This is a genomic window from Paenibacillus sp. FJAT-26967 (assembly GCF_001541095.1).
GTDB lineage: Bacteria > Bacillota > Bacilli > Paenibacillales > NBRC-103111 > Paenibacillus_F.
The window spans coordinates 230687-288357 of sequence record NZ_LMXH01000005.1; the positions used below are offsets into that span (position 1 = coordinate 230687).

A 57671-nucleotide genomic window follows, 5' to 3' on the forward strand; every position below is an offset into this window, starting at 1 on the left:
AAACTGCTCCTGAGAATTAAGAGCGGAGCCCAGAGGCGCAACGCGTCCATTAAGCTGGAACCGGAATTAGTCGTTCGCGAATCTACGACCGTCTGCCGGCCGTAAGTATAGGAAAGATAGATTATATTGCACGAAACAGGAGAGGGAGAGCCGTGAATTATTACTTGGGAATGGACGCCGGAGGAACTAAAACTTACGCCGTCATTGCCGACGAGTCGGGGAATGTCGTCGGAACAGGCAGGAGCGGAATGGGAAATCACCAGATTAACCATGCTGTTGCTGTACACAGCATCAACGAAGCGGTAGAGGGTGCACTTCAGCAGGCCGGATTAACCAAGCCGGATATCGCTTTTGCTTTTTTCGGCTTGGCAGGCGCAGACCGGGAGACGGATTTCCGCATTCTGCGGGAAATTCTGCGCAAGGTGGAATTTAAGAACTGGGACCTGGCGTGCGATACGATTGTCGCCATGCGTGCCGGCACGACGAGACAATCGGGCGTCGTGGTCATTTCGGGAACAGGCGTGAACTGTTCCGGGATGAATGAGCGGGGAGAAGCGTATCAATGCGGCGGCTTCTCTTATGCTTTTGGCGATTTCGGAGGCGGCAGCGGGCTTTCCACCGAAGCCTTCCGCACGGTGATCCGTGCCTGGGACGGACGTGAGGAAGAGACGCTGCTGACCGGACTTGTGCTTAAGCAGCTTGGCTACGAGTCCGTTGAGGACATGTTCAATGATTTCCTGGACCATGAGAAGAGAATTCCGAACAACTTGACGAAGCTCCTGTTCGAAGCGGCTTCGCAAGGCGACGCGGCTGCCCTCCGAATTCTACGCCAGCAAGGGGAGGAGCTCGGCTTGTCGATCGGAGCCGTCATTAAACGCCTGGACATGTCGGAAGACGAGTTCGATGTCGTACTGGCAGGAAGCGTATTAATGCGCGGCGACGGTGACTATGTGGAGAAGTACATTGAAGAAGCCGCCAAGAAAGCGGCGCCCCGCAGCAAGATCCGAAGACTGGAAGCCGAGCCTGTTGTCGGTTCTGTGCTGTTGGCGATGCAGCGCGGCGGAATGACGGTGAGCGAAGAAGTAAGCGAGCGTCTAAAGCAGCTTAAGATGTAGCTGGAACCGCTGAGAGCCCTTTGAGCGCCCGGCGGGCACGGCAGGAAGGCAGGACGGCATCCTGCAAGGGTTCGGGAGATAAGGCTGCTCTGATTAAGGGCAGCAGAAGCAAACAGTTCGTCCGTTTCAAGAGAGACAAACTAATCGGGGAGTGAGAGAAATGGAAAAAGGCTTGAAAATTGTTGTTATTGGCGGAGGTTCTTCTTATACACCGGAAATCGTGGAAGGGTTTATCAATAACTATGACAGGCTTCCGGTCCGCGAAATCTGGCTCGTAGATATTCCGCAAGGGGAATGGAAGCTGGAGATTGTCGGCAATCTTGCGAAGAGAATGGTCGAGAAGTCGGGTCTGCCGATTGGGGTCAATTTGACTCTGGACCGCCGGGAAGCTCTTCCCGGAGCGGATTTTGTCTCCACGCAAATGCGTGTGGGCATGCTGGAAGCACGCTCATGGGACGAGTCGATTCCACTGAAATACGGCATTATCGGCCAGGAAACTACCGGTCCGGGAGGCATGATGAAAGCATTCCGTACGATCCCGGTCCTGCTGGATATTTGCCGGGATATGGAAGAGCTCTGTCCGGATGCATGGCTGCTTAACTTTACGAATCCGGCCGGTATGGTAACGGAAGCACTATCCAAACACAGCAAGATCAAATCAATCGGCTTGTGTAATGCACCTATCGGTATGCACAAATGGCTGATGAAAGAATATGATGCTCCTGCATCCGGCATTTATATGGAATTCGTAGGATTGAATCACCTGCACTGGATTACTCAGATCACGGTAAACGGTGAATCCAAGCTGGAAGAGCTGCTGGGAAGCGGCAGCGGATATTCCGCGAAGAACGTACCGCAGCTGGAATGGAACAAAAGCTTCATCAGCGGGCTGGGAGGAGTGCCGTCTTACTACTTGAAGTACTTCTATCTGAGAGATGAAATGCTCAAAGAACTGCAGGAAGCTTCTAAGAAAGATGGAACCCGTGCAGAGGTAGTGAAGCGCGTAGAGGAAGAACTGTTCGAATTGTACAAGGACCCTGAATTAACCGAGAAACCGAAGCAGCTGGAAAAGCGCGGGGGCGCTTACTATTCGGAGGCGGCAGTTAATCTTATGTGTTCCCTGTACAACGATACACGCGACATCCAGACGCTGAATGTACCGAATAACGGCGCGCTGGATTTCCTTCCCGGTGACGCTTGTATCGAGGTTAACTGTATCGTGACTAAGCAGGGGCCAATTCCGGTTACCGTCAAAAAAGTTCCTGAGTCGATAAAGGGCCTGATCTGCGCAGTCAAAACGTACGAAGTGCTAGCGATTGAAGCTGCGATTACAGGCGACCGCGGAATTGCACTGCAGGCGCTTGCCCACCATCCGCTTATTTCTTCGGTTAACGATGCCGAGAAGATGCTGGAAGAAATGTTGGAGCAGAACAAGGCTTATCTTCCAAGATTTTTTGCAGTCGAGTAGGGTCTGACTGCCGTCTTAGTGTTTGGTATGCAATCATTCTTTTTGAAAATACGCCAGGCCGGTGAAAGAGCCTGCCTTTGTTGATAAAAATCCCTTGAAGTAGACGGTGTGGTGTAACCCGCGCGTCTTTACTTCAGGGGATTTTTCTCGTATAAGGCGAAAAAAAAACAGCCTCAACCCGGGACAATGCCGGACTGGGGCTGTTCTAAAGGTTTCTTTATAGAAATGGACTGACCGCGTGACCGCTTGACTGCTTGAGGGGAATTACATTGCATACTGGACTTGCCAGCCCTCGGTTAACTTGATTGATGAGTCGTTAACGTGTTCGTGATGTATCCGGATCAGAAGCAGCCGGGTCCCAGCATTCAATATTGTCGAGTCCGGGAACACGGTCTTTCGTAAACACGGGATCTTCGCCCGCCTTTCTCTGTTTGATGTAGTCTTGTAGGACAGAGAATGCGATTTTTGACAGCAGGGTTATCGCGATCAGATTGACCACAACCATGAGACCCATAAACAAATCGGCCAAATCCCATACCAATTGAACTTGGGCGATAGAGCCGAAAACCACCATGGCCATAACCGCAATCCGGTAAAGCTGGACCCAGATTTTATTGGAATTCAGAAATTCAATGTTGGTTTCACCGTAATAATAATTGCCCAGCAGCGTACTGAACGCAAACAGGAACACCATGATGGCCAGAAAACCCGAAGCCCATGAACCCATATGAACGCTTAATGCGGCTTGTGTCAGTTCGATGCCGTTAAGACTCGGATCGGTATAGGACCCGGAGAGCAGAACGATAAACGCGGTACTGGTGCAAATAACCAGTGTGTCGAACAGGACACCCAGAGCTTGGATCAGCCCTTGCTTGGCCGGGTGGGAGGTGGTTGCCGTTGCTGCGGCATTCGGGGCACTTCCCATACCGGCTTCATTGGAGAAGAGGCCGCGTTTCACGCCTTGCATAAGCGCCGCCCCGAGCGAACCGCCCGCGATCTGCTCGAAGCCGAACGCGCTCTTCACGATCAGAGCCAGTACGGCAGGCATTTCCGTGATGTTCATCATTACGATGAACAAGGCTACGCCGATATAAACGGCGGCAAGCACGACAACGATATATTCGGACATTTTGGCAATTCGTTTTACACCGCCGAATATAATTGCGGCCAGTATAACCGTCATAATGATTCCGACCGTCAGGCGGTCAGTCCCGAATGAGTTCTCGAAAGCGATGGTAATGGTGTTGGACTGGACGGCATTAAATACAAGCCCGAACGAAATCGTAATCAGCACGGCGAACAGAGCGCCCATCCAGCGCTTCTTGAGGCCAGTCTGCATATAGTAGGCCGGTCCCCCGCGGAAGCCGTTCTTATCCCGGATTTTATAGACCTGGGCCAGGGTGCTTTCCACAAAGCTTGAAGCCGAGCCGATTATGGCGATGACCCACATCCAGAATACGGCTCCGGGGCCCCCCAGAGCTACGGCGATGGCTACGCCTGTAATATTCCCTGTCCCGACGCGGGCGGCCATACTGATACAGAACGCCTGGAAGGGTGAAATATCGTCACGGGAGCCGCCTTTGGACTCAAACAAGACCCGAAACATATCCCGGAGCATACGGAACTGCATAAACTTCGATCGATAAGTAAAATAAAGACCGACGGTGATGAGGAGAACGATCAGAAGCTTGGACCACAGAAAATTGTTCAGGGAATCGATTATTGTTTGCAATAAATCAATCATGCAGCACCTCTCTTGTTGTATATTTTTGTGCCCGGTTTTGCATATTCTAAACAAAAACTTTTTAAGTATAACAAGTTTTTGCACGATGAGGTAGGACCTTGATACCTGTTTCATAAATTGGAAATCGGGTAAAGAGGCCGCTGGCTGCTGCTTGTCGTCTGCACCATGACAGCCGGATTAAGCTGACTTTTGATCATCCATATGTAACGGGAGCGGAATTACTTGAGGCTTTTAGTCATAGGAAGTCCGTCTCGTTAACTGGTAAAATTAGTTCTTTTTAGGCGATTGAAAGGAATAATGACAATGTAACCGCTTAATTTAAAGCGGTTACATTAAATTTGTTTAGAAAACTACAGTTTTTTTAAAAAAAGAGAGGATTTTCGGCGTTTTTTGTCGTAAGATTATCCTTACAAATTGATTTGTGGGAGTGGACCTCATGCGTGTTCGTTCTTTTCGATTGTCTGATTACAGCCTCATCTCGGGTTTGCTTCAAGAAGCACTCAGTGAACTTTGTTACAAAGAAACCATGCAGGCTTTTGCTAAGCAGCTGTCATGGGATGGCGAATTAGTTTTGGTTGCGGAGGATCAGGGAGAACTGGTTGGCATGGTGATTGGTACTATTGATGATAACAAAGGGTACTATTACCGGCTTGCCGTAGCACCCGGACACCGCCGTAAAGGAATCGGCAAGGCGTTAATTGAAGGAATGAAACAGCGTTTTATTCAGCGGAAGGTCAATCGTATTCTCGTGACAGTCGATCACCACAATGAAATGGTGATTCCTGTTTATGAGTCAGTAGGCTACAGCCCGTCTGATTTTACACGCAGCGCAAATCGGCTTAGCATTGTAAAGAAAGCGAGCATGTAGGGATCAATTATTGTATAATGAAGGCATATCTTTTTGTCGAAGCGGACAAGCTCCGTTCCCGGGAGGAAGATATGCCTTTGTTGTTTGGCAGGGTGAATGCAGGCTCCGGACGGAGCTTTTTTCATCGCCAAAATAAGGTTAAGGCAATGAGTCTTTAGGATGCCGGACTGTTTCTTAGCCGCTTCCTTTACCGGATCATCAGTTAGTGGAATTAATGATAAATGACCATGAAGGTTTAATGGATATAATGACTGCCTGTCTATTCATGATTGCAGGATCATAAGCGTGTACGTTCCAATGTCGGAATGAGCCGGATTAATATAGAGGGGCAGAGTTGAATGGATTCTTTTACACACCGCATAATTAAAAGCTTCAAGCATGACGGCCATCTGCACAGAATGTGGCTGGAGAACTGGAAAGTTCCGGAGGAAGAGCTCCTGCCCGAGCACAAGCGTGAGGCTATGATCGTACTGATTAACAATCAGACGAAGATTCAGGAATCAGACGGAAAAGAATGGACAAGCCGGATTCCGGGTGTCTCTTTTTTTATTCCGGGAGAATGGTACAACATCGTGGCTTTGCTCGAAGAGGGGGGAGTGCGATATTACTGCAATGTCGCTTCCCCGGTCTACCAGGCCGGTCATGTACTGACGTATATAGATTACGATCTGGATGTGATTCGGATGCCTGCGGGCGATGTCCATATCGTGGATCAGGAAGAATATGAACAGCACAAGTTGCTGTACCGCTACCCGTCGCTGGTAGAAACGAAGGTCAAAGCGGGACTGGACTCCTTGCTGAAGCGGATCGAGAGATCGGATGCTCCTTTTCATGACGAGAGTGTGAGAAGGTATTATCAGTTATGGAAGGACCGTGGAACGGAGGTCTGATGTGTCGCATTCCGGGCAGACTACTAGGAAGACCGCTGCATCTGCAGATTCTCAACAAACCCGTTTGAGGAACCGGAAAGAGCTGCGGCATGCAGCCGGGACCGTTCTCCTCATTGTGCTGGCGGTTCTGGTTATTCAGCGCTGGGGATTCAACATTTCAATGGTACGGGGAACGTCTATGCAGCCCACACTGCAGCCGGAACAGTGGTTGTTCGTTAATAAAACAGTGCCTTGGATGGGTGAATTCGGGCAAGGAGATATGGTGATCTTGAAAGAGCCCGCTTCCGTGAACAGGGGGGAGCATCCTTATCTGGTCAAAAGGATTGTTGCCACTGCCGGGCAGCGTGTTGAAATCGCGGACGGACGCCTATATATCGACGGCAAGGAAGCGGTAGAGCCTTATTCGGATGCGCGAATCGAGGACGGTGATTTCGGCCCTCTTGTGGTAGCGGAAGGAACCTTGTTCGTTATGGGGGACAACCGCCGCCGTGAAGGCAGCCTGGACAGCCGTTTTTTCGGCTCCGTACCTGAGGGAGGGCTTATCGGACGCGCGGAGTGGATTGTCTGGCCGCCGTCCAGTATGAGCGGGTTATAACCCGGAAGTAACGATAGGGGCAAAGGAGGAATTGTGATGCGCTTGTCCGTGACATCAGCATCCGCCAAGGAATGGCTTCTTTTGAAGCAGGAGCTGATTGAAGCGGCGCCGTCGATGGGAATCGACAAGATTGGTTTCGCCTCGGCGGAGCCTTTTCATGAATTGAAGGACATTCTGTTAAGGCATAGGGAAAAAGGTTACGAATCGGGATTCGAGGAGCCGGACATTGAGAAGCGTGTGCATCCCGAGCTTAGTCTGGCGGAGCCGAAGTCTATTCTCGCGATTGCAGTTGCTTATCCTTCCAAGCTGAGCAATCCCCCGCGCTCGGAGAAAGGCGCGTACCGGGGGATGTTATCGCGCTCGGCATGGGGGCAGGACTACCATCATGTGCTGAGGGAACGGCTTAAGAAACTAGCCGGTTTCCTGGAGGAGCGGGTGGAGGGTCTGCGCTTCGAAGATATGGTCGATACCGGCGCCCTCGTGGACCGCGCCGTTGCAGAGCGGGCGGGCATCGGCTGGGTCGGCAAGAACTGCGCCGTCATCACGCCGGAGTGGGGCTCATGGGTCTATCTCGGCGAGCTGCTTACAAATGTGCCGTTTCCCGCCGATACATCTATTATGGATCAGTGCGGAGATTGCACGATTTGTATAGATGCCTGTCCGACCGGAGCTCTTGTCGGACCCGGACAGCTCAACGCGGGACGCTGTATTTCGTTCTTGACGCAAACGAAAGGGCACATGCCCGACGAATTTAAAGATAAAATAGGCAACCGGCTGTATGGCTGCGATACCTGCCAAGTCGTCTGCCCGATTAACAAGGGCAAGAACTGGACGCATCATGCGGAGCTGCAGCCGGATCATGAAGTCGTTAAGCCGCTGCTTGTTCCGCTGCTTACGATGGGCAACCGCGACTTCAAGGAGAGGTTCGGTCAGAGCTCGGCGGCGTGGCGGGGCCGCAAACCGATCCAGCGCAATGCCGTGCTTGCGCTTGGGAACTTCAAGGACCGGTCCGCCGTGCCTGTTCTCCGCTCTCTGCTGAGAGAAGATCCCCGGCCTGAGCTGAGGGGAACGGCGGCATGGGCGCTCGGTAAGATCGGCGGGGATGCCGCAGCCGAAGCAGTGGACGAAGCGATGCGGCATGAGCGGGACGATATCGTGTCGGAAGAGCTGCTTAAGGCAGCGAGGAAGCTGGGTCTGCTCCGCGAACCGGAAAGTGACGGCAATCTGCCTGGCGGTTCCCGGTATAGTCCTGAACCGGGAACCGGTATGCCGCAGGTGGAATGGGAAGAGAAAGAGGATGGGAATCATGAATGACGGCCATGACTCTGAGTTTATTGATTATGATGTGCTGGAAGAGTCTCCGGCAGGCCCGCTGCTGCTTGCCGCTACGGACCAGGGGCTATGCACCGTGGCGTTTGGAGGCCTTCCTGACGCGCTGGAGAAGCTTCGGCGGTGGAAGATGAACTGGATGCCCGAAGCGGGCTTGCGCCGCAATCCAGGCCGTCTGCGCACGTTTGCCGGGCAGCTGGATGAATACTTTGCCGGCCGGCGCAAAGAATTCGACCTGCCGATTGATCTGCGCGGGACCGAGTTCCAGCGACGTGTATGGACGGCGCTTCTGAAAGTCCCTTATGGGGAGACGGCTTCCTATAAGGATATCGCAGAATCCATAGGGGCGCCCAAAGCAGTGCGGGCAGTGGGCGGTGCCAATAACCGCAATCCCGTTCCCATTCTGGTTCCTTGCCACAGGATCATCGGTGCCTCGGGACAACTTGTCGGCTACGCCGGCGGGCTGAATATAAAGACGACTCTCCTGCAGCTGGAAATCAGTGCAGAGACCAGTTAACCTTACAACGAAGAAGCGGGAGTGGAAGGCATGAAGTATGTTCCCATTGATTCCATAGAAACAGGACAATATCTGGGTAAAACCATTTTCTCAGGAAACGGGGCTGTTCTTCTTGCAGAAGGTGTGCAGCTGACAGTATATATGATTACCACCTTGCGCCGAATCGGAGTGACGATGCTCTACATCCAAGATCCGCTTACGGAAGATATCGAGCTGCCGGAAGTGGTCAGTGATGAGACGAAGCGCATTGTAATGAAAAAGATGCAGGACACGCTCAGTACGACCCGCTCGGGCAAAGATTTCGATTCGCGCTCCCTGAGCATCAGTATCGACACGCTCCTTAACGAAATTATGAAGAACAGCGATGTTCTTATCCAACTGACGGATATTCGTACCAAAGACAACGACATGTATCTGCATGCGCTGAATGTATGTACGATTTCTACGCTGATCGGGATTAACATGGGCCTCAACCAGCTCCAGCTGAAAGAGCTTGCGACAGGAGCGCTTCTTCACGACATCGGTAAAATGGATGCGATTACAGACGACAAGTCGCCGGATGAACGGCTGCATCATACATGGCGCGGGTTCGAGCTGCTCAAGCACAAGCGCGAATATAGTCTGCTGATCGCACACGTGGCTTTCCAGCATCACGAGACGCCGGACGGCTTAGGTCAGCCTAGAAGACTGCTGGTCGATCAGATTCATCTCTACGCCAGAATCGTATCCGTTGCGAATACATACGACAATTTGCTCCGCAGCGATGAATTAAAAACCGGAATGCTGCCTCATGTAGCCATTGAACATATGATGGCGCTGGCTGGAACCAAACTTGACCGCGAAGTGCTCATCCAATTCCTGCGGACAGTATCCATCTATTCGACGGGCACTTCCGTCCGCTTGTCCTCGCGTGAGACGGGCGTTGTGGTCGGCCAGCACAGAGGACTGCCGGGCCGTCCGATCGTCCGGATCGTGAAGCAGGAGGGCGGCAGTGACCTGGAGGTCAAAGAAGTGGATCTGGCACAGCATACGACTCTTTTTATCGAACACGTGCTCGGGTAAAGAGCTTGGATTTTCTTGCTTAATAATGCTATTATAAATGGGATTACAATCTTTGGATGCAGGGGGAAAGCAAGATGTGGGACATTATCATTCCGATCTTAACTTTGATTGTCGGGTTAGTCGGAGGATTTTTCATCGGGGTATACTATCTCCGCAGACAGCTCGAGTCAATGCAGAATAATCCCGAAATGATTCAGAAGATGGCCAAGCAAATGGGTTATAACATGAACAAGCAGCAGATGACTAAGGTGCAATCGATGATGAAGAACCAGAACATGTCGCCGAAGAAGCCTAAAGCCAAAACAAAGTCCAAATAAGATGTCCTGAGAGCGGCTGCCGGATTCCCGGCATCGGCTTTTCGGCGTATGTCACATTAGAACAGACCAGTATTATCCAGAGGTGGTTGGCTTATGCCCAGCAACAAAGACAAAATTCTCGCTGCTGCCATGGAACTTTTTCACGAGCAAGGCTTTCAGGCTACCGGTCTGGAGGAGATTCTCTCGCATTGCGGCGTATGCAAAAGTAATTTTTATTACCACTTCAAAAGTAAAGAAGAGCTTGGGCGTCAGGTAATCCAGCAGAAAATTGCGCTCATGAATGAGCAGATATTCATTCCGTCACTGGATAATAAGGCGTTGTCTCCGAAAGAAAGAATCAGCCGGTTGTTCCGGCTCATGCAGGCGGCTGCCGAGGAGCATGATTGCCGCAGAGGCTGCTATATCGGGAATCTGGCGATTGAGCTGAGCGGCCGCTACGAAGCTTTGCGCGGAATAATCAGCGATTTTCTGGAGGAAGTGCAGCAGAGGATAGAGGCTTGTCTGCTGGAAGGGACGGCTGATCAAGATATTAATCTTCATGGTATGAAGGCGCAAGAAACCGCTGCAGCTCTGACGGCTCTTCTGCAGGGAGGCATGCTGCTCAGCAAAGCTCACCGCAGCAGCCTCGCTCTGCAGTACAGCGGTAGACTCGTCGATCATATCGTGGGGAACGGATGGGAAGGAGACCAACATGCCGGCTAAGGAATACAAAAACAAAAGTGTCGCGGATAACCGCGAACAGATTGAAGGACATATTCGTGAAATCCTGCGTTTAATCGGAGAAGATCCACAGCGTGAAGGTCTTCTGGACACGCCTGCCCGGGTTACCCGGATGTACGAGGAGATTTTCGCAGGCTATGATGCCGATGTGAATGATGTGCTGGGCGTTAGTTTTGATGAACAGCACGAAGAACTGGTCATTATTAAGGATATCGTGTACTACAGCCAGTGCGAGCATCATATGGCGCCGTTTTTCGGCAAGATTCATGTAGGATATATCCCGAGCGGCAAAATCGCGGGACTAAGCAAATTTGCCCGTCTGGCCGATGCCATTACACGCAGACTGCAGGTCCAGGAGAGAATCACTTCCCAGATGGCTAACACACTGGATGAAGTGCTGGAGCCTCACGGCGTGATGGTTGTTGTTGAAGGGGAACATCTGTGCATGTGCGCAAGGGGAGTTAAGAAGCCGGGCAGCAAAACGGTGACGTCCGCAGTCCGCGGATCGTTCCGCACGGACCCCGCTCTGCGTGCTGAATTTCTGTCGCTGATCAAAGACTAACTTATAGGATCGACTACCATAAGACGGCCGCGTGCCGTCTTTTTGGTATGCAGCGGCACAATCCAAGCCGGCTGCCGGAAAGATGGAGAGCATTTACCGGATCGCTTTAGTATCCGTAACCACATTCGTAACCACATTCGTAACCGCACCAGTAACCGCACCAGTAACCGCAACAGTAACCACATTCGTATACGTGCAAAAGACCCTTGCCTGCCGTAAGCAGACAAGGGGCCGGCGCACTTCAGTAAGGAATCCAGGTGAGCTTACGGGCGGGCTCAAAACGGTCGTTGACATGATCCCAATTAACCACTTTCCACCAGTCTTCGATGTATTTGGCCCGGTTGCTTTTATGCTTGAGATAGTAGGCATGTTCCCATACATCAAGGACGAGAAGCGGGATGACGTCCCATTGGGACAAGTTCTGGTGCTTCTCGGCTTGCAGAATTTCGAGCCGGTGGCTGCGGGGGCTCCAGACGAGAATAGCCCAGCCGCCTCCTTCCACCTTCTTGGCAGCTTCCGTGAACTGCTTCTTGAAGCGCTCGAAGCTTCCGAAAGTTTTGTTAATCTCCGCGGCTATGGGACCGGAGGCTTTGCCTCCGCCGCCAGGCTTCATAATATTCCAGAAAATCGTGTGCAGGTAATGCCCGGCGCCATTGAAGGCAAGTTCCCGTTCCCAATGCTTAACCAGATCGAAATCGCCCGTTTCGCGCGCTTTAGCGAGCATTTTCTCTGCTTTGTTAAGATCGTCCACATAGGTCTTGTGATGCTTGTCGTGATGTTCGCGCATCGTCGCTTCATCAATATAGGGCTCCAGCGCATTGTATGCGTAGGGGAGCGGAGGAAGCTGGTGGCCACCTATGGGTACCGGCTTATAAGACGCGAGGGCCGCAGCGGAAGCCTGGGACACCTGTGCCGGCTGGGCCGCAGGTATGTCAGGCGTCTGCTGCTCCGCAGCATCGGGCGGCCGGTCCTGTTCCGAGCGCAGCTCCGGGCCGACCGGGCGGTCCGTGTCCGGTGCGCTGCGGGTATACAGGATCGGCCCGGCCGGCCCCCAGCCCGCCTGGCCGGACGCGCCTCCGGAGCCGTAGCTGCCCGGAGCGAAGCCCGCAGGCGCCCCGCCGGGCCAGGAGCCGCCACTCACCGGGGCAGCCTGACCTGGCGCCGCGCCCGGTCCATTGCCCGGCACACTGCTGTAGCCGGCAGCGAAGGCTCCCGGTGTTCCTGCGCCGGCCGGCTGTCCCCCCTCAGGCGGACCGAAGATGGCAGGGGCACCCGGCACGGTCCCGGGCCCCTGGAAGCTGCCCGGGGGCCAGTAGCCCTGCGAGGCTGCTCCGCTATGGCCATACGGTCCAGCGGCTCCTGCGCCGCCTCCGTAGCTTGGGGCCCCGTAAGGAACTGGAGGGAGAGAGGACTCCAATCCCTTGAGCGTGCCGAGGAAATATTCCGACTCGCGTATGATGTGCTCGATTACGACTGGGATTACCGGATTTGCGCTGACGGGTTTGCTTTCTTTTTCTATAAGCTGGAGCAATTCTATGAACTTGACGGACTGTTTCGTAGAGACATCGACCAATTGCTGGAGCTGCCGCTGCAGGAAAGGGTCAAGGGGATTCTTCGTTCGTATTGCCCATTCGATCCACTGGACGGCAGCATGCTGTGTTTTGGCAAATACGCCTTCCCATTCCTTTAAGGCCTGCACATAAGCGGGCTCCAGATCGGGGACAAGCTCGCGTATGACGACGGTATGTTCCTTCTCTTGCTCTTTCCAGAACCGTATTTCTTCTAAAATTCTTAATGGCATCAAGCTGCCATAGACAGAAAGCATAAAGCCAGCCTCCCCCGGAATCACATTACTACCGATTGTATTCCGGGGAGAGCCTGGCTTATTCGTTTTAACGGTTTATTTCATTTCGACAAAACCGGCTTCAGGCAGCTGCGGACGAGCAATTGTTTGAAGGAAACCGAAGGTGCGCGTAATATACTCATCCGGCTTGGCTGAATATATCAGTTCATGCTTGCCTGTGGGGATAACCCAATAGTTAGATGCCTGGTTGCTTTGGTTCTTATAGATTTGTTCAGCGATTCCATAAGGGGCGCGTTCGTCTTCATCGCCGTGAATAAAGTAAATCGGCATCGGATACTCATGCGTCGTTACGCTTTGATAAGGAATCTGATTCATGCTGACGCCGTTGAGCATCGGGAAAAATAGACGTACGAGAGGCAGAGAAGGGAATTTAGGGATATTCACGTACTGCTTCATATTATGATAAAGCGTATCGGGACTCAGCAGGAAGGAACTGTCGAGTATCATGCCGTCAATATCCTGCGTATTTAATGCGGCTTGAAGAGCAGTGCCGGCTCCCATAGAGAATCCCCATACATATATGTTTTGACTGCCTTTATTCTTAATATAGTTAACTGCGCCGAGCAGTTCCTTGGATTCTTGGATACCTGCAGTCACTATGCGCTGATTATCAGGCTGTACATAGCCGTAATCGAACATAAGCACATTGTATCCGCTCTCATTAAGTTTTTTGGCAAGGGAGTAGATGGGAACCCACAGCTCTTCACGGTTGCCGCCGTATCCATGCGAGAAAATGACCGTCTTATCGGAAGCCCCCGAGGGAATATACCATCCGTTCAAATTACTGTTTCCTGTTGAACTGGGAAACGTAACATCTTCGTAGCTCAGTCCGACGGCTTTGGCCGGATTGGAACTAAGAGGTGCGATTGTCGGTCTTGCCAGTGTCCATGCGATAAAACCGTGAAAACCAAGTACAAGGCTGGTGAAGAGCAGGAAGACACAGAGCAGGGAAAGAAGGATCGCCTTCTTACGGCGGGTTAACGTACGGACAGGTACATGCTCCAGAGATGCAGGGTTAAGCGGATTTGTGTTTACAGGAGTTGTATTCATTAGGTCCCCTCCTTTGCAGAATGGGTCTTTGTAGGAGATTTAGTCGTTAGGAACCTGATTTGCCTGAGGTCTTAATTAACTAAATTTTCTGAAAAGAACCTTGTGGTAACCTAATATTATGTCAACTTTCATAGTTCGTCAATATGTGCAACAGAATGTTAATTCTCTTGTAATCTCCCTGTAATACAAGGGTTACAGCGGTTTTTTACTTTGTATTTAGAAGCGGTATCCTGTATAATAAAAGAAACAGGGTTTCACTATGTGAAACAGAATTAGACGGTGGTGACTACCTATGGAAGAAGCGAAATCGACCGTACGGGCTGTGGAACGGGCATTGGATATTCTCCTTTGTTATACCGATGCCACAGAACTGACATTGACGGAGATCTCGACACGTGTATCTTTGCATAAAAGTACGGTATACCGCCTTCTGGCTTCTTTGGAAGCCAAAGGCTTTCTTATACGTGAACCGGAAGGGGATAAATACCGGCTCGGGTTTAGCATCTGGGAGCTGTCGGCTCATATGTCCCAGGGCGATGATCCCGGTATGGTGCTTCTGCCGGAGATGGAGCGTCTGCGGGATCAGGTGAATGAGACGATCTCGCTGTACGTGCTGAGCGGCCAGGAACGCGTCCGCGTCCAGGCGGTGCAGAGCAATCACGCAATCCGGAGGGTGGCGCCTATCGGTGTGAGAATGCCCCTGTACGTCGGGGCATCCAGCAAGATCCTCCTCGCCTTTGGCGAGGCGCAGGTGCAGCAGCAGGTCATGATGGATGCCGAGCTTGCAGGCATCCACCGGGACACGTTCCTGCACCAGCTTCATGAGACGCAGAAGGCGGGCTACGCCACCAGCGTCGAGGAGAGGGAGCCCGGGGCGGCTGCTTTATCCGCACCGGTATTCAACCGTGCGGGCAAGCTGGTTGCCGCACTGGCGGTATCCGGGCCCTCGAACCGGCTGACGCTCGAGGTGATGCACGAGCAGGCGCCTGTGATCGTCGAGGCCGCCCGGCGCATGAGCACCATGCTGCGCTGACCGCAGAGTGCCGGTAGGGCATCCGCCGGTTCTCGTGTTGTTTTTTATAGAAGAAAGCGGCCACATGCCTTTAATAAATTCCCGTGTTTACGAGCGATGAGGGTGCCCTGACAGGCATCCTCTTTTGTTGCTTTTAGCCGGCATAACCTTCTTATCAACGTGCGCATGCAGACAAAATCCGCGTTTCTTAGTATAATGAGACATTGAGTTGTAAAATTTTGCGTTTCATCAAGTTGATTTATGGGTACAAGTGGACCGGCTTGGTACACATCCGGGATATCGCATCCACATTGTTTCCTGGTTTCTCCTAGTCAGCTATTGCCGCCCGAAGGAATTCTTTATGCTAGAAAGATTAGCAAGATTGACATCAAGAGCATGCTTACGCAAGGGTGACGGATAGAGGTCACAGGGGGTACAACGATATGCACGTCTTTTATAAAAAATTTGCTATGCTGGCCTTATTGGCCGTTATAGCCGCAGGCTGCCAGAATCAGAGCAAATTGGAGCAGGCACAGTCCGCCGGACCCGCTGCCGGGTTTTCTGCAGAGAGTAAGGCGGATATCCGCCATGAGGCAGCCTATACGCCGGAAGTTTCTGCGTCTTCTTCTGATCCTATGTCCAAAACACTTCCTGCACCGTCCGCCCGGGTGGACGGAGGAGTTACAATGGACAAAAACTCCAGCGGGCCGGAGTATTTAAGTCCGGTTGAACTGGTCAGCTTTGTTCATGAGGTTGCGGAGAAAGGCCATTCGCCTATTCTCAAGCGACTGCTCGCAGAGTGGACAGGAGGAAGTAAGAACCTTGCGTCTTTGGAACAGAAACTCGCGGATTTAAGCAAAAATGCAGGCGGGTACTACAAGCTTGCTTATATAGAGATTGAGCTGAAAGATTTAACGGAAGTAGCCAAAGAGGACTTTCGAGAACGCGGTGTTGTGCCCAAGGACGATAAGAACCCGGCTGTGGCCGCAGGCCAGCATCTGGTGTACGTGTCCGGCGGGGAGCAGCAGTATTTGTGGACCGTACTTATGAAGCCGAATAAGGCGGGGTATTATCTGGACAGCATGAGAGAGTTTCCGAGTGAAACTCTGAACGGCTACTTAAAGACACCTGAGAAATATTTGCAATAATTAATACAGATCCGGAACTTCCGTTCATCACGGAAATTCCGGATTTTTTTTATAAAGAGAGGAGAAAGTTTAGGAAAAGAAAGGAATTTCAGGCCTGGCAAGGGCTATACTATAGCGGAAGACGCTTTAAAAGGGAGAGGATGCCGTTGAACCGGCAAAAGTCAATGATAGCTATGTGGATCAGCCTGATTAGTAATGTCCTCCTGACGGCGATCAAATTGGCAGTAGGATGGCTGTTCGGCAGTCAGGTGCTGATCGCTGACGGCATCCACAATGCGGGCGATGTCATCGCCACGGCAACTGCGTACAGCTCGATGAAGATATCGAGCCGCCCTGCCGATCACGAGCACCCTTACGGACACGGGAAGGCGGAGGTACTCGGCTCCGGGGCGGTCGCACTGCTGCTTGCCGCTGCTGCCGTGTATATGGGATATCATGCGGTTGCAGCACTGTTCGAACCGCCTGGAGAGGCTCATCTGATGGCTTTGATAGCCGCTGTTATTTCCCTGCTATGGAAACAATGGCTCTACGTCTATACGATCAAACTCGGCCGCCAAATGAACAGCAAAGGCCTCATTGCTACGGCCTATGACCATCTGGCGGATGTCTATGCTTCTATCGCTGCCTCTGCGGGAATAGGGCTTGCCTTGGCCGGTGACCGCTTTAATATCCCTATCTTGGCCTATGGAGACCCTTTCGCGGGTATTATCGTTTCGCTGCTTGTGCTTAAGCTGGCTTATTCCATGGGCAGGGAGGCAATTGATATCCTAATGGAAAAAAATGTGGACGATCGTAAGCTCCAACAGTATCAGGCGATTATTAAACAGTTTCCCGGAGTCAAAAGAATTGACCGCCTGCGGGCGCGTGAGCATGGACATTACATTCTGGTGGATGCGCGGATCGGTGTTTTGGGTACTCTTACGATTCAAGAGGGACATGACATCGGACGAGGGATTAAGGAGAAAATCAAAGGAGAGCACTCTGAGGTTGACGAGGTGCTCGTGCATTTGAATCCGTGGTACCCGGATGAAGACAAGAATTCAGATGATGACCCAGATGGGAAGAGACAACCCGTTAACGGTTCCAGTTCTAACGTCATTATTCAAGTCGATGATTCGGGTTAGCGGTAGGGGGATTTGCTGCTTTAAATAGTACCTCTTCTTGTGGGGTTAGAGTAGGTCAAAACAAAAAAAGAGAGCCCGCGGGCTCTCTTTTTATTTGATTATCTTAAGCGTTAGACTTCTCGTACATCATTTGACGAAGGACGGTTTGCAGGATACCGCCATTGCGGTAGTAGTCTACATCCACCATGCTGTCGAGACGGACGATCGCTTTGAATTCGAACGTGGTGCCGTCTTCACGTGTAGCCGTAACGGTTACTTGCTCGCCAGGCTGAACTTCGTTGGACAGGCCGTTGATATCGAATGTCTCACGTCCGGTCAGACCCAGCGTGCTCCATCCTTGACCTTCCAGGAATTGAAGCGGCAGAACGCCCATGCCGACGAGGTTGCTGCGGTGAATACGCTCGAAGCTTTCCGCGATTACGGCTTTGACGCCGAGCAGGAACGTACCTTTGGCTGCCCAGTCACGGGAGCTTCCGGTTCCATATTCTTTACCCGCGATTACGACGAGGGAAGTGCCCTTGTCCTGATACTTCATGGAAGCATCGTACACGGACATGACTTCGTCAGTCGGCAGGTAAGTCGTTACGCCGCCCTCGGTGCCCGGAGCCACTTGGTTACGGATACGGATGTTCGCGAACGTACCGCGCATCATGACCTCATGGTTACCGCGGCGGGAACCGTAAGAGTTGAAGTCTTTTCTCTGAACGCCATGCTCGGTCAGGTATTCGCCTGCAGGGCTGTCTGCCTTAATGTTACCGGCAGGAGAGATGTGGTCGGTTGTAACGGAATCGCCCAGCAGCAGCAGCGTTTTGGCGCCTTGGACATCCTGGATGTCTCCGATGGTCTGGCCGAGGTTCTGGAAGAACGGCGGATTCTGGATGTACGTGGAGTTTGCGTCCCACTCGTACAGTTCGCCTTCCGGTACTGCGATTTGGTTCCAACGCTCGTTAGCGCGGAATACATCTTTATATTTCTCGCGGAATGCTTCAGCCGTAACAGCTGTAGCAACAGCCTCTTCGATTTCTTTGTTGCTAGGCCAAATGTCCTTCAGGTACACCGGCTCGTTCTTCTGATCGTAACCGATCGGATCTTTGGTCAGGTCGATGTTCACTGTTCCTGCCAGAGCGTAAGCGACAACCAGCGGCGGGGAAGCCAGGTAGTTGGCTTTAACCTGTGCGTGTACACGGCCTTCGAAGTTACGGTTACCGGACAGAACAGCGGCTACTGTCATGTCATTGTCGGCAACAGCTTGGCTGACTTCGTCCGGAAGCGGACCGGAGTTACCGATACATGTCGCACAGCCGTAGCCGGCAACATAGAAACCGAGCTGCTCGAGAGGTCTCAGCAGGTTGGCTTTCTCCAGGTAATCCGTTACGACCAGGGAACCCGGGGTCAGGGATGTCTTCACGTATGCAGGAGTTTTCAGGCCGCGCTCGACAGCTTTCTTAGCGAGGAGACCTGCGCCCAGCATAACGTTCGGGTTGGATGTATTCGTACAGCTTGTGATAGCTGCGATTACAACAGCGCCCGTACCCATTTTGGCTGTTTTGCCGTTCGCATAGTTAACTTCCACTTCTTCCGCGATTTTCTCATCGGAAAGTCCGTATCCGCCTTTGTCTACAGGCGTACGAAGAATGTCGTTGAACGATTCTTTCATCGAAGTCAGCTCGATGCGGTCTTGAGGGCGTTTAGGACCTGCAAGGCTCGGTACGACAGTGGACAAGTCGATTTCGATGATATCGGAGTAGATCGGATCTTCCATATCATTCGTGCGGAACATGCCTTGCGCTTTATAGTAAGCCTCAACGAGGGCTACTTGCTCTTCGCTGCGGCCTGTGTTTCTCAGGTAGTCCAGTGTGCTGTCATCAACCGGGAAGAAACCGACGGTTGCGCCGTATTCAGGAGCCATGTTGGCAACAGTCGCACGGTCAGAGAGGACGAGTTCGTTAAGGCCAGGGCCGAAGAACTCTACGAATTTGCCGACAACGCCTTTCTTACGAAGCGTTTGTGTAACGGTAAGAGCAAGGTCGGTTGCTGTTGCGCCTTCTGCAAGGGCACCAGTCAATTTGAATCCGATAACTTCCGGGGTTACGAAGTACAGAGGCTGTCCGAGCATGCCCGCTTCAGCTTCGATACCGCCAACGCCCCAGCCAACGACTCCAAGACCGTTGATCATGGTTGTATGGGAGTCAGTACCTACCAGGGAATCCGGATATACAGTCGTTTCACCGTCAACTGTCTTGGTAGCTGCTACAGAAGCAAGGTACTCAAGGTTAACTTGGTGAACGATACCCGTTGCCGGCGGAACGGCGCGGAAGTTGTCAAATGCGGTTTGAGCCCAGCGCAAGAAACGGTAACGCTCTTCGTTACGTTCGAATTCCAGCTCCATGTTGGTTTCAAGCGCCATTCCGTTGCCATAGGCATCAACCATTACGGAGTGGTCGATTACCAGGTCAACCGGAACGAGCGGGTTGATTTGTTTAGGGTCGCCGCCTGCGCGTGCAACGGTGTCTCTCATTGCAGCAAGGTCAACTACAACCGGTACACCGGTGAAATCCTGAAGTACGATCCGTGCAGGGATGAAAGGAATTTCTTTATTGTTGTCGAGGTTCTCGCCCCAGCTTGCGATTTGCTTAACGTGCTCATCTGTAATGGCGTGGCCGTCGAATTGGCGGACAGCTGCTTCCAGAAGAACTTTAATGGAGAAAGGTAATTTGGATATTCCTGCGAATTTTTTCTCGAGGTCCTGCAGGCTGAAGTAGTGATAAGATTTTCCACCGACTGTCAGCTGCTTACGTACGTTAAAAGCGTCTTTGTGTGACATTGCATGGCCTCCCTAGTCCTCTTTTAAAGTTGCGAAGTTGAAATTATACGGGATGAAATAGTAAGGGGGTAAATCTTGTGGTTTCATCTGATGAAACCCAATTTCATATTTCGCTATATCCTTAGTATACCGTTTCCGCCCTTTCCCGTAAAGAATAAATTGACTCATTTTTAATTCATTTTTTTCATATATTTAAGACGAATTCATGCGTGTAAGACCAGTCTGAGAAATGACTGGGGCGCTCTTAGGAGGGAAGGGCATGTCCTGGAAAACAGCGCTGTATGATTATCTGCACGCGCGCAATTCGGCGGAAACGGAAGCGTCTGCCGGAGCGCTGGCCGAAATTATTCATAATGACCGCTTTAATGAAGAAAGTGATAGACGACTGGCACGTGTACATGAGAACCGCAGGCACCGGGGGGTAAAAGCACTGCGAGGCGAAACGAGGCTCAAGCTTCACCAGGCGCGCGAACAAAGTGAGCAGGTAGTTGCGGATCTGGACTACGTCCGCCGGTTTACTTACGAGCTCGGGGGCAGGGAATATAACGAATGCACAGTCTCAGCCGAACGGATTACTTTGGTCGAGGCGGGCAAGCGCTGGCGGATAACCGGAATAGAGTTACGCGAAAGCGAGCGGGAACGGATCAGGGAGATGTATTCCTGGGTACCGGAAGACGGCATCTACACGCCAGCGGGAGAAATCTCCTCGTCGCAGCCCTATCTGAATTATAGTATACTGAACCAAGTCGGAACTTACCCCGGTTACCGGAAGAAGATTTATGACCGGAATCGGGCCGTCAAGTACGCAGATCTCTGGTGGGACCGCTATAATCCGGCGTTTGCGGAGTTGGAGGTAGATTGCACCAGTTATGTCTCCCAGTGCCTCTTTGCAGGGGGAGCGCCAATGAACTATACTGGAAAAAGAACCTCCGGCTGGTGGTATGCCGGCCAGCAGGGAAGCAGGGAGCTCTGGAGCTACAGCTGGGCAGTCGCCCAAGCTCTGCAGCTGTATATCCCGGCGTCCCGCAAAGGTCTGCGCGGTACGATTGTTTCTTCAGCCGCGGAGCTTCGCCCGGGTGATTGTATCAGCTATGACTGGGATGGCGACGGCCGCTTCCAGCACAATACATTTGTGACTGCGCTGGATGCCGCAGGAATGCCTCTTGTCAATGCGCACACGGTCAGCAGTAAGCACCGTTACTGGGATTACAAGGATTCGCACGCATGGACGGATAGGACGCGTTACGCCTTTGTCCGGATTGCAGATGAAATGGATGAATAATTAACAACCGATTTATAGGAAATCAGGCGGAGGGGAAACATGAGCCGGAAATTGCGGATAGGACTGATCTATGGCGGAAAATCCGGGGAGCATGAGGTATCTCTGCAAACCGCAAATGCTGTCATTGGGGCAATGGATTTAACTAAATACGAAATTACGCCTTTCTATATTACGAAGCAGGGAGAATGGCGGCAGGGCAAGGAATTAAGCGGCCCTGTCGCGAGCAAGGAACTGCTTGCTTTCGACGCTTCGACCGAAGCGCCGGGCTCGGCTCTTGCTCCTTTCTTCTCCGGTCTGGGACAAATATCGGGAGCGGAGGCCGAAGTGGCTGCTTCGGGAGAAAGCATGCCGGCGGAAGCAGTCGATGTTGTCCTGCCTCTGCTCCATGGTACCTTCGGGGAAGACGGTACCATTCAGGGCCTGCTCGAAATGGCGAATATTCCTTATGTGGGCGCAGGCGTGCTTGCTTCGGCTGTCGGTATGGACAAAGTCGCCATGAAAAAGATGTTTGCGCAGGAAGGGCTTCCTCAATGCGTCTTCCGTCATTTTACACGTTCGCAGTGGGATAAAGACCAGCCTTTCTTCCTAATGGAGACGGAGATATCTATCGGGTATCCTTGTTTCGTGAAGCCTGCGAATCTGGGCTCGAGCGTGGGCATATCCAAGGCCCGTAACCGGCAGGAACTGATCGAAGCCGTTGAGTACGCGTTTCAGTTCGACCGTAAGGTTGTCGTCGAGGAGTTCGTGGATGCCCGTGAGATTGAGGTCGCTGTGCTAGGCAACGAAGAGCCGCAGGCATCCGTACCGGGCGAGATTGTGTCGTCCAGCGAATTTTACGACTACAAGGCCAAATACATGGATGGTAAATCCATGATGATTATTCCGGCTGAGCTGCCGGAAGAGACGCGTAAGCAAATTCAGGAACTGGCGATTCAAGCGTTTCAGTCTATAGACGGATCAGGCCTGTCCCGCGTGGATTTCTTCCTGACGCGTACGGATGGTCAAATTTATATCAACGAAATTAACACGATGCCGGGTTTCACGCCTTACAGTATGTATCCGCTTCTCTGGAAAGAGTCGGGTAAACCGTATTCCGAGCTGCTCGATGATTTAATTCGTCTTGCTTTGGAGCGTCACGCGGCCAAACAACGGATTAAATATACTGTAGAATAACTCGTTTATTCAAATATCCGCACATGCATGTCAAGATCAATGCCAGGAGGGTTTTATGGGATTCCAGACCGAATTTAATTCCGTATGCAAATTCAAGTCCGAGCAGGAACTCTACGAACTGCTTGAGTATGGCCGCTGCAAAATGCGTAAAACCGGTTTCCGTGTCTATCCGACCGGCCAGAAGGTCATTGCTTACTCGCCCGGCAACGCTGCCGTGGCCATCGTGAAGATCAGCGCTTCTATCGCGGAGATTACCTTCCAGGGCGATGAAGTGACGCTGGTTGAGATGGATCTGGTGCGTAAGCTGACCGATGAGGAAGCACGCGTGCAGACCATGCTGGCTCATGAAATGTTTTTTGGCGAGCAAGAAGCAAGCCAGAATAGCGGGGGCACGGAATAGCGTACCTCCGAACAACGAATAAGTTATAAACAGCCTCCAGAGTACCCGTGTAAGGGTGACTTTGGAGGCTGTTTTCATTTTGTTTGATTCGGCTTTTGGAAGGAAGGTGAGAATTGGATCAGTTGTCAGAGACTTGCACTGCTGTAAGTACAAAAAATGGATGACTGCCTCTATGTATAAATATAGTATAGTCGTCAAATAGAGAGGGTGATTCCACATTATGGGTATAGGGGCGGATCTGCCGCCGGTATACACAGAGATGTAGAAAACGTACTTATTGGAGGAAGAGAATGAGAACCTGCTTATCATGGATCTTGGCAATCGAAATTGTATTTGGATGGGTACAAGCTGTCCCGACCGTCGCATCTGCGGCTTCATCAGGTGAATGGACCGTGAATCACGCTTATGCTCTGGGCGATACGGTTACATATCAGTCTTCGACTTACGAGTGCACCTTCGCTCATACCTCGCTTCAGGGATGGGAGCCTCCGGCAGTTCCGGCACTCTGGAAGAAATCTGCGGGAACGCCAGGTCCTTTACCCGTGCCGGGTTTAAAACCGCTGCCCGCTCCTCTTCCGGCAGCCGTTGTCTATCCTGTTGAATTGTCGAAGGGAGGTACTGTAGACGGCGGAGACGGATGGAGTCCGGATCATGAGAATAAAGAGATGGCATTTGACGACAATTTGTTTACCAAGTGGCTGGTCTATGCCAACAGCGGCTGGCTGCAGTATCAATTCCCCGCTAATCAGCAGCAAACGGTATCTTCCTATAGCATCACATCAGCGAATGACGAGCCGGTACGTGATCCGAAAAGCTGGACACTGAAAGGTTCGAACAACGGGACAGACTGGACGGTATTGGATCAACGTCAGAATCAAGTGTTCTCCGATCGTTTTCAGACATTGACTTATCCGATCGCAGCACCCCAAGCTTATACCTACTATAAATTAGAATTAACCGCATCCTCCGGGGATATGCTTCAGCTTGCGGAAATCGGGCTGTATAACGGAGCTTCGGTCACCTATACACCGCCAGCCGCTCCGGCTGTAACCGTCAGCGCTGAGAAATCTGCGGATGCAGGCAAAGCTAACCTGCTGGATGGCGCTTCGCTCACTAAGTGGGCGACAGGAGCTCAATCCGGTTGGGCGAAGCTGAGCTACAGCCAATCGGTATCTATAGACGGATATGCTCTGACCGGCACGAACGGCGGTGTTCTGGAGCCGGCTTCCTGGACGCTGAAGGGATCCGACGACGGCACAACTTGGACCGTTCTTGATTCAAGGACGAATCAGACGTTCGCGATAGCTCATCAGCGTAAGTCTTATCAGATAAGCGCCGCCTCTTATCGCTATTATCAATTTGATTTTACCAGCAGAGCGGCTAACGGGCTTGAAGTAGGTGAAATCGAATTGACGCGTATGGATACTCCTTCGTATTCGGATGTTCCGGAGCTGGAAATCCGCAATACCGATACGGTAAAAGGACAGCTGTTTACAAATTCCTTGCCGGATGCGGAGAACGAAATCCGGGCCATCATTCGTAAAGTCAACACTCTGCTGTACGATCACCCGAGCCAGAGGAAATTCGGTGCCCGCAAGCTGGTTATCCGCATCGAAGATTTTGATGGAATCGCTTATGCGACAGGAGACCAAACCGAAGGACAGATCGTGTTCAGCATGCGTTACCTGGACGGGGATGGCAACGGGGATGCAAGAGATGAAATTATCGGCATTCTATACCATGAAATCGCCCATCCGTATCAGCAAGACGACCACCGTTATGGGGAAATCAACTACATTGTTGAAGGAATGGCGGATGCCGTCCGCTTCAAAGTGGGCTATCATAACCGATACGGAGTTTCCAAGGGCGGAAGCTGGATGGATAGTTATCAGACTACAGGAAGTTTTTTCCTTTGGATCGACGAATACAAGCATGCGGGCTTCCTGAAAAAGCTGAATCAAAGCCTCAGTCCGTTTGACGGAGTGGATTGGACCCCGGATGCTATCCGTACGATTACAGGCACTCCGGTAGATACGCTGTGGGCTGAATTCCAAAGCACACTTAAATAAACGAGGTAACAACTCTAAATGATCGCAACTGCCTCTGCACCCTAATGCGAGAATTCGCTCCCTCTCAATAACCGGAATTCACTCTCTTGGATCTGACAGTGCTCCGGAATCCTTCCCAGGTCCTTCATTAAGCAAAAATGCTTCAAGCGAGGCGTATTTGCCGGAAGGGCGTGGGATTTTTTTGTCTGTACGGCTAGTAAGGTCGGGCTTTCTGGGCATCTTAAAGGTAACTTAAAAGCAAGGGAAGTGACCTTGGGCCATGATCGTCCGTTTCGGCTATGTTGCGATGTCAACCGAAGTCAAGAATGCGTCGCCCTCCAAAACGATGACGGCCACCGTGTTCGGTCAGATCCGGGACCGCGAAGCTGCCGTCCGTAAATTGGAAAGAATCGGTGCAGAGAATCTGCACAACACGCTGCGTCTGCTTCGCCATAATCGGGCTTACGATATTAAAATGTACCGGTTATCTTCTAAACTCATCCCTCTGCTCGGACATGAAATGCTGGATGGCTGGGACCCCATTCCGGCTTTGCGGGATGAATTTAAGGAAGTGGGGGATTACGTCAAGCTCCATGGCATGCGGACAAGCTTTCATCCCGATCATTTTACGGTATTAAGTACCCCACGCAAGGATGTTCTGCTGAAGTCTTATGCCGATTTACAGAGGCACTGCGCTATGCTGGAGGCTATGGGACTAGGCGAGGATGCGAAATGCAATATCCATGTAGGAGGAACTTATGGAGATAAGCCTAAAGCGCGCAAGAGGTTCGAAGCCCATTTCGCCAATTTGGATGAGACGGTCCAAAGACGGCTGACGCTGGAGAACGACGATAAAACTTTTACGGCCAGAGAAACGCTTGAAATTTGTGAGCAGGTCGGGGTACCGATGGTACTGGATGTTCATCATCATCAGGTGAATCATGAAGAGGGGGACAACATCCGGGATCTATGGCCGCATATCCATCAAACCTGGAAGGGACAGAGGGCGGTTTCACTGCCCGGAGAGCCCGTACTTCCTCCCAAAATTCATGTGTCCAGCCCGAGGAATGAGAAGGATATTCGGAGTCATGCCGATTATGTGGAGGTAGATCCGCTGCTGGACTTCTTCAGAACCATCGCAGACTTTACGCCGGAGCTCGATGTGATGATCGAAGCCAAGATGAAGGACGGCGCTCTTTTTCGTTTAATGAAAGATCTGGAGGGCAAAGAAGGGGTGGAAGTTCTGAGTGAAGCTTCTGTCAAAATAAAGGCATAGCGGGCTTTCCGGTTCCTAAGGAACGTGAAATTGGAGGGTGTATACAGCACCTTTAAGTCTTCTTGACGGGGAAGTGTTTGGGCACTGTTCGGCATGTTCCCCTTGTCTTCCTCGCTCAAATGGGGTACCTTGAGAAAGAATGAGGGTTTGTCTAACTCAAACCGAGAGGAGACTTGCGAAGTGACAACATCAGGATTATTAAGCGGCAAAAACATATTGGTAATGGGTGTGGCAAATGACCGGAGTATCGCCTGGGCGATTGCTCAATCCCTTGCTTCCCAAGGAGCTAAACTGGTATTTACTTACGAAAGTGAACGTGTACAGGAGCGGGTTAGTAAGCTGGCTTCGACTATTGCGGATTCTGTCGTTCTGCCATGCAACGTAACAGTCGACGAAGATATTGACGCTCTCGCTGAGAAGCTGAAAGCCGAATTCGGTGTACTGCACGGCGTCGTGCACAGTATTGCATTCGCACGCACGGAAGAGCTCGAAGGCATGTTCGTAGACACTTCCCGTGACGGTTTTGCACTGGCTCAAGATATTAGTGCTTACTCGCTGGTTGCCGTTGCTAAACGGATGTATCCGCTGATGACTGAAGGCGGCAGCATCATGACCATGACTTACATGGGTGCGCAGCGTGTTATGCGCAACTACAATGTTATGGGAATTGCCAAGGCTTCTCTGGAAGCGAGCGTCCGCTACCTGGCAGCAGATCTGGGTCAGTATGGCATCCGTGTGAACGGAATCTCGGCTGGACCTATCCGTACACTTGCGGCCAAAGGGATCAAAGATTTCAACTCGATTCTTAAGCAGGTTGAGGAAAAAGCGCCTCTGCGTAAAACGACGGAGACTGCCGAAGTAGGCGATACGGCTATGTTCCTGATGAGCCACCTGTCCCGGGGTATTACCGGTGAAGTCATTTATGTAGATGGCGGATACAACATCGTAGGCGCTTAATATCCTTAACGGACGGCGTCATAGAAGTACACATATTAAGCGACAACTACATATGCATAAATCAGCCCCCTAGAGAAACGTACACCCGATCGCATCGCGTGCAGACTTCTCCAGGGGGCTTTTTTTGCAGCGGGCAGGCTGTTTTATGAATCAGCCGGTTCCAGCGTTTAAGTCCGGCACTGTGCCGGCCTTTTCTACAACCATCTAATGCGGCGGATGAAAACAGCGTCTTATTTTCCCCGTGCTGCTTGAAGTCAATGGCAGGAAGCAGAAACTCGCGTGCGGGATCAGGCGGGTGGTGAGAACCTGGAGATAAGTGAAAGCAAAATAGGGGATAGGCAGAGATACCATTTGGATCAAAGCTGTTATTTGAATGAAGATGGATCGGCGACTGAGCCTATCTGTGCTTAAACATAGTCTTTTTCGTTTATTTTGGTACAAAGTGAGGAGCAGCAATGGTGCGTTTTATGACACGGATCGGTAACGAGCTCATTGAAATGAAGACAAGTTCAGCTCTGCTCGGAGAGTGGCTCACCGATTCGTTTGACAGAGGATTTGAGGATGAAGGGGAATCTGTGCGTCTGCGTCTTGAAATCATAGAGGGCTATGGAGTCCCTTTCGCTGATTTTGATGTAGCAGCGGAGCGTACGGGCAGCAGTGTGACCTACACGCGTGCAGATTACCGGATCGAGGCGGACGAGGAGATTACGGCCGCGAGGGTCGAGGTACATGACGAGTTTGCGCTCAAGCATGCGCTTATGAATATATACAGCGCTTTTCTCATCCGCAATGAGCTGGGGCTGCTCGTACACTCTTCGTGCGTGGTACAAGCCGAGGAAGGTTATTTGTTCGCCGGCCCGTCGGGAGCAGGCAAATCAACTGCGGCGCTCTTGTCGCGGCCGCGGATGCTGCTCAGCGATGAAGCTACTGTCATCGCTCTGCCAGAGGGCGAGCCGGCCGCGCTAGCCCATAACTCACCGTTCCGCAGCGACTCGCGCTGGGATATCGGCGAGTCCGTTCCGGCTGCACCGCTGGCCGGTATGTATGTGCTGAGACAGTCCGGGGAAGTCCGGACGGTTCCGGTGAAAGCGGCGGATGCGCTGCCGCTCGTACTGAACCAGGTCTTCGTCTGGACAGTTGGAGCAGACGAGACCCGGACGGTCATGCGGCTGTGCAGGCGCTTCCTGGAGCGTGTTCCCGTCCACGAGCTGTATTTCCAGAAGAACGACAGCTTCTGGAAAGTGATTGCCCCGCATGGAGCCGGTGAAGGGGCTGGCGGACAATGACCGGCGGCTCCGGCGGAAGGGGGACGAGCGGGGACACACGCGGCGGCGGAGATGCAGTTGCAGGCGGCGCAGGCTCCCGCAATGAGGCAGACAGGCGGGCGGTAAGCATCACACGTACTAATAGTGAGGCCGGAGCGGATACGCCGCCTGACGCCGGCAGTGGCAGCGGCCCTGCCAGAGGTTCGGGAAGGCGGCTTACGGTCTCTGTGGCCGGTGATGCGGCAGCTGGAGAACCGCGCAGCGGCACGAGCCCGGGAAGCCGTGATGCCGCATGGAGGAGCACAGCCGGGTTCAGCCGTATTTTTAGCGGCAGGGCTGCAAGCGGCAGGAAAGCCGCCGGCACCGGCCATGCTGGCGCAGCAAGCGGTGCAGGAAGCAGCGACAGAGGTAGTTCAAGCGCTGTATATAGGGATGATACAAGCACAGGCGAAGCAATCAGCGAAAGTATGGGCACGATGCTTAACGCCGGCAGCCGTAAAGGCCAAGGTAGTACCGGTACCGTAAGGACCGGCAGGCGGCTCACGGTCTCCATGGAATCGGAGCTGGAGCTGCACGTCATCAGACGGTCGCTGGAGCAGCGAGGCCGTGTCGAGATCCCTTCGCGAGGTACAAGCATGCTGCCGCTTATCCGGGAAGGCAGCGTCTGCACCTTCGAGCCGGCGGGCCCCGATGAAGTGCAGCGGGGCGACATCGTGCTCTTCGAAGCGGCCGATGGCGGATTGATTGCCCATCGGCTGATCAGGCGGACGGGAACCGGGAGCGGGGCTGTCTTCTACTGCAAAGGGGATGCGAATACTGGCTTTGACCCGCCCGTAGCGGCCGGTAACCTGCTGGCACGGCTGGTGCAGATCCGCCGGGGAAGCCGTGAAATCTCCGGCGGTATGCTGAGGTTTAAGCTGTGGGGCCGGGTCATGACGGCTCTTCCCGGGCTTGCCCGCGTTATCCGGCTTGCAGCTCGTCTGAGCAAGCAAAAGTAAGGAAGAGAGTAAGCTTAGCGGGATTCTTCCGGATAATTGATGAACAGAGCTGCGGCCGCGCGAGCGGCCTTTATTTTTGGCAGATCCTACGAGGAAATTTGGGTAAATCTATGTAGCACTTAAATCATTATATTTACTATACTGGTACTATAATAGATTGTGAGAAATGAGTGATTCCGTATGTCGACTGTAAATCAGGAACCTTATCGCGTTGGCGGTAAAAGCTTCACGGCTGTTGCAATTAACACGGCCGCCAAAGCGGGCGAATGGATCAAAAGCCGGCTGGGGGACATTCGTCAGGTACATGTAAAATATTCTCCGCATGACCTTGTAACCGAAGTGGACAAGGGGTCTGAGAAAATGATCAAGAATCTGATTATGACTCATTTTCCGCACCATGCTTTTCTCGGGGAAGAAGGAGTAGAGCCAGGTCCGTTAGCTTCGGCTTCTGCACTTGAAAACGTAAGTGAAGCTGAGTACTTGTGGATCGTGGATCCGGTGGATGGCACAACCAACTATGTGCACGGATTCCCTTTTTTCAGCGTATCGATTGCGCTGGCTTACAAGGGTGAGGTCATTGTCGGCGTTGTCTATGATCCGATGCGCGATGAGCTCTTTGTTGCGGAGAAAGGGAAGGGTGCATACTTAAGAAGCGTCAAGCTGAATGTGTGCAGCCAGATTTCACTCTCGGAGAGCTTAGTCGCTACAGGCTTCCCGGCGGACCGGAGCGGAGCTTTGGCTGTGAATATGGCAGGGATGACGGCCATTATCCCCAGGGTCCGCAACGTGCGCAACGCCGGCTCGGCTGCGCTTCACATGGCTTATGTGGCATCCGGACGGCTGACGGGCTTCTGGGAGATCGGACTGAACGCATGGGATTTGGCGGCAGGGGCGCTGCTCGTTCAGGAGGCTGGCGGCAAGGTCACGGATACGGCCGGGAGCCCTTACACGCTCAGCGTACGCAACGTGATGGCTACGAATAGCAGCATCCACGACGAGATGCAGCAGGTGCTGCAGGAAGCCGGCGGCACGGGGCTGTAGGCTGTTCACACGGGCTTCGCGTGATAGGCGGCAATACGGAGGAAATGGATCATTTACAGGTAACTGTAATAGATGATCGGATTTTGCTGCTGATTAGCAGCCTGCCGACAGATATCGGATAGATGAAATCGCCCGGCCTCGTAAGATCACATCGCAGGAGAGCCCGGCTGCTGTAGAAACCACCTGCATGACAGACCCCGAATGTGAGCCTTCGGGGTCTATTTGTTTTTTTGTGTCCGACCAAGTAACATGACAACAGAGAGGTATGTTTGAGGGGGAACGGAAGAATATGAAAAAATGGATTTATGTGCTCATCGGTCTTTGTCTCGCAGCGGGTATTTATGCGGTTATCCGCGCGAATATAGATCCGACTTTAGCGCCTGACGATATCAAGCTGCGTACCCGTATCGTGCCTGCGGCAGAGGCGCCTCCGCAAACGCCCGCATCTGAGTCTTACACGGCTCTGTATGAGGTGGAGCTGGAGAGTGCGGACGGTAAGGCGCTGGATCAGGGCGGATATACGTACAAGGTATACCCCGGTCTGGATAACGCGGAGATTGTGGCTGCGGAGGCGGCTCCGGATGTGATCAAGAACGGGCACAAGCCCGAGAATTATACGTTTGGCGGAGAAGACGCCAATACGCTGAATCCGGCTAAGGAGATGCTGGAGCGTATAACCGGAGCGGCCACAAGCACGGAGGAAGCCAAGCGGGCGGGGATGGCGTCGGGTTTTATCTACAAGGGGGCCGATTTCCCGGCTAAAGTGCGTTATTACATCAAGGAGCGAGACCCTGTCAAACAGGAAAGCCGCTCCTACGTCCTTTTCTCGTATCACGAGGTGAAGTGGGGCAAGGACGTAAGCTGGGTCAAGGCTGTGAAGCTGGCGCCGTAACTTTGATTTGCGGGCCCGGTATTCATCGAATATTCCTGGCTGTTCTGCAAGCAATCAAAGGCAGCGAGCTTGCTTGCGGGCTTTGTCTGCATGGTCAAACTAAGAATCCCCTATCGGGATAACTTCCGATAGGGGATTCTTGCCGTTGTTGATCTGAGACTTTTCGCCGCGTAGAGGAGTCAAGCCGGCAGGGCCGATAAAAGGATGAAACGGAGGCCTTGCCTTGTACGAAGGCAGGGCGCCCGGCTCCCAGAAGCGGCATTGACAGGGAATCCCGCCCAGATGATTCCTTCTTCCCAAGGCTGTGCTGTCAGCAATTTGGGGGAGATCCTGCAAGTCCTCCTCTGTAAGAGGGGGCCCTTAGCTACTCCGCTTCAGCATGTTCTTCGGGCTGCTCCAGAGACCCCAGCTTCCCGTCCCGGTATTCACGGGGAGATAGGCCCATCCGTGACCGGAACGTACGATGGAAGTACGAATAGCTGTGGAAGCCGCACGATTCCGAAGCCTGCTCGAGCGTCATGGCTCCGAAGCGGATACGCTCGCAAGCCATGGAGATCCTGACTTCGATCGCATAGTCCATCACGGATTGGCCGAATGTTTCCCGGAATAAGTGTCCGGCTCTTGAGGCGCTGAGTCCCACATGCTCAGCCAAATCATTGAGCGTGAATGCCTCGGGGGCATTCTGCTCGATGTACGTCTTCATCCGCTGCACGATATAAGAGAAGCGGGGTTTCTGGGGGAATGATTCGAGATCGGCGAGGTCCCCGATGACACGGTCCAGTGACAGGCAGAGAGCACGCACCAAATAATCTCCAATTTCCTGGAGATTGTCATGCAGGCGGCGCTTTTCCCGGAAAATTTCGCGCCATAAATTCAGCCAGCTATCGTCAAGTCCCACACGGATAATGCCGGGCCGCTCCAATCGGGACCACCACTCATCCATCCAGCTCCCCGCACACATGAGATAATAATCCCCGCTGAAGATTGTGTCTTCGGAAGGTTTTTTAACGCCGGATTGAGCAGGCAATCCGCCGATGCGAAGCTCGTAAGCGTCTCCCGGGCTGTAGAGCAGCAGGTCTCCGGGTTCCGCGGTTACGTAACGGTCGTTCTGCCAAACCTGGCAGGTCCCCTCGGTTTGAAGGCGCAGTAAATAATACGCGATACCCTCGCGCTGATTCGAAACGAACGGTTTACGGTGAACTGAATAGCCGGCCGAGAGAATTCGGACCTTGGGGTCCTCTCCTGTCTGGCCTTGTCTTCTTATCACAGGTCATCTGTCCTTTTAAATAATTTAGCTAAATTGTTCATGTTCTGCATGGATCATTCATTCCCATTATAAACGAGAGATGGTAACAATAGAAGGAGAGGTTTTAACCAGGGAAGCGTTTACCGCATCCCGCAATTTCATTCGCGGAGCAGAGGAAAGGGGATTCATATGTCTACAATCGGAATTGGCGTGCAGCTGTATACTCTTCGCTCAGAGGGAAGTAAGGATTTTAAAGGGATGCTGCGCAAAGTCGCGGAGCTTGGATACGAAGGTGTGGAATTTGCAGGATATGGGGGTCTGGAACCTCAGGAGCTGAAAGAACTTCTACAACAGCTGGGTCTGACTGCTATCGGGAGTCACGTAGGAATCCCGCGCCTGAAGGAGAACTTGCAGGAAGAAATCGAGATGAATGCGGCAATCGGCAGCAAATATGTAGCATGTCCCGGATGGTTTAAAGAAGGAAGGACGCAAGACGAGTTTCTTGAAGTCGTACAAATTCTCCAACATAGCAGCCGCCGGTTCGCTGAGCACGGCATCGCATTCGGTTACCATAACCACTCCTTTGAATTCGAGGAAAGAATGGGCGAGGAGACCTTATTCGACGCTTTCTTCTCTGCTCTTCCTCCTGAGGAGCTGTTTGTCGAGTTGGACGTATGCTGGGCGCATAACGCGGGGCTTGACCCGGTCGATGTTATGAAGCAGTACGCCGGAAGAACGCCGCTTCTTCATGTCAAGGACCTCCGCAAAGAAGACGGTAAATTGCTCACGGTCGAGCTGGGCACGGGTGAGGTGGACCTCAAGCCGATCCTGGCCGCAGCACCTGAGACCGGCGTAAAATGGTTCATCGTGGAACAAGATGAATGCCAGAATCCGCCGTTTGACAGTATCGCGACAAGCAGAGAGTGGCTGCGCAGCAGCTACCGCTAAATTCATAATTCTGTAGAGAGTGCTCCGCTGGACGGAGTGCTCTTTTTTGTATATGAAAAAAAGCCTGCATCCGCAATTCGAACCGGGAAAGTACTTTCCCGGGAAGGAAAATACTGCTACAATAACTTTGTCATTGTAAACCACATAATTTTAAATTAGTTGACAATTGAATGATTTATGGAAATTTCGAATGAATATTAGAGAGGAAGCTGAACTTATGAAATTAGAGGCAACAGATAAACGGGACACCAGTTCCGGCCATACGTATTGGAACCGGTTAGCAGATAAATCGCTGGCTGGAGAGCTGCTTACAGAGGAAGAGGCCTTGTCTGTGCTTCGGGCTGACGATGATGAACTGCTGCCGCTGCTTCATGCTGCTTTCCGGGTCAGGAAACATTATTACGGACGCAAAGTGAAGCTCAACCTGATCATCAATGCCAAGAGCGGCCTTTGCCCGGAAGACTGCGGTTATTGCTCGCAATCTATTATATCGAAGGCGCCTATTACGAAGTACCCTTTGCTGGAGAAAGAAGTGCTTGTAGAAGGAGCGCGCAAGGCGATGAGCATGGAAGCCGGAACCTATTGTATCGTTGCAAGCGGCAGAGGACCGACTAACCGGGAACTGGATCAGGTGGTGGCGGCCGTGCAGACGATCAAAGCCGAGATGCCGATGAAAATTTGCGCCTGTCTGGGAATCTTGACGGATGAGCAGGCGGCCAGGCTGCGGGAAGCAGGTGTTGACCGGTATAACCATAATTTGAATACAAGCACATCGAATTTCTCCCGGATCACAACCACCCATACATACGATGATCGTGTCAAAACGGTAGAACAGGCCAAACTGGCGGGAATGTCACCTTGTTCGGGCATCATTGCCGGAATGGGTGAAAGCGATGAAGAACTCGTCCAAATGGCATGCGCCCTCCGTGAGTTGGATGCGGATTCGATCCCTGTTAATTTCTTGAATCCGATCCCGGGGACGCCGCTTGCCGGTTACCGGCAGCTCACTCCGCGTAAATGCTTGAAGGTGCTGGCTTTGATGCGGTTTATTTGTCCCCGCAAAGAAATCCGTATTGCAGGCGGACGGGAAGTTAATTTGCGATCCTTGCAGCCACTGGGTCTCTATGCGGCGAATTCTATTTTCCTGGGTGATTATTTGACGACAGAGGGCCAGGACTCAAGCGAAGACCATCATATGCTGGAAGACCTGGGTTTCGAAGTTGAACGGTGTGCATTATAGGCATATATCATAGTGAACGGGACGACAGTTGGGACTATTTGACTGGAAAAAGAAGTGCAGGGACCTACCTGTGAAATAAAATATTATTTCCACGGCTCAGACTAGAGGGTATACTTACAAGTATATCCTCTTTTGACATATTGGGATGAAAGGAGAGAAGCATCATGTATCAAGTACTGCTGGCTGATGATGAATATCTTGATCTGGAAGGACTAAGAGCTTTTATTCCGTGGGAGCGACTCGGCCTTCATGTTGTGGGAGCGGTGAATAACGGATTCGATGCCGTCAAATTAATGGAGCAGGAGAAAGTAGATATTCTCGTAACCGACGTACGGATGCCGAGCATGACCGGACTTGAACTGGCACGGCAAGCGTTGGAGAAATATACCGATCTGCGGATTATTTTTGTGAGCGGACATCAGGATTTTGCCTATGTCAAAGAAGCCTTGTCTCTGAAAGCCTGCAGCTATGTCCTCAAACCGATGGATGACAGCGAAATGATTCAATCGCTGGAAGCCGTCATTCAGGATCTCGACCGTGATCAAAAGCGCCGTAAAACGGAGCGAGCCTTCGAGCAGATGAGGCCGATCGTTCATAACGAGTATGTATTTCGTTTACTGGAAGGCACGGCCGACCGTCAGGAACTGGACGAGCTGCTTGCCGAGGAAGGGTTAAAGCCGGTTAAGTTTCCAGTCAGAGCGGCTGTTCTGGAGACGGACGATTTGTCCTGGAAGCTCAATCCTTACACAGCTAAAGAACGGCAGGACATGTTGAATGATTTTGGCGGGAATCTGATCGATCTTTGCACCCCACGCGGGATTAACCATACATGCCGTATCTCCAAGCAGAGGCTGGGCCTTCTGATTACGTCGGATGAGAGCGGTTACGAAATCTTGAAACAAGTCATTGAACATGTGAAGTCGAACTTCCCTTTCACGATTACAATTGGGCTAGGCGGGGCGGCCGACAGTCCGACTGCTCTTCAGGAATCTTACCGCGAAGCTCTGACAGCCTTGGATACGAAGATGTTCTACGGCAAGGGCAAAATTCTTGAGTCCGGCGTCCTGAGGGATGAAGAAATCGCGGATGCCAAGCTGCTGGAGTATCGGCTCGATGCACTATTTGCAGCCACCGTTAACTACGATCTTGTCGCTATATATGACGAAATTGATCATCTGTTTAGTCTGGCCGTACGTCTGCGTTCCAGATTCACGATCATAAACTTTGCAACTTATATTATCGTCAAACTGGATGGGTATCTGCAGTCGATGAACGAACAGTTCTTCTCTATGCTGGGCATGGAGCTTCAGAATCTGGATATTATTCTCCAGTTCGAGACGATTGATGACATCCGGGATTGGCTGCGGCGCAAGCTGTTCGAGATTTCGGAGCGGCTGCGCATGAGTCAGCAGAATAAGAACCGTAAACTTATCCGGGATATGATGGATTATGTCAAAGAGAAGCTTGCGGACAATGTGACACTGCGGGATGTGGCCGACCGTTTTTCCTTTTCGCCTAATTATCTGGGTCATGTCTTCAAAGAAGAAACCGGCCAGAATTTCAGTGATTTTGTGATCTCTCTAAGAATGGAAAAAGCGAAGGAACTTCTCGGTGATCCGACCCTCAAAATTTATGAAGTGGCCGACCGGATCGGCTACCGGTACCTGCCGTATTTTAGCAGGCAGTTCAAAGAGACATTCGGAATGACGCCCATGCAGTACAGACGTAATCATTAGCGGATGGAAGGGTAGGGTGTTATCGGGTGAAACCGGCTAAAAGACAGCGGTTTGTTCCGCTATCCTATAAATTGATGCTGTCCTATATGTTGTGCATTCTCGTACCCGTTATCGTAGTGGGCTCTTTCTCCGTCTCTACTCTGGTGAAATCCATGCGTCAGCAAGCGGAGAATAATGTTCAGGGTACACTCAGGCAGATTAAGGATAATATTTTATACAAAATACAGGATACCAATCGGCTGTCATCTATGATTTACTATGATGAAACGCTTGCCCGGCATTTGAGAAACTATGAAGAGGGCTGGGTAAAGTACGACGCGACTATTAATTATTTGCAGCCCAAATTTCTTCAGACCGTCCAATCTACAGACCGCAATATCTGGTTGTCTGTTTATTTGCAGAACGGGACGATCGGTGAAGTGTATTCCAATCATGAGAATAGCGATCCTCTGCAATCGATAACCAATACGTATGATATCTACCACATGAGCCGGATCAAACAAGAGCAGTGGTATTTGGACTATCCTTCCAAGGAACAATACGGCAAGACGATGCAGTGGAGACAGATACTCGATGACGATAAGCACGAAAGAATTTCACTGCTGCGGAGAATGGTTGACGTATCCAACTATGCTTTGAAAGAAATCGGCTTTATACGCATCGTCGTCAATAAGAATGAGTTGTTTGACAGTGTGGATTTCAGTAAGATCGGTGAAGGAAGCGCTATTTATATTGTAGGTAAAGATGAAGAAATCATTCATTCCTCTACGGCGCTAGACAGCATGAAGGGGAAGAAGTGGAACAACGCTTGGGCAGACAATCATCTCGTCATCCGGGAACCGTTAGCCAGCCTGGATTGGAGTCTGGTTACTCTGGTGCCGACGAATGTGATGGAGCGGGATGCGGCGAAGGTGCTTCAGCTAACGATCATCGTATGCCTGATCGCTGTTCTCGTTATTTTCTTTGTGGGATGGATGTTCGCGAGATTCTTCTCCAAGAGAGTAAAGAAAATCGTATCGGTGCTGGAAGCTTTTCGCGAAGGGGAGTTCCGTAAGCGGATGGCCTACGAGGGACGGGATGAATTCGGCCAGATTGCGGTGGCTTTGAACGATATGGGCCAGCATACCGAGGGATTAATCCGGGAGGTCTATCTGACCAATATCCAGAAGAAAGAAGCGGAACTGGAATCATTGCAGGCCCAGATCAACCCGCACTTCTTGTATAACACCTTGTCGTCTATCAGCCGTCTGGCCCGGTTTGGTGATATCGATAAACTGCACAGGATGGTAATCGGACTTGCCAAGTTTTACAGGCTTACATTGAATGACGGAAGAACGTTTATACCGCTGAGCAAAGAACTTGAGCAGGCGCAGGCTTATGTGGATATTCAGACTATCAAATACGGGGACCGCCTCGAAGTGCTGTTCGATATCAAGCCGGAAGTGTACGGCTACGATACAGTGAAACTCATTGTGCAGCCTTTTATTGAGAATGCTCTGCAGCACGCATGGTGCGGGGATCAGATTTGTATCCGTATCACAGGTGAAATACAGGACGAGGCTGTCGTCCTCAAAATTATCGACGACGGAGTCGGTATCCAGCCCGACCGGCTCCGCCGTATGTTCAATCCGCTGGCGCAAGAGGAGATAGGCTACGGCATTCGCAACGTGGACCAGAGGATCAAACTTCATTTTGGCAAAATTTACGGCATCACGGTAGCCAGCCGTCCTGGTATGGGTACTGCCGTGATGATTAAGGTGCCGATGTATAAGCATAAGAAGATATGATCGGCTTGTGAAAGATGAAAAATCCCGTCTGCTGAGCAGTACGGGATTTTTTTGTATGTTATTTTTTATTGTCAGTGGATAGTAAAAAATGTAAAATTAATTAAAGGCATTAACAAAATTGGAGGAAATCCGAGAATGAAAAATCTAATTATCAGCCTTTCCTTATGCACAGTCGTGGCGGTCGAATCACTTGGTCTTCAGGCAAGGCACTCGGATACAGCAGAATACGATTAAATAGTGGAGTTTCAAAGAGAAACGATTCCCACTCTCGAAGAAGCCATTAAGAAAAAATTCCCCAAGCAAGCAATTACATCCGAGAATGAAGTCCCAGCTGGCAGTGATTCCAATCAGCCCAGTGAGATATTCGACTATTATTTCTATAATAAAAAACAAGGTTCACAAGAGGATGATCCCAGGGGCTAAAGCTTACATTTAGGATTAACCTCTTTTTTAGATGGATTGCTTGATAAAAGTGTGGCAGCTAAAAACAAAAAGGCCCATGCAGCTTTCATGTGTAATGGGGATCACCAAAACACCATTATTTACAGGAGAAACCAAACATTAGCTACTCCCATCTTAGAGCTTACACGGCATAGACCGCTCTGCTCGGCAAGCCAATTCTCTAAAGACCCACAGGGGTTCGAGAGCGTCAAGCTTTTGGGGACTTGGAATTCATAGCATCGTATTAAGTCGTGGTGAGAGCAAGGCGTATGCGGGCCACGCTTGTTGAGCGTAAAACCCGGATCGACTTCGTCTTTAAAATATCGCTCATTCCATGGAAGTGGCTTTCTTGTATACCCAGAGCCAGTTTTCGCTCTTCTTCGTGAGTTATTCCCCGTGGCTTTTGCTGCGGTAACGTAAGAAGTACTGGCCTATACCACTTACCTCATAAATAATCGGCCTCGTAATGATTAAACTGGAAGTACGCTCATGATGCCTTCATGGAAAAGTTGCCGCATTTGGCATGATTCCTCTTATATTTAAATAAAGGAGTATGTAACCCCGGCATTTTTAGCGCCAGCTTTTTTAGGAAGTACCTTTTATCAATATACTTATCTATACGATTATCCTGTTGCAAAAATGCAAGGTCAATAATATATAGTGAATCTAAAGTGATTAATCTAAAAGCAAGTTATTTATTTGAATAACCAAGCAATCTTTTAAATGAATAGTTCGTCTACCAGACAAATAATAAAGGAGGTGAATTACGTTGCCGCGTTTCATATCAATTACGTTTCTTATATTAGTGGCACTTACCGGCTGCAGCTGGGCGAACAAAACCATTACACTGGAACAAGTGGTATCGGCGATTCAGAAAGAAGGAATCGAATTGGTTTCAGAAGAAGTAGGACCTAACAGGATACTCGTCAACGTTCAGCCTCAATTATTTAGCCTTTCAAATTCTGGAGATAAAACAATCAAGGAATATATCTATATTTATATTTATGATACTGAAAAAAATGCTAAGCAGGCAGAAATCGACCAGCAATTTGATACAACGGCTGCAACATTTCTTTATAATTACCGGCACAAAAACACCTTAATTGTCTATTCATCTCAAAAAAAAAATGATAGGCATAATGAACAGATTGAGGCGGTTTTGAAAAAATTGTAAGTGGGAATATTCGGAATAACCCAAAGAAAGATGAGCTGCGTACAGATAAACTTAGATCGTTTAAACAAAAACACCTCCAAGGCTGCTTCCGGCTCTCACGGGTCGGAAGCAGCCTTGGAGTGTGTTTGGTTTGAAAGCAGGCGTGGCAAGCCCTTATACATAAGACGTGCCGCGTGTGCGGTGCTATTCTCGCAGCAGCCTGAAGGCTTCGTCCGCGGCTTCCAGCGTGAGGGTGATGTCCTCGTCCGTGTGCGCGGTGGTCAGGAACCACGCCTCGTATTTCGACGGCGCCAGGTTAATGCCGCGCTCCAGCATCAGCTTGAAGAAGCGGCCGAACAGCTCGCCGTCCGTGTCCTGCGCCTCGTCGTAGTTCGTGACCGGGTGATCGCAGAAATGCGTCGAGATTGCACCGGCGATGCGGTTCACCGTCAGCCGGGCGCCGTGGCGAGCCGCCGACTCGCGGAGGCCGTCCGCCAGCCGGGTGCCAAGCTGCTCGAGGCGCTCGTACGTGCCGGGCTGCCTCAGCACCTCGAGGCAGGCGATGCCGGCGGAGATGGAAGCAGGATTGCCCGCCATCGTGCCGGCCTGGTACGCAGGTCCGAGCGGTGCGACCTGCGCCATGATCTCCTTACGGCCGCCGTAGGCGCCAATCGGCAGCCCGCCGCCGATGATCTTGCCGAGCGCCGTAAGATCGGGCTCGATCTCCGCAGGCCGGCTTCCCAGGCCCGCGTAGGTCTGTACCGTTCCGTAGTGGAACCGGAACGCGGTTATGACCTCGTCGTAGATGACGAGGGAACCGTTCTTGCGCGCGGCGGCGCAGAGCCCCTCGAGGAAGCCGGGCTTCGGCATTACCATGCCGAAATTGCCGACGATGGGCTCAACCATCACGGCCGCGATCTCATCGCCCCAGCTCGCGAGGGCAGCTTCGAGTGCCGGAATATCATTGAACGGCACGGTGATGACTTCCTGGGCGATGGAGGCGGGTACGCCTGCGCTGTCCGGTGTGCCGAGAGTAGACGGGCCGGAGCCTGCGGCAACGAGCACGAGATCCGAGTGGCCGTGGTAGCAGCCGGCGAATTTGATGATCTTGGTGCGCCCGGTATAGGCGCGCGCTACTCGGATCGTCGTCATGACGGCCTCTGTGCCGGAGTTGACGAAGCGGACCTTGTCCATCGACGGTATCGCTTCTTTGAGCATCTTGGCGAATGTTACCTCCAGCTCGGTAGGCGTGCCGTAGAGCGTGCCGTTCTGCGCAGCCCGGCAGATCGCTTTCGTCACGTGGGGATGTGCGTGACCGGTAATAATTGGGCCGTAGGCAGCCAGGTAATCGATGTACTTGTTACCGTCCACATCCCAGAAGTAAGCCCCTTCTCCACGCTTCATGGCAACAGGTGCACCTCCGCCGACGGCTTTGAATGAGCGGGATGGGCTATTTACACCGCCGACGATATGTATCAGTGCTTCTTCATGAAGCTGTTCGGATTTTGTATGGTTCATTTGAACGAATCTCCTTTTGGTTATTAAAGTGGCTTAGCCTGCTAAGAAAAATAACGTGCCGCCCCTATAGGGAATGCGGACACGTTATGACTATCTCATCAATCAGTGGAGATTCCATAGGACCAGGACCTCCAATGATGTTCTGCTATCTCTCGCTTCTGGAAGAATTGCCGGAGCCGGAGCCGGTGCTTGGGCTGCTAGGGCTTGTACCTGATCCGGTCCCGGATTCGCTGCTTCCCGGAGAGCCGTTTTGCGTGCCGTCAAAAACATCCTGTATATAACGCTTGAGGCGCGTCTTGTCTACGCCGATAACTTGGGCGCCTCCGATCCGTCTCTCAACCACGAGTTCCTCAGGAGGAATCTGCACACCGGTAATTCCTTGCGCTTTGGCGTCGAGTCCCAAGGAACCGAGCTTGAGCATATCGCTCAGTGACAGATTGGTTGTGATGTAAGGCTGCATCTTTTTGAGGATCGACGGCAGTTTCACGATCGACTGAGTCGACTGCATTTTCTCGGCTACCGCCGTCAGGAATTTGCGCTGGCGCTCGGTACGGGCAAAGTCGGATGCCGCATCATGCCGGAAGCGAACGTACTGCAGGGCCGTTTTGCCGTCCAGATGCTGCATGCCCTTTTTCAAATCAATGTCAAACACATGCCCGTCGGCGGAATCCTTATACTTCATATCCTTCTCCACCTCTAGGTCGATACCGCCTATGGCATCCACAAGCGAGATGAAGCCTTTGAAGTCCGTATACAAGTAGTACTGGATCGGAATTCCGGTCAAGTCACTGGCTGTTTTCATAGCCAGGTTGGGTCCGCCGATGGTGAACGCTGAATTGATGCGTCCTTCTTCGTTGCCGGGGATCTTCACCCAAGTATCGCGCAGAATAGACATGAGATGGGCTTTCTTCGTTACAGGATCGATGGACGCGATCATAAGCGTATCGGAACGGAGCGGTTCCCCGCTGTCATCTCCCCGGGCATCGGCCCCAAGCAGGAGGACATTGACTCTTTCCGTGCCTTCCCAGGCAGGGGGCCTGTATTCCTCATTGTTATACTTGGGATTAAATGTGGCGTCTCCTATTCGATTATCATTTCCGCTAATGTTCCCGGCAAAGCTGTATATACTGAAAACATAATAACCTAGTGTACATAGTAAGGCGAGCAAAAGCGTGAATAGCAACAATCTCCACGGTTTCCACTTTCGGCGTTTCTTATTGGGCATGGAGTTCCTTCCCCTTCATCTCATAATAGTCTTGTATTCAGTCAGTACGCTATTAACTGCAAAACCGTTAAATTGAAACGGAGTGTCACCGCAGAGAGCCTGACCTGGAAAGTCCTACGCTATTTCTCCCCAATGCCATTTTGTTGTATGATGATGTGTGGGAACGGCGGAACCATGTATTTCATTATAGGGGCAACTTCTTCGTTGCCGCAAGTTTACATCTGAATACATAGGGCTTCTAATGTTTCCCATTCTACTTGTCCACAGGAGGAAACTATGCAAGCCATTGAAGTCAGAGAGCTCCGTAAAGAGTTCCGTGTGCAGAAAAGCCGGGGCGGACTCAAAGGGGCCTTTCGTGATTTATTCAATCGTGAATACAATCAGGTTACGGCCGTTAAAGATATCAGTTTCGATATTCCTCAAGGGGAAATCTGCGGGTACATAGGAGAGAACGGGGCAGGTAAATCGACCACGATTAAAATGCTGACCGGAATTCTGGTACCGACCTCGGGTCACTTGAAAGTGAACGGTTTCGTTCCTTACAAAGAGCGTGAAGCTTTCGTGAAAGGAATCGGTGTCGTCTTTGGGCAGCGAAGCCAGCTCTGGTGGGACATTGGCGTGATTGAATCCTTCCAGCTCTTGAAGAAGGTTTACCGGGTGCCCGACAATGATTTCAAAGAGCGCCTGGATGAGCTTTCCGACCGTCTGATGCTGGGTGAACTGCTCAGCAGACCTGTCCGCAAACTCAGTCTGGGACAGAGGATGCGGTGTGAGCTCGCAGCGTCACTGCTGCATAATCCGGCGATTGTATTCCTGGATGAGCCGACCATTGGTCTGGATATTGTCGTGAAGACCGAGATCCGCGAATTCCTCAAGTCGCTCAATCAGCGGTACGGAACGACGATTCTGCTGACCACGCATGACCTTCAGGATATCGAAGCGCTCTGCTCCCGTGTCATTATGCTGGATGACGGCCGCATTATTTATGACGGTGGTCTGGACCAGTTGAAGGAAACGTGGGGAAAAGGCAAAGAGGTTGTGCTTCAATTTACCCAGCCGGTTACACTGGATAGTCTACAGGCTCTTACATCCGGGATGGATGTGACCTGGAAACGGGAAGGGGAACTGGAGGCAAGGGTATTCATTCCTTACCGTACAGCGAACGTGTCTGACGTTCTGGCGCGTATTGTCGGCATTGTCAAGATTGACGACATCCGCATTCTGGAGACCAATACGGATGATATCGTCCGTGAAATTTATAAGTCGGGTTCCGCTGAGGCCAGCCCGACCTTCGGCGAATTCTCAGCCTCTGAATCGGACAGTCCTGCGGGATCAGAAGAATCAGGCACCTCTGATGAGCGGGATAAAGGAGCGGTGCCTCGTGTATAAAGCTTATGTGGAACTGATCCGCATCCGGTTTATTACGATGCTGGCATACCGTGTCAATTATTACAGCGGAATTCTGGTGTACGCTTTGAATATCGGTTCTTACTACTTCCTATGGAAAGCTATCTATGGAAGCCAGGAGACACTGGGCGGTCAGACCTTAGGGCAGATGACCACCTATATCGTCGTTTCCTGGATGAGCCGGGCATTTTATTTCAACAATCTGGACCGGGAAATTGCAAATGAAATCAGGGACGGCAGTGTGGCTATCCAGTTTATCCGTCCTTACAACTATGTGGTCTACAAGATGATGCAAGGATTCGGAGAGGGCCTATTTCGTCTGTTGTTGTTCACGGCTCCGGGGCTTGTGATCGCTTCCTTGTTGTTTCCGGTCGAGCTGCCCACGAACCCGTCCTTATGGGTTGTTTACCTGCTTATGTTGTTTTTTGCCTTTCTGATTAATTCCCAGATCAACATCATGACGGGATTGTCAGCCTTTTTTCTTGAGAACAGTGAGGGTATGATGCGAATGAAGAGGGTAGCTGTCGATCTGTTCTCCGGTCTCATTCTGCCGATTACGATGTTTCCGGGATGGACAGCCAAGTTTTTGGAATGGCTGCCGTTTCAGGCCATCACATACCTGCCGGGATCCGTTATTACGGGCCGTATTGAGGGCAGTGCCGTCTGGCAGGCTTTTTTCATTCAAGTTATCTGGTTCGTCGCTTTGCTTGTGCCGATTGCTTTCATGTGGCGTAAAGCGAGAACCCGGCTGTTCGTGCAGGGGGGTTAAGGCATGTTCTATCTTTCGCTTATTTGGGATTACCTGAAGAATTACCTGAAAACCAGACTGACCTACCGTTCCGACTTCTGGATTGAGGTGGCGTCGGATCTTCTGTTTAACGGTCTGAATTTGATTTTTATTCTCGTGGTCTTTCAGCAGACGGAGCTGCTAGGTGAATGGAACCGGGAACAGATTTTGTTCATCTACGGGTTCTTTATGATTCCGTACGGCTTGTTCACCACGATTTTCAATCTATGGAATTTCAGCGAGCGCTATATTGTGAAAGGGGAAATGGACCGGATTCTGACCCGTCCCGCCCATAGTCTCTGGCAGCTTATGCTTGAGAATATGGACCCGGCGTCGCTGTTCAGCGCTCTTGCCGGAGCTGCTGTTATGGGGTATTCATGGATGGCGCTGGACCTTCCGGTCCATTGGAGCGACCCGTTTGTGCTGCTGCTGCTCATTGTGTCTGCCGTTCTTATCTACGGCGGTATTTATGTGACACTTAGCGCGCTGGCTTTCTTTTCGGATTCGCCGACAGGGATTATGCCGCTGATTTTTAACATCCAGAACTATGGCCGGTACCCGGTCACGATCTACAACAAGCTGTTGCGGGGCATTCTGACCTGGATTCTTCCGTTTGCCTTCGTCGGGTTCTATCCGGCTGCTTATTTTCTGGATCCGGAGAACTGGAAGGGCTTTGCTCTGCTAACGCCGGTGATGGGTGTCATTTTCATTACCATTGGATTGAGCGTGTGGAATTTGGGAGTGAGGCGGTACCGGGGAGCAGGTTCCTGATTCCATGGGGTTTACCGTCAACACCCTGTCCCGCTTGGCAGTCCACGTGCTGCTTGTCGGGGTGTATCCAATTTTTTCATCCCCTTTTCAGCAAAGATTTAGGTTTTCCTAAGCTTACCGTAAAAGTTTGTTCATAATTTCTGCCTATACTTGGGATGTAACATACTTAAGCACCCAATTGAAAGGTGGAAATTACATGAACGGTACAACTCGTAACAGATTATTAGTCAGTACACTGACTGCGGCACTTCTGCTCGGCGGCGGGGCGGCACTGTCCGGGAATGTATTCGCGGCAGACTCTGCCGATACAGGCAAGACGAGTACGACAGACAGCACTCACTCCAAACGGGGAGATAAGGGTGACAGAGGCGGGAAGTTCGGGTTCGGCGGCGGTTCTCCCTTTAAGAACGCTGCGCAAGTTCTGGGCGTGGAAGAGAAAGCTTTGATGACTGAGCTTAAATCCGGTAAAACGCTCGTTGAGATCGCTCAGGGCAAAGGCATCAGCCAAGCGGATCTTATCTCCAAGCTGACGGCATCGGCCTCCGCAGACATTGATGCTCAAGTAACCGCAGGCAAACTGGATAGTGCTAAAGCGGCTGAATTGAAAGCCAATCTCGGGACGCGCATAGAGAAGGCAGTCACCAGTAAGAATGACTTCGGCAAAGGCGGCAAGCATGGCGGCGGACATAAAGGCGGTTTCGTTAATAAGGAGCAGCTCGCCGGCATACTTGGCTTAACCGCAGATGAGATCAAGGCGCAGCAGGAGGCCGGTAAAACTTTGGCTGAAATCGCAGCGTCCAAAGGGATCTCCAGAGAGCAGCTGCTTGAGAAGATTAAGGCGGAAATGACTCCATCGCTCGAAAAGTTCATTGATGCCAAGAAAGGCGACAAGCCTGAAGGTAAAAAAGGGACGGGGCAAGCCCAATCTCAACAAGCCCAGTAAAACATCGTCTGTTTCGTTTTTTGGCCGTCTGCACCGAACTCAATAGAGGCAGGCTTCGGTGCAGTCCGCCGCGCTATTCATAACCGCTCCGCCAGCGTTAAGCTGCGGAGCGGTTATTTTTATCGATGCGGGATTTTGATTGAAGCAGCCGGATTAGTATAATAGGTGGAAGGCAAATTGCCGGCGTAAATAATTAACAGCATTTATTTCCCGGGAAACAAACACTGTACTTGAAGGAGGTAGTATTGGTATGACAGCAGAGCTAGGCAAGGAAGCGCCAGACTTTGAACTGCCCGCAAGCAATGGAGAGAAGGTTAAGTTGTCGGACTTTCGTGGGAAGAAGGTTGTCCTGTATTTCTATCCCAAAGATATGACACCGGGGTGTACGACGCAGGCCTGTGATTTTAGAGATAAGCACAGCGAATTCAGTAACCTGGGGACAGTTATTCTGGGCGTAAGTATAGACTCTTTAAAACGGCATGAGAAGTTTATCAGCAAGTATGAGCTGCCTTTCGTGCTGCTTGCCGATGAGGAACATGCAGTTGCTGATTTGTATAATGTGTGGGTAGAGAAGAATATGTACGGCAAGAAGTTTATGGGCATCGAACGCTCAACTTTTATAATTGACGAGCAAGGAGTACTAATCAAACAGTGGCGCAAGGTCAAGGTTAAAGGCCACATCGAAGAGGCGCTTGCCTACATAGCAGAGTCGAAATAACATTCAGGTTCACGAATCCGCGCCCTCTGAGCATTTGAAGATTCTGAGTACCTTCGGAGTCAGGACATAAGGGCTGCATCCATATTAGGCTATCATGCGAAGAAACACAGAGGAACCTCTCTGCATACAAATCAGCCCCTCCCCCTGTATAGGAGTGAAGGGGCTGGAGGAGCTTGTTGAGTGTTAGAAGCAGTTGTGCTATACCTTCTTAAATATCCACCCACTGCTGCCGCTTGTGGCTTTCCAGGATAGCTTCGACAATCCGCATTACCCCGCAAGCCTGCTCAAAGGTGGCGAACTTGGAATGAACCCCAGGTTCAGTCCCTTTTTTGCTGATCGTCCTGTAGAAATCGTAGAACAGATTTTTGAGTGCATCCGGCCAGCCTTCCTCATGTCCACCCGGATAATGGGTAATGAGAGCGGCCTGGTCGCTCATGAGGCTGGCATCCCTCATCAGAATCCGGTTCGGTACATCTCTGGAGCCGATCCACAGCCGGTTCGCTTCCTCTTGATCCCAGCGCAGTGCTCCATGTTCGGCGGCAATTTCAAAATACAATTTATTCTTACGGCCCGAGCTCACTTGTGAAATCGCGAATACTCCTTTCATGCCGCCTTCGAAACGCACAAGCACCGATCCGAAGTCCTCGGTATCCACTTTAACCGGTTCGCAATCCTCAATAGCCGGCAAAGAAGCATTGAACGTGTTGACCTGACTTTTGGGCTTGTAACGGACGGGATGTACAATGCCGAGATCGGCAAAGACCGATACAATCTTTTTGCCCACCACATATTGAACAGTATCCACCCAGTGGGAGCCGATATCCGCCATAGCGCGGGAAGGTCCGTTTAATTCAGAGTCCATTCGCCAGTTATAGTCGGTTGCATGCTGCAGCCAATCTTGGAGGTAGCCGCCTGTAATATAGTAGGGGTTGCCATAAGTTTGTGCGGCAATCTGCTGTTTGATTTCCTCGACAAGCGGATAGTGACGGTAGATGTATGAGACACCGGCCACGAGTCCCTTTTCTTTAGCCAGCTGCTGGAGTTCATCCGATTCTTTAACGGTTACGGAGAGCGGCTTTTCGGACAGGACGTGTTTGCCTGCGAGAAGAGCGGCTTTATTGTATTCAAAATGCAGATGATTGGCCGTGCAATTGTGTACAACTTGAATATCCGGGTCCTGGATTAATTCCATCGCCTCGCCATAGTACATGGGAATGCGGTACTTAGCCGCTATTTCTTCGGCACGAGACAAACGGGAAGAAGCAACGGCAACAACCTGAACGGAAGGTATCCGCTGCAGAGCTTCAATGTGAGCGGTCGCGGAGAAGCCTGTTCCAAGTATCCCGACTTTAATATCACCCATTCCATCACCTCTTTGTTTAAAAATATGAAAGCGCATGCTATATACCCTTTTACCCCAAAAAAGAGGAAATTGATTTAGTTTTAGAACGTTGTTTGGAAAAAAAGAAGAAAAGAGCCTAAATTCGGTTCGTATACCTCGCTATAGCCGCAGAGGACCATAAGGTAAAGTTTCCGCACCCTTCTTCCAATTCATACGCCCCCGCTTTGCAAGTTATGAACCCTCCTTCTGTTAAAACAGACAAACGTCCGTCCTTGTGATTCAACTGAGATACTTAGATTGCGCAGGCGGTTAGCATACCTCTCTGAAATCTCTCATATATTCTACCAGCAAGCCAAATGATGGAGTATTCGGAGGGATTGTCATGTTAACCCGGTCGCGAATGGTCAGATTTACTCGGTTCATCCTGCTAGTTCTGCTAATATCCGCCCTTCATCCATTTTTACAGCTTGAACCCGCAGTGCATGCCGCCGCCCGGGACGATCATTCATCCAGCGAAATTTATGGGGAACTGAAATCCGGCCGCTTAACGCGGGCTGATAAGCCTTACAAGACAACGGATACTCCGACGGTTTATCTGACTTTCGATGATGGGCCCAGCCGATACACACCCCAGGTACTTGAGATTTTGCGGAAAGAAGGCATATCCGCCACTTTCTTCGTAGTCGGGGAGCAGGTGCAGGCATACCCGGAACTGGCCCGGCAGCTTGTGCGAGAAGGGCATGCCATAGGAAATCACAGTTTTGATCACACTTACAAAAATCTGTATAAGGACTTTACTGAATTCTGGGAGCAGGTGCAGCAAACCGATCAAGCGATCCGGCAGGCTGCCGGCATCAGAACGAAGCTGTTTCGTGCACCCGGCGGCACGGCTCAGAACTTTGATGCCTTCTATTTCTATTATATGAACCAAGCGGGCTTTACCGTATTCGACTGGGATGTGGACAGCAATGATTCCAAAAGAACAGGCGTCCCTGCGGCCGAGATTATCCGCTCGATCAAGAAGGCGCCTCCGAAAAAAGAACTGAATCTGCTGTTCCACGACGGCATCGGCCATGAAGAAACTGTTAAAGCTCTTCCTGAAATTATCCGCTATTTCAAAAGTAAGGGATATGCGTTTGCGAAATTGGATGAGCAAGTAAAGCCAGCCCAGTTTCCTGTCCGTACGGCAGAACGATGGAATCGCATTATTCCGGAGGAAGAAGAGTTCATAAGTAATGTAGAGGCGCTTCAAGCTTGGGCGAATCCGGGTACACCGAGCGATACGGGAGGACCGTGTGCAGCCTGCGAACATGGCAGCTTAGAGGCTGAGGGGGGAGCCGGAGGAATCCGGATCGCCACCGCCGAACAATCTCTGCCCCTTTTGTTAACTGTGAACCGTCAAGAAAGACGGCTTGATGCCGATCAGGTTCTTTATCCAGACCGGCGTCTGGAAGTTCCGCTGAGAGTGCTCGCAGAAGAAATGGGAGCCCAAGTTGTCTGGTCCCCGGATACTAGAACCGCATCGGTATCCTATGGCTATACCCGGCTGGATTACAACTTATCCACTTATACATGGACGGTAAACCGGTGGGGCAAGCAAACGGAGGTTTATTCTTTACCGGATATCCATCTAATAGAAGGTACGTTGTACGTGCCGCTTCTTCAAACGGCAGAAGTACTCGGCGCTGCAGTAGAAGAGCGCCGCACCGATGCGTCCGCTCATTATGTCACTCTATCTACTAACCGTTTCTATTTCCTGTCGCTCTAGCACGTCTAATTTAATAGAGATCGGGAAACACTGGGAATAGATGAATTCCATTAGGAGGCTTTCCCGTGATTTCCAATCGAACCTTCTTATTTGACCAACCCCAACCTCTTTTGAACAAAGTGGTCGATCAAGTCTCGAAAGTCGTGTTCGGCAAACGCGATGTTATTGAAAAATGTGTAGTTGCCATGCTGTGCGGCGGACATATCCTCCTGGAGGATGTGCCGGGCGTTGGCAAGACATTGCTCGTCCGCAGTCTGGCGGCTTCTATCGGCTGTGAATATAAACGGATTCAATGCACCCCTGATCTGATGCCATCGGATATAACAGGCGTGTCCGTTTTCAAGCCGCAGAGCGGCTCCTTTGAATTCAGTCCCGGACCGCTGATGAATCCGGTGGTTCTGGCGGACGAGCTGAACCGTGCGCTTCCCAGAACACAATCGGCCTTTCTTGAAGCTATGGAAGAGAAAAGTATCACCGTAGACGGAATTACTCATGAGCTTCCCGAACCCTTCCTGCTGCTCGCAACACAGAATCCGCTGGATCACGAAGGGACCTTTCCCCTCCCCGAGGCTCAACTGGACCGGTTTTTGATGAAGCTGTCCCTCGGGTATCCGGATCAAGCCGGCGAGTCCGCTATGCTGGAGCGGCATCTGCAGAGGCGTCCGACCGATAAGCTAAGGCCTGTCCTGCTGCAGGAAGAGTGGGTCGAGCTTCAGCATGAAGCGGCGGCAGTGAGTGTGGACGACTCACTCCGTGAGTACATTGTCAGCCTTGCGGCCGCTACGCGAAGACATCCGGATCTGAGGCTCGGAGCAAGTCCGAGGGCTTCCTCTGCGCTTATGCGGGCCTCGCAGGCTAGAGCTTTGATGCAGGGGCGCAGGTATGTGGTGCCCGATGATATCAAGAATCTGGCTGCTGCCGTGTTCGCACACCGTCTGCTCCCTGTGCCTGAAGCGCGGATGGCCGGACGGAGCGCAAGGTCCGCCGTAGAAGCGGCGGTTGCTTCTGTACCTATCCCTGTGCTGCGTTTTGCAGCCATTCGCTAGGTGAGCCTCATGATCAAATCATGGCTGGTTTTGTCTGCGACGATTCTGGGAGCCATAGCGGCCCACGCTGTTTATTTGAGCATAGGGGGCATAGCTCCTCTCCTGGTAGAAGCGCTTCTATGGTGCAATGCTTGTTCGGGTGCGGCCCTCTTTCTGTTTACGTTGAACGGAGCCGTTCTAGACCGGGAAATCCGTGTTTCACGGCTAACAGCCGGACAAACCGCGCAGATACGGCTCCATATTAATCATCGTTCGTTTCTTCCGGTATGCTGGCTGGCTGTCCGGGAATATTGGCAGCATGAGGAGCGCGGGGAGAGCAGTTGTGTCACGCTGCTCTGTTTTCCGTGGTTTCGCAGAACCATCCCTCTGAATTACAGGATTGAACATATACAGCGCGGTCACTATACTCTCATGAAGTCCGAAGTGATTAGCGGGGATCTTTTCGGTTTTTTTATCAAAAGGGTACAGGCGGCAGGGAAAGCCCATTTAACTGTTTATCCGGCCGCTGCTGAATCTCTGGGCAGGACTCTTGCTGCATCAAGGCTGGAGGAGAGTGAGACATGGAGCCGGGAGGCTTCACGGCTCTCAGCCTCAGTGTATGCCGGAAGCCGGGCGTATATTTCAGGTGATCCGGTGTCCTGGATCGATTGGAAAGCAACGGCACGGGCTGGGACTCTGCAAACGCAGGTCCGATCTGCCTCCGTAAAGCTATCCCGTATGGTTATTCTCGACCCCGATCCGCTTTGCGGAGAAGGATCAGCTGCTTGCCGCTGCGGGTTTGCCGCCCCTCTTCACAAAGACAGGAAGAAGAAAAGGCCGGTTAAAGTCTTAGCAGGCAAAACACAACCGCTGAGTGATGAAGAAAATGGCGAACTGTGGAAGCAGCGAAAGAGGAAGCAGCGAACGAATCTCAGCAAGATAACGGGCCCGGACGAAGATGCATGTCTGTGCGGATTCAGTCTGCTTGAGAAGCGAATAAGTCTGGCTGCAAGTGCGGTAACCGAACATGGCTTCGGGGCGCGAGGGATTGTTGCCGGAACCACATTCCGGGACAGAACAGAGATTACCGATGTGTACGAACAGCAGCCGGTTTACGAATATACCGCTACTGCTTCCGTAACGGATAATGTCCGCGTAAGCGCGCCGCTTGAACTGCTCGCTTCTCTTAGAGGGGAGAAGGGCCGCGGGCTTATGATTCTTCAGAAGGAACATGCCTCACTCCCGCCTGGGATCGGTATGATTTATTTGACATCCAGGCTGGATAAAGGAGTAGTTATGGGCATCATTGCGCTTCTTGCAGCACGGAGACCTGTGGAGGTTGTGTATATTCATGCAGCCGATTCACTGTCTGATGAAGATCTTCGTGTCGCCGCTATGCTTAGAGACGCAGGCGCAGCATTTGTTTCTATTGCTCTATCATCTGATTTTCATAGAGTGGCAGCAGACCGTAAGAACCATCAAGCCGTGCGTAATAATCGATTTCCGGATTTGAGTCTTACGGGTGAAGGGAGGCGCGGGAGATGAATTCACACGAGACGAACTTATACGAGGATAAGCAGAGGACGCTTAAACCGTGGAAATCAGAAACCCCATCCGCACCCTCACTATCATCGTTTACCGTTGAGACGGGTGAATATTATCCAGGCAGATTCAGGGATTCGAGTGTCTTCACGAAGGAGTCTGACACCGTCATTTACAGCACGGGCGGCTTGCTGATTGTGAGGAATACCGTACTTACTGTGATCTGGTTTCTGCTTCTTCTTGAATGGCTGCGCCCCATGGTTTCGGAAGTTGGCATAATGCAGCGCAGCGGTATATCACCTTATGCTTTCCTTTTCGGCTACTTCTTAATGCTCTCGGCTGTAGTCCGTTCCGCTTATGTATTGTGGATAGGGAAAGTTACTGGCATTACGATAATGATCGGATACCTCTATCGCAGCGGTAATTTCCCGTGGGGTGGGTGGCCGCTTCACATATGGAATGATTTGTATTCCGATCTTGGTCTAGCGGCTGCGGGTAGATTCGGTGAAATCAGCTGGGTGCTGGAGACTCTGCTTTTTCTGATCGGCTCTGCGGCTTTTGTTTCCGCCTCGAACCAACTTTTGCTGCATCGGCAGCATGGTGCTTGGTTTGCCGCTGCAACAGGAGGATACCTGGTTGTTCTGCAAATATGGGCGGGCATGGACACGACTCCCGGTTTGGTTCGTACGGCTGCATTAGGACTTCTGCTGCTCGCTCTCCTGACCATCCCCCGTCTTAGAAGACGGTTTGCTATGTCAGAGGAAGGAGCTTGGCCGTTGTCCTGGATTGCGCTCAGTCTTGCCGCAGCGGCTGCTCTTTATATCGGCGGAATCTGGGCGCACGAGGAGAACAAGCTTCTTCCCATGCGGACTTCAAGCCTGCAAGCTGCCGCGGACGGATGGGTTAACCGCCTTCTCAGCGGACGGCATTCCCTTTCCTACAGTTCTCCCGGGCTTTCAGAAACAGCGGTGAGTCTTACCGGCTATGGCAGCGATGATACGTGGATCGGCGGTCCGATCCTCCCCGATAACCGGATCGCTTTTAAGGCTAAGACACCCGTGATGACTTATTGGCGGGGAGAATCGAAGAGCTTTTATGATGGAAAAGGATGGTCTCAGCCTTATTCACAGCTTCAACCTGCTTTTTCTGTACCGGGAAGCGGAGGCGGGGACTCTAAATTTGGAAGCGAGTCTTCTGCCGAAATTGGAACAGAGAAGCGGGAGAAGGAGAGGCAAGGTGATCCTGAGCAGCTGCTTAATTCCTCCGAGTTACTGGTTCAGGAAATTACAGAAATTGCAGGGAATCAACTGGGGACCCAGATTTTCGCAGGGGGTACTGTAAAAGCTTTACAGGAAGCAATCAGCATTTCAGGCAAACACATTCAGCCGGCCGAAATCCAGTCAAGCCGCGAGAGTGGTAAGGTTACTATGAATCTTAATGCCGAAACGTTAAAATCATACCGGATCGCGATTACACCCATGCGTTTTGGAGCGGATTGGCTTGTATGGAAATCTCTTGGTCGGAACGAAAAGGAGCCGGTCAGCGATGCCGAGCTGCGAAGCGGACTTAGAGGGTCAGTCAGTAGTTGGAAGGTTCACGGAGGCCCTCCGGCAGAGGAGTCCGAACTCTCCGATACCGAGCTTGCTGCGTTTTTGCAGCTCCCGGGGCAGCTGCCGCAGCGTGTCAAGGAACTCGCTTTCCGTTTGACTGCGGACCATGGAGAGGAGAAGCTTAGTGCTGCACTAGCGATCGAGCGGTACCTGCGTACAGGGTACCGCTATAGCATGAGCGAGCCTAAGCGGCCGGTTGGGGAACAGGATGCCGTCGACCATTTTCTGTTCACCAGCCGAGTGGGCTATTGCGACCATTTCTCAACATCCATGGTCGTTCTGCTTCGCTCTGCAGGCATACCTGCCCGCTGGGTCAAAGGCTTCGCCCCCGGTGAAGCGGGCGAACGCGCTGCGGACGGCAGCCTCTCGGTTACCGTCCGCAGCCGCGACGCCCACTCGTGGGCGGAGGCCTACATCCCGGGCGCCGGCTGGCTTGCTTTCGAGCCGACGCCCGGGTTCGCGGCACCGCAGGCAGGCGACGCAGGGCCACAGGCTGTGCCTGCCTCTGCCTCCATCCCGCCGGAGGAGGCAGAGCAGCCGGGCATAGCCCCGCCGCCGCAGTGGGCGGCAGCGCTGCTGCCCGCGTTTGCGCGGGCGGCCCAGTCTCCGGCCGCCCTGGCTGCTGCCGCGGCGCTCGTTGTACTCGCCGCGGCCCTGATGATGCGCCGCTTGCTTATGAAGCGGCGCGGCAATGCCCTTGCGCCGCGTCTAACCGCGGCGCTCCGCCGCAGCGCGGGCAGCGCCGCGCTGATGGAACGGCTGTGGCTGCGGGTATTCCGCAGCCACGGCAGCCTCGCGCCGCAGCAGACACTGCGCGAGTACGTTGCGGCGCTCGGAAGCGTGGATGACTCGCGTCGCAGAGCGCTGGAGGAATTTGCCGTCTTGTATGAAGAAGTCCGCTATGACCGGAGCGGCGCAGGGATCGTCGGCAAAGGCCGGATTCTCGAGATTTGGAAGCGGATTGAGGGATGAGAATGCCTTGATTCCTCCGCCTTTGTTATATATAATGATCAAGATTATACTAGGAGGCGGACCATGGATATCATAAAGTCACACGAAATGATTGTTGTATTAGACTTCGGCGGACAGTACAATCAGCTGATCGCCAGACGCATTCGCGACCTGGGCGTATATAGTGAATTACTGCCCTACAATACCCCTGCGGAGAAAATCCGCGAACTGAACCCCAAAGGGATTGTTTTCTCGGGCGGACCGACAAGTGTGTACGGTGAAGGTTCCCCGATTGTGGACCCTGCAGTTTATGACCTGGGTATTCCGATCATGGGCATCTGCTACGGCATGCAAATGATCGCTCATCAACTGAATGGTAAAGTAGAGCGCGCAGCCAAGCGGGAATACGGCAAATCCGAAGTGCAGTTCCAGTCACATAGCCGTCTGGCTAAGAATCTGGATGCTAATCAAGTCGTATGGATGAGCCACGGAGATCACGTTTGCGGTCTGCCGGAAGGTTTCGTTCTGGACGCAAGCACCGAAACTTGTGAGATTGCGGCTATGAGCCATCCGGACAAGAACATCGTAGCTGTCCAATTCCACCCGGAAGTCCGCCACTCGGCGCAAGGCAATGAAATGATCCGCAACTTTATCTACGATGTTTGCGGATGTGCGGGTGACTGGAGCATGGAAAGCTTTATCGAAGATACTATCCGCGACATTCGTTCACAGGTAGGCGACCGCAAAGTACTGTGCGCATTGAGCGGCGGTGTCGATTCCTCTGTAGTGGCAATCCTGCTGCACAAAGCGATTGGCGACCAGTTGACCTGCATGTTTATCGATCACGGCCTGCTGCGTAAAGGCGAAGCTGAGAGCGTTATGGAAACTTTCGTCGGCAAATTCGATATGCATGTAGTCAAGATCGATGCGCGCGATCGTTTCCTCGGTAACCTGGCTGGTGTCAGCGATCCCGAACAGAAGCGTAAAATTATCGGCAATGAATTTATCCGCGTATTCGAGCATGAATCCGAGCAGCTTGGTGACTTTGCATTTTTGGCGCAGGGAACCCTGTATACCGATATCGTAGAAAGCGGTACGGCAACAGCCCATACCATCAAATCGCACCATAATGTAGGCGGATTGCCTGAAGATATGAAATTCGAGCTTGTAGAGCCTCTCAAAGCCCTATTCAAAGACGAAGTACGTAAAGTCGGCGAAGAATGCGGTCTTCCGGCTGCTATTGTTTGGCGTCAGCCATTCCCGGGTCCCGGCCTTGCAATTCGTGTCCTGGGTGAAGTTACGGAAGAGAAGCTTACCATCGTTCGTGAATCCGATGCAATTCTGCGCGACGAAATCGCCAAAGCGGGTCTTGATCGTGAGATCTGGCAGTATTTCACCGCTCTTCCTAACATGAAGAGTGTCGGTGTAATGGGCGACGCCCGTACGTATTCCTACACAGTAGGCATCCGTGCCGTTACATCCATCGATGGTATGACAGCGGACTGGGCACGTATCCCTTGGGATGTGCTTGAGAAGATTTCCGTACGTATCGTTAACGAAGTCGACAACGTCAACCGTATCGTCTACGACGTTACGTCCAAGCCGCCGGCAACGATCGAGTGGGAATAGGTTAGTAAGTTTCGATGCTGTCAGTTGCTCGAAAGCCTTGATACATAAGGGTTTCTAGCGTTGGTTGTATCGAAATCCTGCGTAGACCTGCAACAATAGAGTGCAAAAAATTACTCTCTTTTATCTGCGTTATTTAGCAAATAGAAGGGAGTATTTTTTATGACCAAAATTCATGAGTTGATCGAAGATTTCAAGCTGAACCAAGAAATTTTGGGTAGAGAAAAGAAGTATGTTGATCTTTGTTTGTTTCGTTTGTACAGGTGGGAGAGGTTTACCGTTAAAGAGTTGGGTGTAACCGAGGTCGAGGAAGTGACGCAACTTAGTATCAAGAAGTACATCCAAG

49 protein-coding genes (2 of these 49 running past the window's edge) are annotated in these 57671 nt (G+C 51.7%); 41 read left to right on the plus strand and 8 right to left on the minus strand.

What is annotated here, in order from left to right:
• The 3 genes from AR333_RS18945 to AR333_RS18955 all read left to right on the plus strand — a co-directional run.
• On the plus strand, positions 1 to 105 hold the 3' portion of the coding sequence (locus AR333_RS18945; protein ID WP_068776929.1) for a LacI family DNA-binding transcriptional regulator. It extends 903 nt beyond the left edge of the window; the window shows 105 of its 1008 coding nt (coding positions 904–1008); its start codon lies beyond the left edge, outside the window; the stop codon is at positions 103 to 105.
• 47 nt (positions 106 to 152) lie between these two features.
• Positions 153 to 1115: an N-acetylglucosamine kinase gene (locus AR333_RS18950; RefSeq protein WP_068776930.1), complete on the plus strand. Its 963-nt coding sequence runs from the start codon at positions 153 to 155 to the stop codon at positions 1113 to 1115.
• Positions 1116 to 1275: 160 nt separating this feature from the next.
• Positions 1276 to 2583: a 6-phospho-beta-glucosidase gene (locus AR333_RS18955; protein WP_068776931.1), complete on the plus strand. Its 1308-nt coding sequence runs from the start codon at positions 1276 to 1278 to the stop codon at positions 2581 to 2583.
• 316 nt (positions 2584 to 2899) lie between these two features.
• Here AR333_RS18955 and AR333_RS18960 read toward each other — a convergent pair whose 3' ends face one another.
• On the minus strand, positions 2900 to 4327 hold the full coding sequence (locus AR333_RS18960) for a sodium:alanine symporter family protein (RefSeq protein WP_068776932.1): 1428 nt from the start codon (positions 4325 to 4327) through the stop codon (positions 2900 to 2902).
• Between the two features lie 436 nt (positions 4328 to 4763).
• On the opposite strand from AR333_RS18960, the gene AR333_RS18965 reads away from it, so the two are divergent.
• The 9 genes from AR333_RS18965 (at position 4764) to folE (ending at position 11187) form a co-directional block, all read left to right on the plus strand.
• A complete protein-coding gene (locus tag AR333_RS18965; RefSeq protein WP_068776933.1) occupies positions 4764 to 5195 on the plus strand; it encodes a GNAT family N-acetyltransferase in 432 nt (143 codons plus the stop codon).
• Between the two features lie 338 nt (positions 5196 to 5533).
• Positions 5534 to 6085 carry a DUF402 domain-containing protein gene (locus AR333_RS18970; RefSeq protein ID WP_068776934.1) on the plus strand — a complete coding sequence of 184 codons (552 nt, stop codon included), beginning with the start codon at positions 5534 to 5536 and terminating at the stop codon, positions 6083 to 6085.
• Position 6086: 1 nt separating this feature from the next.
• Entirely contained in the window at positions 6087 to 6680 is a 594-nt protein-coding gene (gene lepB / locus AR333_RS18975) for a signal peptidase I (protein ID WP_068776935.1), read from the plus strand.
• Positions 6681 to 6716: 36 nt separating this feature from the next.
• The gene (queG, locus tag AR333_RS18980) at positions 6717 to 7994 is read left to right on the plus strand and encodes a tRNA epoxyqueuosine(34) reductase QueG (RefSeq protein ID WP_084783826.1); all 1278 of its coding nucleotides are present in this window, start codon (positions 6717 to 6719) and stop codon (positions 7992 to 7994) included.
• The gene (locus AR333_RS25645) at positions 7987 to 8526 is read left to right on the plus strand and encodes a methylated-DNA--[protein]-cysteine S-methyltransferase (RefSeq protein ID WP_068776936.1); all 540 of its coding nucleotides are present in this window, start codon (positions 7987 to 7989) and stop codon (positions 8524 to 8526) included. Before queG ends, AR333_RS25645 begins: the two co-directional genes overlap by 8 nt.
• A gap of 30 nt (positions 8527 to 8556) precedes the next feature.
• The gene (locus AR333_RS18990; protein ID WP_068776937.1) at positions 8557 to 9588 is read left to right on the plus strand and encodes an HD-GYP domain-containing protein; all 1032 of its coding nucleotides are present in this window, start codon (positions 8557 to 8559) and stop codon (positions 9586 to 9588) included.
• A 74-nt stretch (positions 9589 to 9662) separates the two neighbouring features.
• Positions 9663 to 9905 carry a YneF family protein gene (locus AR333_RS18995; RefSeq protein WP_068776938.1) on the plus strand — a complete coding sequence of 81 codons (243 nt, stop codon included), beginning with the start codon at positions 9663 to 9665 and terminating at the stop codon, positions 9903 to 9905.
• A 93-nt stretch (positions 9906 to 9998) separates the two neighbouring features.
• Complete coding sequence (locus tag AR333_RS19000; protein WP_068776939.1) at positions 9999 to 10607, plus strand: TetR/AcrR family transcriptional regulator; 609 nt, start codon at positions 9999 to 10001, stop codon at positions 10605 to 10607.
• Positions 10597 to 11187: a GTP cyclohydrolase I FolE gene (gene folE / locus AR333_RS19005; RefSeq protein ID WP_068776940.1), complete on the plus strand. Its 591-nt coding sequence runs from the start codon at positions 10597 to 10599 to the stop codon at positions 11185 to 11187. The genes AR333_RS19000 and folE overlap by 11 nt, the downstream gene beginning before the upstream one ends.
• Before the next feature lie 241 nt (positions 11188 to 11428).
• On the opposite strand, the gene AR333_RS19010 is transcribed toward folE, so the two are convergent.
• Positions 11429 to 13012: a Fe-Mn family superoxide dismutase gene (locus AR333_RS19010; RefSeq protein ID WP_068776941.1), complete on the minus strand. Its 1584-nt coding sequence runs from the start codon at positions 13010 to 13012 to the stop codon at positions 11429 to 11431.
• Between the two features lie 75 nt (positions 13013 to 13087).
• Entirely contained in the window at positions 13088 to 14101 is a 1014-nt protein-coding gene (locus AR333_RS19015) for an alpha/beta hydrolase (RefSeq protein ID WP_068776942.1), read from the minus strand.
• Positions 14102 to 14393: 292 nt separating this feature from the next.
• Here AR333_RS19015 and AR333_RS19020 point away from each other — a divergent pair, with 292 nt between their 5' ends.
• From AR333_RS19020 to AR333_RS19030, 3 genes are all read left to right on the plus strand, one after another.
• Complete coding sequence (locus AR333_RS19020; RefSeq protein WP_068776943.1) at positions 14394 to 15134, plus strand: IclR family transcriptional regulator; 741 nt, start codon at positions 14394 to 14396, stop codon at positions 15132 to 15134.
• Between the two features lie 422 nt (positions 15135 to 15556).
• Positions 15557 to 16261, plus strand: a complete 705-nt coding sequence (locus AR333_RS19025) for a hypothetical protein (RefSeq protein WP_068776944.1) — start codon at positions 15557 to 15559, stop codon at positions 16259 to 16261.
• Positions 16262 to 16401: 140 nt separating this feature from the next.
• On the plus strand, positions 16402 to 17385 hold the full coding sequence (locus tag AR333_RS19030) for a cation diffusion facilitator family transporter (RefSeq protein ID WP_068776945.1): 984 nt from the start codon (positions 16402 to 16404) through the stop codon (positions 17383 to 17385).
• Positions 17386 to 17488: 103 nt separating this feature from the next.
• Here the strand turns inward: AR333_RS19030 and acnA are convergent, their stop codons facing one another.
• Entirely contained in the window at positions 17489 to 20209 is a 2721-nt protein-coding gene (gene acnA / locus AR333_RS19035) for an aconitate hydratase AcnA (protein ID WP_068776946.1), read from the minus strand.
• A gap of 259 nt (positions 20210 to 20468) precedes the next feature.
• Between acnA and AR333_RS19040 the strand changes: the two genes are divergently transcribed.
• From AR333_RS19040 to AR333_RS19085, 10 genes are all read left to right on the plus strand, one after another.
• A complete protein-coding gene (locus tag AR333_RS19040) occupies positions 20469 to 21491 on the plus strand; it encodes an amidase domain-containing protein (RefSeq protein ID WP_068776947.1) in 1023 nt (340 codons plus the stop codon).
• Between the two features lie 39 nt (positions 21492 to 21530).
• A complete protein-coding gene (locus AR333_RS19045; protein WP_068776948.1) occupies positions 21531 to 22664 on the plus strand; it encodes a D-alanine--D-alanine ligase in 1134 nt (377 codons plus the stop codon).
• Positions 22665 to 22719: 55 nt separating this feature from the next.
• On the plus strand, positions 22720 to 23064 hold the full coding sequence (locus tag AR333_RS19050) for a hypothetical protein (RefSeq protein ID WP_068776949.1): 345 nt from the start codon (positions 22720 to 22722) through the stop codon (positions 23062 to 23064).
• A 290-nt stretch (positions 23065 to 23354) separates the two neighbouring features.
• On the plus strand, positions 23355 to 25133 hold the full coding sequence (locus AR333_RS19055) for a basic secretory protein-like protein (protein WP_068776950.1): 1779 nt from the start codon (positions 23355 to 23357) through the stop codon (positions 25131 to 25133).
• Between the two features lie 259 nt (positions 25134 to 25392).
• Entirely contained in the window at positions 25393 to 26388 is a 996-nt protein-coding gene (uvsE, locus tag AR333_RS19060; RefSeq protein WP_068776951.1) for a UV DNA damage repair endonuclease UvsE, read from the plus strand.
• Between the two features lie 180 nt (positions 26389 to 26568).
• Entirely contained in the window at positions 26569 to 27345 is a 777-nt protein-coding gene (gene fabI, locus AR333_RS19065) for an enoyl-ACP reductase FabI (RefSeq protein WP_301336129.1), read from the plus strand.
• A 455-nt stretch (positions 27346 to 27800) separates the two neighbouring features.
• Positions 27801 to 28631 carry a hypothetical protein gene (locus tag AR333_RS19070; protein ID WP_068776952.1) on the plus strand — a complete coding sequence of 277 codons (831 nt, stop codon included), beginning with the start codon at positions 27801 to 27803 and terminating at the stop codon, positions 28629 to 28631.
• Complete coding sequence (locus tag AR333_RS25475) at positions 28628 to 29608, plus strand: hypothetical protein (RefSeq protein ID WP_253735911.1); 981 nt, start codon at positions 28628 to 28630, stop codon at positions 29606 to 29608. Before AR333_RS19070 ends, AR333_RS25475 begins: the two co-directional genes overlap by 4 nt.
• 180 nt (positions 29609 to 29788) lie before the next feature.
• Positions 29789 to 30649 carry an inositol monophosphatase family protein gene (locus AR333_RS19080; protein WP_068776953.1) on the plus strand — a complete coding sequence of 287 codons (861 nt, stop codon included), beginning with the start codon at positions 29789 to 29791 and terminating at the stop codon, positions 30647 to 30649.
• Between the two features lie 289 nt (positions 30650 to 30938).
• Positions 30939 to 31541, plus strand: coding sequence for a hypothetical protein (locus AR333_RS19085; protein WP_253735912.1), 603 nt, complete (start codon positions 30939 to 30941; stop codon positions 31539 to 31541).
• A gap of 364 nt (positions 31542 to 31905) precedes the next feature.
• On the opposite strand, the gene AR333_RS19095 is transcribed toward AR333_RS19085, so the two are convergent.
• Positions 31906 to 32808 carry an AraC family transcriptional regulator gene (locus AR333_RS19095; protein ID WP_156430964.1) on the minus strand — a complete coding sequence of 301 codons (903 nt, stop codon included), beginning with the start codon at positions 32806 to 32808 and terminating at the stop codon, positions 31906 to 31908.
• Between the two features lie 168 nt (positions 32809 to 32976).
• On the opposite strand from AR333_RS19095, the gene AR333_RS19100 reads away from it, so the two are divergent.
• From AR333_RS19100 to AR333_RS19125, 5 genes are all read left to right on the plus strand, one after another.
• On the plus strand, positions 32977 to 33735 hold the full coding sequence (locus tag AR333_RS19100) for a sugar phosphate isomerase/epimerase (protein WP_068776956.1): 759 nt from the start codon (positions 32977 to 32979) through the stop codon (positions 33733 to 33735).
• A 217-nt stretch (positions 33736 to 33952) separates the two neighbouring features.
• Complete coding sequence (gene bioB / locus AR333_RS19105; RefSeq protein WP_068776957.1) at positions 33953 to 34975, plus strand: biotin synthase BioB; 1023 nt, start codon at positions 33953 to 33955, stop codon at positions 34973 to 34975.
• Between the two features lie 164 nt (positions 34976 to 35139).
• Positions 35140 to 36711: a response regulator gene (locus AR333_RS19110; RefSeq protein WP_068776958.1), complete on the plus strand. Its 1572-nt coding sequence runs from the start codon at positions 35140 to 35142 to the stop codon at positions 36709 to 36711.
• A gap of 26 nt (positions 36712 to 36737) precedes the next feature.
• A complete protein-coding gene (locus AR333_RS19115; protein ID WP_068776959.1) occupies positions 36738 to 38498 on the plus strand; it encodes a sensor histidine kinase in 1761 nt (586 codons plus the stop codon).
• Between the two features lie 1210 nt (positions 38499 to 39708).
• Complete coding sequence (locus AR333_RS19125; protein WP_068776961.1) at positions 39709 to 40113, plus strand: hypothetical protein; 405 nt, start codon at positions 39709 to 39711, stop codon at positions 40111 to 40113.
• Positions 40114 to 40296: 183 nt separating this feature from the next.
• On the opposite strand, the gene AR333_RS19130 is transcribed toward AR333_RS19125, so the two are convergent.
• Positions 40297 to 41610: a glutamate-1-semialdehyde 2,1-aminomutase gene (locus tag AR333_RS19130; RefSeq protein ID WP_068776962.1), complete on the minus strand. Its 1314-nt coding sequence runs from the start codon at positions 41608 to 41610 to the stop codon at positions 40297 to 40299.
• A gap of 145 nt (positions 41611 to 41755) precedes the next feature.
• A complete protein-coding gene (locus AR333_RS19135; protein ID WP_068776963.1) occupies positions 41756 to 42835 on the minus strand; it encodes an LCP family protein in 1080 nt (359 codons plus the stop codon).
• A gap of 276 nt (positions 42836 to 43111) precedes the next feature.
• On the opposite strand from AR333_RS19135, the gene AR333_RS19140 reads away from it, so the two are divergent.
• The 5 genes from AR333_RS19140 to bcp all read left to right on the plus strand — a co-directional run bounded on the left by AR333_RS19140 (position 43112) and on the right by bcp (position 47461).
• Complete coding sequence (locus AR333_RS19140; RefSeq protein WP_068776964.1) at positions 43112 to 44224, plus strand: ATP-binding cassette domain-containing protein; 1113 nt, start codon at positions 43112 to 43114, stop codon at positions 44222 to 44224.
• Positions 44217 to 45011, plus strand: coding sequence for an ABC-2 family transporter protein (locus AR333_RS19145; RefSeq protein ID WP_084783832.1), 795 nt, complete (start codon positions 44217 to 44219; stop codon positions 45009 to 45011). Before AR333_RS19140 ends, AR333_RS19145 begins: the two co-directional genes overlap by 8 nt.
• A 3-nt stretch (positions 45012 to 45014) precedes the next feature.
• The gene (locus AR333_RS19150) at positions 45015 to 45800 is read left to right on the plus strand and encodes an ABC transporter permease (RefSeq protein ID WP_068776966.1); all 786 of its coding nucleotides are present in this window, start codon (positions 45015 to 45017) and stop codon (positions 45798 to 45800) included.
• Between the two features lie 196 nt (positions 45801 to 45996).
• Entirely contained in the window at positions 45997 to 46743 is a 747-nt protein-coding gene (locus AR333_RS19155) for a hypothetical protein (protein WP_068776967.1), read from the plus strand.
• 250 nt (positions 46744 to 46993) lie between these two features.
• On the plus strand, positions 46994 to 47461 hold the full coding sequence (bcp, locus tag AR333_RS19160) for a thioredoxin-dependent thiol peroxidase (RefSeq protein ID WP_068776968.1): 468 nt from the start codon (positions 46994 to 46996) through the stop codon (positions 47459 to 47461).
• Between the two features lie 208 nt (positions 47462 to 47669).
• On the opposite strand, the gene AR333_RS19165 is transcribed toward bcp, so the two are convergent.
• Positions 47670 to 48824 carry a Gfo/Idh/MocA family protein gene (locus AR333_RS19165; protein WP_068776969.1) on the minus strand — a complete coding sequence of 385 codons (1155 nt, stop codon included), beginning with the start codon at positions 48822 to 48824 and terminating at the stop codon, positions 47670 to 47672.
• Between the two features lie 361 nt (positions 48825 to 49185).
• On the opposite strand from AR333_RS19165, the gene AR333_RS19170 reads away from it, so the two are divergent.
• The 6 genes from AR333_RS19170 to AR333_RS19195 form a co-directional block, all read left to right on the plus strand.
• The gene (locus AR333_RS19170; protein ID WP_068776970.1) at positions 49186 to 50571 is read left to right on the plus strand and encodes a polysaccharide deacetylase; all 1386 of its coding nucleotides are present in this window, start codon (positions 49186 to 49188) and stop codon (positions 50569 to 50571) included.
• A gap of 65 nt (positions 50572 to 50636) precedes the next feature.
• A complete protein-coding gene (locus AR333_RS19175; RefSeq protein WP_068776971.1) occupies positions 50637 to 51617 on the plus strand; it encodes a MoxR family ATPase in 981 nt (326 codons plus the stop codon).
• A gap of 9 nt (positions 51618 to 51626) precedes the next feature.
• Positions 51627 to 53141, plus strand: coding sequence for a DUF58 domain-containing protein (locus tag AR333_RS19180; protein WP_068776972.1), 1515 nt, complete (start codon positions 51627 to 51629; stop codon positions 53139 to 53141).
• Positions 53138 to 55720 (plus strand): transglutaminase domain-containing protein, encoded by a 2583-nt coding sequence (locus AR333_RS19185; protein ID WP_068776973.1) that lies wholly within the window; start codon positions 53138 to 53140, stop codon positions 55718 to 55720. The genes AR333_RS19180 and AR333_RS19185 overlap by 4 nt, the downstream gene beginning before the upstream one ends.
• Positions 55721 to 55789: 69 nt before the next feature.
• Positions 55790 to 57328: a glutamine-hydrolyzing GMP synthase gene (gene guaA / locus AR333_RS19190; RefSeq protein WP_172798900.1), complete on the plus strand. Its 1539-nt coding sequence runs from the start codon at positions 55790 to 55792 to the stop codon at positions 57326 to 57328.
• Positions 57329 to 57487: 159 nt separating this feature from the next.
• Positions 57488 to 57671, plus strand: the 5' portion of a protein-coding gene (locus AR333_RS19195) for a tyrosine-type recombinase/integrase (protein WP_068776975.1). It continues 782 nt past the right edge of the window; 184 of the gene's 966 nt are visible here — the first part of the coding sequence; its start codon is at positions 57488 to 57490; the stop codon falls past the right edge of the window.

What these genes read in the sequence shown, in the direction of transcription:
- AR333_RS19150 (WP_068776966.1), top strand. Translation starts at nt 45,015, where the DNA reads ATGTTCTATCTTTCGCTTATTTGGGATTACCTGAAGAATTACCTGAAA.
- AR333_RS18995 (WP_068776938.1), top strand. Translation starts at nt 9,663, where the DNA reads ATGTGGGACATTATCATTCCGATCTTAACTTTGATTGTCGGGTTAGTC.
- AR333_RS18965 (WP_068776933.1), top strand. Translation starts at nt 4,764, where the DNA reads ATGCGTGTTCGTTCTTTTCGATTGTCTGATTACAGCCTCATCTCGGGT.
- AR333_RS19085 (WP_253735912.1), top strand. Translation starts at nt 30,939, where the DNA reads ATGAAAAAATGGATTTATGTGCTCATCGGTCTTTGTCTCGCAGCGGGT.
- AR333_RS19020 (WP_068776943.1), top strand. Translation starts at nt 14,394, where the DNA reads ATGGAAGAAGCGAAATCGACCGTACGGGCTGTGGAACGGGCATTGGAT.
- AR333_RS19030 (WP_068776945.1), top strand. Translation starts at nt 16,402, where the DNA reads ATGCCGTTGAACCGGCAAAAGTCAATGATAGCTATGTGGATCAGCCTG.
- AR333_RS19070 (WP_068776952.1), top strand. Translation starts at nt 27,801, where the DNA reads ATGGTGCGTTTTATGACACGGATCGGTAACGAGCTCATTGAAATGAAG.
- bioB (WP_068776957.1), top strand. Translation starts at nt 33,953, where the DNA reads ATGAAATTAGAGGCAACAGATAAACGGGACACCAGTTCCGGCCATACG.
- AR333_RS18970 (WP_068776934.1), top strand. Translation starts at nt 5,534, where the DNA reads ATGGATTCTTTTACACACCGCATAATTAAAAGCTTCAAGCATGACGGC.
- AR333_RS19140 (WP_068776964.1), top strand. Translation starts at nt 43,112, where the DNA reads ATGCAAGCCATTGAAGTCAGAGAGCTCCGTAAAGAGTTCCGTGTGCAG.
- AR333_RS19080 (WP_068776953.1), top strand. Translation starts at nt 29,789, where the DNA reads ATGTCGACTGTAAATCAGGAACCTTATCGCGTTGGCGGTAAAAGCTTC.
- AR333_RS19135 (WP_068776963.1), bottom strand. Translation starts at nt 42,835, where the DNA reads ATGCCCAATAAGAAACGCCGAAAGTGGAAACCGTGGAGATTGTTGCTA.
- AR333_RS18955 (WP_068776931.1), top strand. Translation starts at nt 1,276, where the DNA reads ATGGAAAAAGGCTTGAAAATTGTTGTTATTGGCGGAGGTTCTTCTTAT.
- AR333_RS19000 (WP_068776939.1), top strand. Translation starts at nt 9,999, where the DNA reads ATGCCCAGCAACAAAGACAAAATTCTCGCTGCTGCCATGGAACTTTTT.
- AR333_RS19180 (WP_068776972.1), top strand. Translation starts at nt 51,627, where the DNA reads ATGATCAAATCATGGCTGGTTTTGTCTGCGACGATTCTGGGAGCCATA.
- acnA (WP_068776946.1), bottom strand. Translation starts at nt 20,209, where the DNA reads ATGTCACACAAAGACGCTTTTAACGTACGTAAGCAGCTGACAGTCGGT.
- bcp (WP_068776968.1), top strand. Translation starts at nt 46,994, where the DNA reads ATGACAGCAGAGCTAGGCAAGGAAGCGCCAGACTTTGAACTGCCCGCA.
- uvsE (WP_068776951.1), top strand. Translation starts at nt 25,393, where the DNA reads ATGATCGTCCGTTTCGGCTATGTTGCGATGTCAACCGAAGTCAAGAAT.
- AR333_RS18960 (WP_068776932.1), bottom strand. Translation starts at nt 4,327, where the DNA reads ATGATTGATTTATTGCAAACAATAATCGATTCCCTGAACAATTTTCTG.
- AR333_RS19155 (WP_068776967.1), top strand. Translation starts at nt 45,997, where the DNA reads ATGAACGGTACAACTCGTAACAGATTATTAGTCAGTACACTGACTGCG.
- AR333_RS19010 (WP_068776941.1), bottom strand. Translation starts at nt 13,012, where the DNA reads ATGCTTTCTGTCTATGGCAGCTTGATGCCATTAAGAATTTTAGAAGAA.
- AR333_RS25475 (WP_253735911.1), top strand. Translation starts at nt 28,628, where the DNA reads ATGACCGGCGGCTCCGGCGGAAGGGGGACGAGCGGGGACACACGCGGC.
- AR333_RS18990 (WP_068776937.1), top strand. Translation starts at nt 8,557, where the DNA reads ATGAAGTATGTTCCCATTGATTCCATAGAAACAGGACAATATCTGGGT.
- AR333_RS19165 (WP_068776969.1), bottom strand. Translation starts at nt 48,824, where the DNA reads ATGGGTGATATTAAAGTCGGGATACTTGGAACAGGCTTCTCCGCGACC.
- AR333_RS19170 (WP_068776970.1), top strand. Translation starts at nt 49,186, where the DNA reads ATGTTAACCCGGTCGCGAATGGTCAGATTTACTCGGTTCATCCTGCTA.
- AR333_RS19050 (WP_068776949.1), top strand. Translation starts at nt 22,720, where the DNA reads ATGGGATTCCAGACCGAATTTAATTCCGTATGCAAATTCAAGTCCGAG.
- AR333_RS19025 (WP_068776944.1), top strand. Translation starts at nt 15,557, where the DNA reads ATGCACGTCTTTTATAAAAAATTTGCTATGCTGGCCTTATTGGCCGTT.
- AR333_RS19185 (WP_068776973.1), top strand. Translation starts at nt 53,138, where the DNA reads ATGAATTCACACGAGACGAACTTATACGAGGATAAGCAGAGGACGCTT.
- AR333_RS19055 (WP_068776950.1), top strand. Translation starts at nt 23,355, where the DNA reads ATGAGAACCTGCTTATCATGGATCTTGGCAATCGAAATTGTATTTGGA.
- queG (WP_084783826.1), top strand. Translation starts at nt 6,717, where the DNA reads ATGCGCTTGTCCGTGACATCAGCATCCGCCAAGGAATGGCTTCTTTTG.
- AR333_RS19100 (WP_068776956.1), top strand. Translation starts at nt 32,977, where the DNA reads ATGTCTACAATCGGAATTGGCGTGCAGCTGTATACTCTTCGCTCAGAG.
- folE (WP_068776940.1), top strand. Translation starts at nt 10,597, where the DNA reads ATGCCGGCTAAGGAATACAAAAACAAAAGTGTCGCGGATAACCGCGAA.
- AR333_RS19045 (WP_068776948.1), top strand. Translation starts at nt 21,531, where the DNA reads ATGAGCCGGAAATTGCGGATAGGACTGATCTATGGCGGAAAATCCGGG.
- AR333_RS19110 (WP_068776958.1), top strand. Translation starts at nt 35,140, where the DNA reads ATGTATCAAGTACTGCTGGCTGATGATGAATATCTTGATCTGGAAGGA.
- AR333_RS25645 (WP_068776936.1), top strand. Translation starts at nt 7,987, where the DNA reads ATGAATGACGGCCATGACTCTGAGTTTATTGATTATGATGTGCTGGAA.
- AR333_RS19015 (WP_068776942.1), bottom strand. Translation starts at nt 14,101, where the DNA reads ATGAATACAACTCCTGTAAACACAAATCCGCTTAACCCTGCATCTCTG.
- AR333_RS19040 (WP_068776947.1), top strand. Translation starts at nt 20,469, where the DNA reads ATGTCCTGGAAAACAGCGCTGTATGATTATCTGCACGCGCGCAATTCG.
- AR333_RS19130 (WP_068776962.1), bottom strand. Translation starts at nt 41,610, where the DNA reads ATGAACCATACAAAATCCGAACAGCTTCATGAAGAAGCACTGATACAT.